The 57671-nt window shown below is 37.6% G+C and carries 34 protein-coding genes (1 of these 34 running past the window's edge); 24 read left to right on the top strand and 10 right to left on the bottom strand.

The features are described 5' to 3' along the window. The first annotated feature begins 1052 nt into the window (after positions 1 to 1052). The 18 genes from PV763_RS06595 (at position 1053) to PV763_RS06680 (ending at position 40763) form a co-directional block, all read left to right on the top strand. Positions 1053 to 2687 carry a hypothetical protein gene (locus PV763_RS06595; RefSeq protein ID WP_044431636.1) on the top strand — a complete coding sequence of 545 codons (1635 nt, stop codon included), beginning with the start codon at positions 1053 to 1055 and terminating at the stop codon, positions 2685 to 2687. Between the two features lie 31 nt (positions 2688 to 2718). Beyond that, a complete protein-coding gene (locus PV763_RS06600) occupies positions 2719 to 9351 on the top strand; it encodes a strawberry notch C-terminal domain-containing protein (protein ID WP_420937526.1) in 6633 nt (2210 codons plus the stop codon). A gap of 312 nt (positions 9352 to 9663) precedes the next feature. Next, on the top strand, positions 9664 to 14070 hold the full coding sequence (locus PV763_RS06605) for a hypothetical protein (protein WP_420937527.1): 4407 nt from the start codon (positions 9664 to 9666) through the stop codon (positions 14068 to 14070). A 2-nt stretch (positions 14071 to 14072) separates the two neighbouring features. Continuing rightward, the gene (locus tag PV763_RS06610; RefSeq protein ID WP_005005788.1) at positions 14073 to 14966 is read left to right on the top strand and encodes a hypothetical protein; all 894 of its coding nucleotides are present in this window, start codon (positions 14073 to 14075) and stop codon (positions 14964 to 14966) included. A 68-nt stretch (positions 14967 to 15034) separates the two neighbouring features. After that, complete coding sequence (locus tag PV763_RS06615) at positions 15035 to 15463, top strand: hypothetical protein (RefSeq protein WP_005005789.1); 429 nt, start codon at positions 15035 to 15037, stop codon at positions 15461 to 15463. Between the two features lie 9 nt (positions 15464 to 15472). Then, the gene (locus PV763_RS06620; protein ID WP_216078040.1) at positions 15473 to 16273 is read left to right on the top strand and encodes a hypothetical protein; all 801 of its coding nucleotides are present in this window, start codon (positions 15473 to 15475) and stop codon (positions 16271 to 16273) included. A 25-nt stretch (positions 16274 to 16298) separates the two neighbouring features. Continuing rightward, positions 16299 to 17261 carry a hypothetical protein gene (locus PV763_RS06625; RefSeq protein ID WP_005005795.1) on the top strand — a complete coding sequence of 321 codons (963 nt, stop codon included), beginning with the start codon at positions 16299 to 16301 and terminating at the stop codon, positions 17259 to 17261. A gap of 12 nt (positions 17262 to 17273) precedes the next feature. Next, a complete protein-coding gene (locus PV763_RS06630) occupies positions 17274 to 18110 on the top strand; it encodes a hypothetical protein (protein ID WP_043973308.1) in 837 nt (278 codons plus the stop codon). Positions 18111 to 18115: 5 nt separating this feature from the next. Continuing rightward, entirely contained in the window at positions 18116 to 19306 is a 1191-nt protein-coding gene (locus tag PV763_RS06635) for a hypothetical protein (RefSeq protein WP_096911067.1), read from the top strand. Positions 19307 to 19318: 12 nt separating this feature from the next. Continuing rightward, positions 19319 to 20560, top strand: coding sequence for a hypothetical protein (locus PV763_RS06640; protein ID WP_420937528.1), 1242 nt, complete (start codon positions 19319 to 19321; stop codon positions 20558 to 20560). Positions 20561 to 20768: 208 nt separating this feature from the next. Next, positions 20769 to 28055: an LPD1 domain-containing protein gene (locus PV763_RS06645; protein ID WP_420937529.1), complete on the top strand. Its 7287-nt coding sequence runs from the start codon at positions 20769 to 20771 to the stop codon at positions 28053 to 28055. 83 nt (positions 28056 to 28138) lie between these two features. After that, positions 28139 to 28798 (top strand): hypothetical protein, encoded by a 660-nt coding sequence (locus tag PV763_RS06650; RefSeq protein WP_005028677.1) that lies wholly within the window; start codon positions 28139 to 28141, stop codon positions 28796 to 28798. Positions 28799 to 29063: 265 nt separating this feature from the next. After that, positions 29064 to 36290: an LPD1 domain-containing protein gene (locus PV763_RS06655; RefSeq protein WP_420937530.1), complete on the top strand. Its 7227-nt coding sequence runs from the start codon at positions 29064 to 29066 to the stop codon at positions 36288 to 36290. Between the two features lie 9 nt (positions 36291 to 36299). Continuing rightward, positions 36300 to 36731: a hypothetical protein gene (locus tag PV763_RS06660; protein WP_005005806.1), complete on the top strand. Its 432-nt coding sequence runs from the start codon at positions 36300 to 36302 to the stop codon at positions 36729 to 36731. 272 nt (positions 36732 to 37003) lie between these two features. Further along, the gene (locus tag PV763_RS06665; protein ID WP_077170154.1) at positions 37004 to 37576 is read left to right on the top strand and encodes a hypothetical protein; all 573 of its coding nucleotides are present in this window, start codon (positions 37004 to 37006) and stop codon (positions 37574 to 37576) included. Then, positions 37530 to 38318, top strand: coding sequence for a hypothetical protein (locus PV763_RS06670; protein ID WP_077170153.1), 789 nt, complete (start codon positions 37530 to 37532; stop codon positions 38316 to 38318). The genes PV763_RS06665 and PV763_RS06670 overlap by 47 nt, the downstream gene beginning before the upstream one ends. 8 nt (positions 38319 to 38326) lie before the next feature. Further along, positions 38327 to 38809 carry a hypothetical protein gene (locus tag PV763_RS06675; RefSeq protein WP_005028671.1) on the top strand — a complete coding sequence of 161 codons (483 nt, stop codon included), beginning with the start codon at positions 38327 to 38329 and terminating at the stop codon, positions 38807 to 38809. A gap of 97 nt (positions 38810 to 38906) precedes the next feature. After that, positions 38907 to 40763, top strand: coding sequence for a hypothetical protein (locus PV763_RS06680; protein WP_077170152.1), 1857 nt, complete (start codon positions 38907 to 38909; stop codon positions 40761 to 40763). Between the two features lie 48 nt (positions 40764 to 40811). On the opposite strand, the gene PV763_RS06685 is transcribed toward PV763_RS06680, so the two are convergent. Together PV763_RS06685 and PV763_RS06690 are read right to left on the bottom strand one after the other, a co-directional pair. After that, positions 40812 to 41213, bottom strand: coding sequence for a hypothetical protein (locus tag PV763_RS06685; protein WP_005028669.1), 402 nt, complete (start codon positions 41211 to 41213; stop codon positions 40812 to 40814). 49 nt (positions 41214 to 41262) lie between these two features. Then, on the bottom strand, positions 41263 to 41676 hold the full coding sequence (locus PV763_RS06690; RefSeq protein ID WP_005028668.1) for a hypothetical protein: 414 nt from the start codon (positions 41674 to 41676) through the stop codon (positions 41263 to 41265). A gap of 266 nt (positions 41677 to 41942) precedes the next feature. On the opposite strand from PV763_RS06690, the gene PV763_RS06695 reads away from it, so the two are divergent. Next, positions 41943 to 44948 (top strand): DotA/TraY family protein, encoded by a 3006-nt coding sequence (locus PV763_RS06695; protein ID WP_420937531.1) that lies wholly within the window; start codon positions 41943 to 41945, stop codon positions 44946 to 44948. A gap of 61 nt (positions 44949 to 45009) precedes the next feature. Here PV763_RS06695 and PV763_RS06700 read toward each other — a convergent pair whose 3' ends face one another. After that, on the bottom strand, positions 45010 to 45504 hold the full coding sequence (locus PV763_RS06700) for a hypothetical protein (RefSeq protein WP_098733064.1): 495 nt from the start codon (positions 45502 to 45504) through the stop codon (positions 45010 to 45012). A gap of 243 nt (positions 45505 to 45747) precedes the next feature. Here PV763_RS06700 and PV763_RS06705 point away from each other — a divergent pair, with 243 nt between their 5' ends. The 3 genes from PV763_RS06705 to PV763_RS06715 are packed head-to-tail and all read left to right on the top strand — an operon-like array spanning position 45748 to position 48633. Beyond that, positions 45748 to 47760, top strand: a complete 2013-nt coding sequence (locus PV763_RS06705) for a peptidoglycan DD-metalloendopeptidase family protein (protein ID WP_005028664.1) — start codon at positions 45748 to 45750, stop codon at positions 47758 to 47760. A gap of 22 nt (positions 47761 to 47782) precedes the next feature. Further along, the gene (locus tag PV763_RS06710; protein WP_005005820.1) at positions 47783 to 48193 is read left to right on the top strand and encodes a hypothetical protein; all 411 of its coding nucleotides are present in this window, start codon (positions 47783 to 47785) and stop codon (positions 48191 to 48193) included. 14 nt (positions 48194 to 48207) lie between these two features. Continuing rightward, complete coding sequence (locus PV763_RS06715) at positions 48208 to 48633, top strand: hypothetical protein (protein WP_005028662.1); 426 nt, start codon at positions 48208 to 48210, stop codon at positions 48631 to 48633. Between the two features lie 52 nt (positions 48634 to 48685). Here the strand turns inward: PV763_RS06715 and PV763_RS06720 are convergent, their stop codons facing one another. The 7 genes from PV763_RS06720 to PV763_RS06750 form a co-directional block, all read right to left on the bottom strand. After that, entirely contained in the window at positions 48686 to 49330 is a 645-nt protein-coding gene (locus tag PV763_RS06720) for a hypothetical protein (RefSeq protein ID WP_005028658.1), read from the bottom strand. Beyond that, positions 49323 to 50879, bottom strand: coding sequence for a UvrD-helicase domain-containing protein (locus PV763_RS06725; protein WP_005028656.1), 1557 nt, complete (start codon positions 50877 to 50879; stop codon positions 49323 to 49325). The genes PV763_RS06720 and PV763_RS06725 overlap by 8 nt, the downstream gene beginning before the upstream one ends. Positions 50880 to 50882: 3 nt before the next feature. Beyond that, on the bottom strand, positions 50883 to 51440 hold the full coding sequence (locus PV763_RS06730) for a hypothetical protein (RefSeq protein ID WP_005028652.1): 558 nt from the start codon (positions 51438 to 51440) through the stop codon (positions 50883 to 50885). Then, a complete protein-coding gene (locus tag PV763_RS06735; RefSeq protein ID WP_005028650.1) occupies positions 51440 to 52009 on the bottom strand; it encodes a hypothetical protein in 570 nt (189 codons plus the stop codon). Before PV763_RS06735 ends, PV763_RS06730 begins: the two co-directional genes overlap by 1 nt. Before the next feature lie 12 nt (positions 52010 to 52021). Continuing rightward, positions 52022 to 52696, bottom strand: a complete 675-nt coding sequence (locus PV763_RS06740) for a hypothetical protein (RefSeq protein ID WP_044110994.1) — start codon at positions 52694 to 52696, stop codon at positions 52022 to 52024. 12 nt (positions 52697 to 52708) lie between these two features. Then, on the bottom strand, positions 52709 to 53614 hold the full coding sequence (locus PV763_RS06745; RefSeq protein WP_044110992.1) for a hypothetical protein: 906 nt from the start codon (positions 53612 to 53614) through the stop codon (positions 52709 to 52711). Positions 53615 to 53736: 122 nt separating this feature from the next. Further along, entirely contained in the window at positions 53737 to 55266 is a 1530-nt protein-coding gene (locus PV763_RS06750) for a hypothetical protein (protein ID WP_420937532.1), read from the bottom strand. 751 nt (positions 55267 to 56017) lie between these two features. Between PV763_RS06750 and PV763_RS06755 the strand changes: the two genes are divergently transcribed. Next, on the top strand, positions 56018 to 56854 hold the full coding sequence (locus PV763_RS06755; protein ID WP_005028640.1) for a ParA family protein: 837 nt from the start codon (positions 56018 to 56020) through the stop codon (positions 56852 to 56854). Positions 56855 to 56863: 9 nt separating this feature from the next. After that, positions 56864 to 57671, top strand: partial view of a ParB/RepB/Spo0J family partition protein gene (locus tag PV763_RS06760; protein ID WP_044110989.1) — the 5' portion only. It continues 254 nt past the right edge of the window; only the first 808 of its 1062 coding nucleotides appear in the window; its start codon is at positions 56864 to 56866; its stop codon lies off the right edge, out of view.

A 57671-nucleotide genomic window follows, 5' to 3' on the forward strand; every position in this document is an offset into this window, starting at 1 on the left:
GATGTAAACTTTCTTCCGTCCTAATGACGTAAGTTATTGATTTATAGTGGTGCCAAAATACGAGCGAAAGTTTTTTATAAATGGGGTGTAAACTTTCTTCCGTCCTAATGATGTAAGTTATTGATTTATAGTGCTGGCAAATTTCGAGCGAAAATTTTTTATAAGTGGATGTAAACTTTCTTCCGTCCTAATGATGTAAGTTATTGATTTATATTGGTGCCAAAATATGAGCGAAAGTTTTTTATAAATGGGTTGTAAACTTTCTTCCGTCCTAATGGCGTAACTCATTGATTTTCTGTTATAGTAAGAACTCAGCGAAACTTTGTTACATCCAGTTGTAAACTTTCTTCCGTCCTAATGGCGTAAGTTATTGATTTGTCGTAAAACGAGCTAAATAGCGATCGTTGGGTCGTATATAAGGGATATTCCTCATAAAATCTGAAAGTCTTTATTATCAAGGCTCTCATGAAATTGGAAAAGTTATCCGCAGGATTTTGAATTTAATTTGCGCTCAAATGAATTTAATTTGCGCTGGAAGTATTTTTTTATTCTATTTAATTTTATTATAAACAGTGACTTACAATACTTGCTAGTTTGCAAATTTCCAATATTGCAAAAAGCTAAAAAATGAACAATATTTTACTCATATTTTTAAATACATTTTAATATACAAGAACTTAATTTGTGGATAGAATTTAACTGCAAAGTGGATAAAAACGTCAAAAATCAGCTAAAAACGCCTTTTTTTCTAAAAAATCAAATTCAATTTGCGCTCAAATGAATTTGATTTTCGCTCGTACCATTTGTGTTTTTCCGTCCTAATCCTGTAATGTCATGAAAAATAAGCATAAAAAAAGCCCCTAATTAACTTCCCTTAATTAGAAAGATAATAAACATAAATTTCTTTTTAAAAATTTACTCTTAAACTTTTTAATATATTTTTTAATTTTTTATTTGCCTCCTTAGTATATACCAATGAGGTTTTGTAGTATTTTATAAATAGCTTGAGTCAATGACCAGCAATCAAAAATATAAAGCGTGGAATTTAAGAAATGAGTAAAAGTGATAATACGATTAAACGTATCGTCATGACTGTAGATCAATTTTACAAACATGATGAACAAGACGAGCAGTATGCATACGGCTTTGATATGTCTACCAATGAACCAGTTCGCATACGAATGAGTTCATCTGAAGAATTCACGAAGATCATTAATAAACTCAACAAGCATCATACTGAGAATGTTTCAGTAGATGAAGTCCACGCAAAATTTGATTCTGGACGTAACCAACGTACTTCATTAGACACACATAATCGCGGTGCTAACCGTGGTCGAATTATCTGTTTTGACAAATGTGTTGACTCACCCAACGAATCTCTTGACGGTTATAAAACTTATGTTGCTCAGTGGTGCAACGTAATGAGTAACAACCCGAATTCGCAATTAATTAAAGCAGTCACTTCTATCAATGTGCATCAACAAAAAAACGGCGATTTCTTTGTTAAAGCTCAAATCATTGAAGATGCAGCACATATGCAAGTGCCCAATGTAAAAATTAATTCTCCAGCACTTCATAACGCTATTATTAAAAATAATTTACAGCTTCTTGTTAAATCTTTATCGAATAGTACTGACAACCAACCTGAGCGCATTCCATTTTCAAAAATTGTTGTGCGCTATGAGTCTGGTTCTGTATTAACTACAATCCCATTGATTCCAACCTATGACAGTGCTGATCGTGAAAGTGTTAAGCAATTCGCTAAGCCAGATCCGTTGATGGAACGTGGCGGTATTGATAAAACTAAAAAGTCTTATCGGGTTGCTAAAGATCCGATTGAAAGTATCAAAGATATTTTGAACGGCAATGACTTTCACACCGCAACATTTGATCCAAATTTTGTACCATCCAACCAGTATGAAAAAGACCAGTTCGATAAACAGGCTCAGAACGTTTATGTTATGGACCAGGCCCGTATTGCCCTGTTTGCATTACTTGGCGATCGACAAATTAAAGTGTTCTACAATGAAGATGTAGACAAAGAAAAAAATCAAAATTTAAAACGTCTTTACGCTGGCTTGGTGAGTCAAAAATTACTGCCTGAGGTTTATCATGGCCAACAACTACAACTAGGTGCGCTTTACAAAGACACGTTCTTAAAGAAATTTTTCAACAATAAAACGCCTCACGCTGGTTTTCGCAAGGTAGATCCAGAAATAGATTTACGTACTGGTGAGGGTGTTCGTGGTGTTGGTGCACCTCCCCTAGTGAATCAATTTACCGATGACTACGGCAATCCAAAACCGCACGACTTAAATCCTCAATTTTTAAGTCAAGTTGATCGTCAGACCATGAATAAATTGACGCATGCAAAACAGCAATTTGCTGAAGCGTTTATTGTTATTCAACCACACCAACGGAACTCGAATAATTGTTTTGTCTCGTTTATCGAGCCTGTTGAACTTACTCAAACCCGTATGAATGCGTTGAACTTTTCAGAAATTACGGTAGAGCATGTACAGCAACATAAAGCTTCAATCGATAGTCCGTTATCTAAGAACTTCAACCACGATCTTTTACCTGATCCGCAAGAGTTAATGATGAAAGTCAGACAGCCAGAAATGGATGTTAAGAAAAGCCAAGAAAAGGCTGCGACTTCTGATGTCTATAACGACATGACTTTTTAATCAAATAAAATAATTCTTCTTCAGGTTCGCTATGACTACTCATGATTTAAACGAAAAAATTAAATGGATCGACTTATCACAAGCTGGTGTATATCTCGATGTACGGCGTGTTGGCCAGACGGATAGCCAATTACTTTTATTGGACGTTCAAAAAAAACTATCTAAAGAAAATTTGAATAACATTGGTTTTACACCGATGAAGTTTGAGGCTTATCCTCACTTTGACGGTCACTTGTATCAATACAATTTGAATGAAACGATCAAACCAAGACTGTTTCATGAAGTTTTGGGTATTCCAAAAGAATTTATCCGTAGTGTGCTTGCGACTCGCCAAGAATTGCATGATTTATTCAATGCCCAAGCAAAAACATTGGTGCCACAACGATTGAACGTTGCGTTGAATAGTGCAACTCCACTCGGTTATAACTCTGATGGCAACAAAATCTATGCTTCAGCTCATAACCGTTTTTACGTGAATGCCCAAGGTACGCAAATACCTGAAGGTCCTAATGATCAGCCGTCTAGTCTGTACTTACGTGCGACCAAGCAAAAAGATTTAAAAGAATGCTTAAGAGGCTATATCTATCAATTAGAACATGAAACAAAGAGCCATAATCACCAGGACTTTTTAAAGTTTTTAGCTCTAATCACGCAAGCCAAAAATGCTGACGTTGATGTATCCAAGGTAACAGATAAACAGATCCATACTGCAGAAGAAGCGCTTGAAACAGTGATGGTCGAAAAGTTAGGTGAGCTTGATTTTACTGAGAGCTCATTTAAAACGAGTTTAGCGTTATACAATCGCATGCCGACTAAGACCATGCGAAACAATACGATTCGTATGTTACAGCAATATTCGACTCCAATCCCGATGTCACTTGTGGCTCAGCGCTTATTGATTGAGGGTGATAACCGAACAAAACAAAACTTTTCCGTGCTCGAGCCAACTGTGGGTAATGGATCTTTAATCGGTTTATTAACCCAAGAGCGTAATGCTTCTGTCTATGCGGTTGAGTTAGATCCCAAACGTGCTGAACGTACAAAAGCACTGACTCAAAATTATGAATGCACGGTTGTTACTGCAGATGCTACACAAATTGATTTTGAGCAAACGTTTAAGCAAAAAGTTGACTATGTGATTGCCAACCCTCCTTTTGGTGCTATGGATAAACTAGAACGTGTTGCACCAATTTTGGTTCAACAGCGTAACGGCGTAGATCCAAACCCATTATTGGTAGATCCATCAGAAAACGTCTGGTTCAGTACGGATAAATTGGACCATGCCATTCTGGTTAAATCACTAAACGCACGAAACGATCAAGGGCGTTCAGTTTTCATTATTGGCTCAGATAAACAGATTTCAGATGGTACGGTTGAGCGTAAATCAAAGAATTTACTTAATTATCTCTATAAGCATTATGAAGTTGAGGCGGTTGTAGAAATCCACGGCAATGCATATGCACGAAACGGCGCTAATCAAAATGTTCGTATGTTAGTGGTAGGCAATCGTAAAAACGAACAAGCGTTACTACAAACTTACCAATCTTCTGTGGTACCAGATAAGTTGAAAGTCATTACGGACTATGACGAACTTTGGGGATGGGCTAATAACGTAATCTATAATCGTTTGAATCCGAATAAGGATCTATACTTCAAGCCAACTACTCCGACTCCAGTTGAGCAACAAGCACAACAAGCACCAGTGGTTGAACCTGTTGTTGAGATTAAGCCTGTTGAAAAAGAAAATGACGATTTGTTTGCCAGTCTAGGTGATGAACAGCCTGTTTCGCCACTTGAAGATATTGCATCAAGTGTAACGCCTACGTCTGCAGTCACTATGTTTGATGAAGTCGTGGTCGCTAAAGAAGAAGAGATTAAGCAAGAGGAAGCTGTCAAACCAAAACCGATGTTTGGTCGTAAACCTAAATCAAAACCGAATAAAGTTTCTTTTGACTTTGGAACCGTTGAAGTTAGTACGCAAACAACCAGTTCAGATGATGATGTACCTACACCAACTGAAGCTACACCAACGTTTGAAAATGAAAATGACAATGATTTCGTGCCTGAGGTAAAGAATCCGCACGAGAACCAAAATCAGGATGAAGACCTTGACGATGACGTTAATCTTCAAGTAGGTGATACCACGGCGACCAATGAGGGTGAAACACCTGAACAAACACCAGCTGAAGAACCAGCGGTAGAGCAAGTAAAACAGGAACCGGGTTTAACTGCTGAAGAGATTGCTAAGTTAAATTCTGAATTAGCGATCGGTACTGAGCAAAAAGAAGAACCGACTGTTGAATCTGACCAATCAAATTTACAGCCGATTGTTCCTGTTCCTAATGCTGAAAACACAACAGAACCAACTCCGGAAAATATATACCAAGTTAAGTATATACCGATGTCTATGGCATCTGAGCCAATTGCTTTAGTGGCTAAAAACCAGATTAAAGCGATTAATCAGGCAAATGCTCAATTGACTACACACATCCAAAATGTATTAGGTTTTGGGGGTATCAATTTCCAAGCTGAAGTCGATAATGGTAACTACCCTACTCTTGTTGATGCCTATGTCGCTAAGAAATTGCAATATGACAATTTTGATGCACTAAAGTCCGCTTTTGCATGTGAACAGGTCGATGCGGTTGCCCATATCATTTTACGTTTTGACCAAAACTTACCTGTGCTTATTGGCGACCAGACGGGTTTAGGTAAAGGTCGTATTGCAGCTGCGTGTTTACGATATAGTGCGTTAAGAGGAAAGCCCCCTGTTTTCCTTACAGATACAACGCAACTCTTGAACGACATTTGGCGTGATATTGTTGCTACAGACAGTGACAAGTTCTTTAAAGATCCGTTTATCTTTAACTCGGATGCTGTGATTAACCGCTTTGGTACTGAAGAGGTTTTATTCACTGGCCAAGATCTGCCTAAGGAAATTGAAGATATTCCAGCGCAACATGACTTGGTATTGGCAACGTATAGCCAATTTAACCGACCAAACCGGAAACGTGCGTTATTGACTCGTTTTATTAATCAAGACACTGTTTTGGTGATGGATGAAACGCACCGTGCAGCATCCTTGAAATCAGCTACAAGTCAATTTTTCTTAGATGTTATTGATCAGACCAATCTAATTAATTTCCAGTCTGCATCGGCAATTAAGAAACCTGAAAATCTTGAATTCTTCCATAAATTGTTCCCTCGATCCGTATCTCGTAATGACTTACAAAAGGTTATCGAAAATGCAGATGGTCCAATTTTGGAGTTTATTTCTGAAGGTTTGGTAGACAGCTCTGCCATGATTCGTAGAGAGCAAGATCTCTCGCACATTACCATTCAAACCTTTGTGCCAACTGAAGAGGAAATTAAGAAATTTCACAATTACTCAGATGTTCTTTCTGACATCTTGACGGACATGGTGAAATTTTCTAAAGATATTCGCCTCGATGCGCTAGAAAACATTGCCAATGATGATGATGCTGTTGCCAATTTAGACTTTCATCAGGATTCAGACGATCCGAAAAACCGTTTAAGTTTGAGTGTGATGAACTTTGGATCTCGAATGTACCAGATCCAAAAGCAATTCCTATTGGCATTGAAAACTGACTCTACAAGTGATGCTGTGATTCAGGCATTACATGAGGGTAGAAAGCCCGTGATTGGTTTGGAAAATACGGGTGAGAGTCTATTCAACATTTTGATGCAAAGTCGCATGGAAGCGATTTTAAAAGCAGATACGGCGCAAGACGTTACCGCTGATTCGCCTGAAAAAGAAAAAGCGTTTAATAACTTCAAGTCGGTATCGTCAGAAATTGAATTTCTTGAAAATGAGCTTCAAAAACTCATGATCAAAGAAAACCGTGACGCTGGCGATGAAAAAGCAGCGAAAAATATTCAAAAGGAATTGACTAAGCTTGAAGATAAGCGCGGTAGCTATCTGCAAAGTCAAATTTCTGTTTTAGATGAACTCCCACAATTCCGTGACTTGCTTGAAGTGATGTTAGATCGCATCGATGTGGTGAAAGCTGAAGATAACTACGGTAACTCGTTCGTTAAGAAGCTCAGTACGGAAGTGACATTTAATGAAAACGGCGATCCAGTGGTAAGTCCGTATAAAATCATTTTGGATCGTATCAAAGAAAAGATTCAAAAGTTCCCTGATCTACCTTTGATGCCTTTGGACGTACTACGTAACAAGGTGACAAAAGCTGGCTTCAAGATTGATGAAATCTCTGGCCGTCAGATCCACTTAACGGAAACAAGAGACGGCAAATGGAAGGTTAATAAACAAGAGAACAATACGACACAAGGTAAGATTTTGGTTCAATCAAAATTCCAATCTGGTGAAATCGATGTTGTTATTGTGACTCGCTCTGGTTGTACGGGTATTTCTCTACATGCAGCTAAAAACCCTGATCCTACAATTCCATCGGATCACTTGCGCCAACGTGAGTTGTTTTTCTTGCAAAAACCTGAGAACTCTACCGATACGATTCAGATGATCGGTCGTGTGGGTCGCCGTGGTGAAGAATCACATCCGATTATGACGACAGTAGATTCGGGTATTCCAGCAGAAACACGTATGCACTTAATGATGATGCGTAAACTGTCTACCCTATCAGCGAACGTCTCTGCCAACTCAGAAACCAAGTTTAACGAAAACGATTATCCTGACATGCTCAACTACATTGGCAACCGGGTATCGTTGGACTATTTGAAAAATAACGTGAACTTGGCGAACACACTTGATATTGATATTTCGGATGATGAAAAAGGACCATCGTATCGCACGGCGCAAAACTATCATGTGAACCAGTTGCTATCTAAACTGATTTTGATGCCGATTAGTCAGCAAGAACAGGTTTATCAAGACTTGGTTGTTGACTATAACGATAAGATCCGTGAATTAGACTTGTTGGGTCGTAACCCACTCAAGACCAACTTTTTAGACTGGAAAGCTAAAAAAGTCCGTGAGTTTGAAGTGAAGGACAACTTCTTTACCGTGACTTCAGAAACAGAAGCAGCCAAGATCAATACCTTTGATCTACCTGTGCGTTTTGAAGGTCTGCAATACATTGAACATGTTGAGCCATTACGTGCTGACAACCTAAAACTCATGTTCAAAGAAAGTGATGATTATCTGGTGCGTCAATTTAAACGTATCAATGAAAACATCAATGAAACGGTACACGGACTACTACACTATGCCTATAACTTTGAGGCATTGATGTACCAAAAATATGAAGGCTTTGCTAAGCAAAAGTTATTTTTCAAAAGTGGGCAAATGCGTGGTGAAGTAATTCGTGATTATCGACACGAAGTATTTGATCATTTCGGTGTTGTTGAAGCCAATGTAAAACATATTGATGATATTCAATTTCGTAAACCTGATGATCACTCTGCAGATGCCTTTGAAAAAGTAGCTGAAGCGGTTTATCTAGCCAATGATCCTATTTTGACCTCTAACTTTGATCGCATGTATCGAATTGTTCAGGATCTAAAATTCTTGGCTCGTTCTATGGAAAGGAACGAAAAAGAAGGTCATTCAGCGCATGGGTTATTGTTCCTTATCTCAAAACCTAGTCTTTTTGATGATGAAGTGACGCCAGATCACAAAACAGGTGCTTTGCTACGTCTAGACCTACCGCCGTTACGTGGAGGTGCAATCACACCGAATGCGGTTAAGCTTGATTTGGTTTACCCTGGTGATAAGAAGTCGTTTAAAGTTCCACTGATCAATTACACCATGCAAAATGCCAAGCAAGACTTGGATTGGGTAGCTCCAGTGAGTGAAAAAGGACGTATTATCCTAAAACGCTTCAATCCTGAATTTTATTCTTATGCTGATGTGAATAGACGTCATGTTGAGGATCGTCAACCCTTGGTGAACTTATTTACTGAACAAAACAATTATTCCCGTTATACGCGTACCTATTTTGAGAAAGCGCCGTCTGGTGATGTCACACGACAAGCGATTACCTTAACGGGCAATATGTTCAAGGCACATAAGATTGTCAGCTCACTAGATCTACGACATTCAACCGTTATATTTACCGATGCTGATGGTATGCGTAACCGTGCGTTATTATTGCCATCAAATACACCAACTGACTTGTTTGAAAGCTCTCTTGAAAACCAAGTGACGTTTAAGCAAGTTAAAGAGATTGCGAACTTCTTTAATCAATTGCCTGTAAACATTGATTTCAACCGCAATAACTATGTGGGTACTAAGGTTAATTTCCCGTACAAGAAAGCAAGTATTGAGTTCTACTACAACGGTTCAGACTGCTTTAATGTGACGGTGAAATCTGTTGCAAAACAGTTCAATCGTTTTATGTCGAATACCAACGTATTCCATGATCCTAAAGGCGGTAAAACAGATGAATCGTTGAACATCCACTTTACTGAGCCAGGCCGTAATGAGTTTAGATTTGCGCTTGATCTCAAGGATGTTGAACGCTTTGTTGACGAGCTGGACAGTACAACCAAAATTGAAGCTGCCTTTTTGGATTTAAAATCTAAACTTCCTGATGGTAATGGTTACTTTTTAAATGAAATTAACCTTATGCTTAATCCTCCAGAAGAGCCAGCTTATAAGGCTGAGTTACCTGAGGGTAAAACCCTAGATAACGATCAAGAAATCCAGCAATTATCTTTCTAAAACCCTCCCTTAAAAGGTATATACCAGACCATACGTGAATAACAATTACGTGTGGTCTAGTTCGTATATACCATGTATCATATCTGTGACGATCACATTGACGTTTTAAAAAACAAATACAGGTATTTTATGTGCAACTCTAATCCCTTAGAGGAATCTTCTAATAACTCAGATTTAGTGGATTTTGACAGTGAATTAGACATCACAACTGGTTTTAATTCTGACTTTAAAGAAGACTTTATTTGGAATGTTGATACAGATTCTAAAAAGGACTCTTAAAATCAGAAAGGCCACCTGTCATAAGGATCAAATATGGACCAAAGCCCTAAACAAGATAATTTTGACGAGCAAACACTTGATCAACTGCAAGACGGCCAATCATTAACTTTCAATGAGGGCCTGGAACAGTGGGATGATTTAAGTTTGGACGGCGTGAAATTTCAATCCATCCAGCCTACGCCACAACAAAACAATGTTGCACATGATCAATCGCAACAATACCAGTCTGAACCATATAGCAATGATCCCCTATCTGAACCTCCATTAATGGAAGAACCGCCAGTCATGCAAGATGATGGGTATCAATATGATCAGCCTATGGGCGGTAACTCTGTACCTCCTGGGCACCCAGATTATGATTACGCTCCCCCTCTTGAAGATACTCGGTTGAACGATGATGAACCGATGTTTTTTGACGAAGGTGATTATGAGCGTAGTAGCTACCCGAACTACGAGAATGAACAGTCCATCATTCCTGAAAACACGTTTGATCTTTCCGCTGTCACTGTCAATGATTTAGCTGAACTTGATCCTGTTCTGATTGGTAAAGTATTTGATGCACTTGAGCAAAGAGATCCAGCCAGTCAATTAGAATTCTTTGCAGACATCGGGCTTGATCTGCAGAATGATGATGATCTTAAGTTTATTGCGGATCTGAATAAAATCCAGACTAAAAACGCACTGGACCAAGGATTAGGCAATATTGCTGAAAATAACAGTTCATTGCAAGTTGAAGACCGTGTATATACAACTGCAGACTCTAAATTATTCCTATCAGACAATGATCCTGATTTCCTCCTTTCCAAAGAAGAGAATCCATTTGAAGCCGTTCAAGTGGCTGAAAAAACCCTCTTTAACTTTGAGACAAAATCTTTTGTCACTCAGCCCTACTATGGTTTAAGCCTGAAGGGTGCAACTAAAGAAAATGCCCTCAACTTCCTGAGTAATCGTCAATTCGCGATTGAAGGCTTGATTAACCAAAACCAAGTCGTGCGTGAAGCAAAACAGCAGATCTACAACGAAGTTACGGGTGCACCGAATACCTATTTTTCAGGTGAATTAACCGATAAAAACCAAATTAACGCATTGATGCGCCAAGTGCGTGATTTTTGCTTAATTCGTGGGATTGAAGCTGAAGAACTTGGCTTAGTGCCAAAAACTATCGTCATGGATCAATGGCGTGTGAATAGCGACCATACAGCTGCTCGACTTGAACAACTTGAGATTCACTATCTTGAATTCAATACGGACACGTTAACCAAGGAAGTAATTCAGTTATTAGAAACCCGTGAACATAGCGACCAGTTACAAGCTGCTCTACTTTTGAAAGAACATAAAGAAAATCAGAAGACTAAAGAGACAGTAAAGGAAGATGTTGAATCAGCTGATCCGAATGCACCAAAAGGTACACCAAAGAGCACATTAAACATTGCTGGTGGTCCACAAGACAAAGCAAGTTTGGCTGCAAGTAGCGTTGCCTCTAAAAGCTTTAAGGATATGCGAAATGAGGAAGGTAACGAACGTCCTCCTTTAGCGCGTGAAAATAGCCACGGCCATCCACGCACGGTCGCTGATGAACTCGCTGCGCTCAGTGCAAAAATGATTGCAGTCATGATTGAACTGGTTAAGAAAACAATCAAGTTGATCATTGCAGCGATTATGGCCATGTTCAACAAGAACAAAAGCCTTGATAACCTGAAAAATATTTGGGATAAACCAATCAATCCTGATGTTACCGTTAAAAGTAACCATCCAGACGCACAACAACCCGAACAGCTTGCCAATACAGCCGATAAATCAAAATTGACTGAACCTGGTAAGAATGCCGATATTTTAAAACCGATCTCAAAAGAGCAAATGTTGCCTCTTTTAAACGATCCATATACCACTCAACTGAATAAAGACCGTGACGGCGTTACCTTAGAAGAATTCGATCTAAATGTCGCTAAAGTCTATGCCATTGACGGTGAACAATACATCGTGATTGATGTAGTCGGTAAGGATTCTGTCGAAGGTGTTGAATCCTCTACCCCATTTATCAAACTGGTTAAAGAAGCAGATTTACCGCCTCAAGTGGAAGGTAGCGATGCACTTACCCCGATTACGCCGTTCTATTTAGAAACGATTGAAGACAAAGTAACGTTTCTCTCAATTGAAGAACTGCACGAAGGCATTAAGTCTGAAAAGATCCATGAGTTTGAAGGTCGCTTTTTTGAACCCATTTGTTCTCAGTATTTAGAACAAGCACGTATGTTCCTTGGTGCCGAATATCCATTAGGGCAAGATCCAGAACAAATGACTGAAGAAGCCAAAGCTTCATACAAAGATCAGTTTATTCAACGTGCCTATCAATCAGGTCAAATGATTTCGGATCAAGTAAAGAAAGCCAAATCTAAACTTTCAAACCTTTTGGGTAAGTTTAAAGGCAATACTGCAGAACAGTCGGCAACTCAATCAGCACCGCAAAGCCAAGACCAAAACAATGACGGTAAACCAATGAACCCTTATGACAGTATTTATGTTGATCATGATTCTGACTTAGAAGCATTCTTTAAAGACCGTCACAACAATGTTTCTAATGCTGAAATTGAACAGTTTGTCGGTATGGTTTATGAAGATGAAACAACCCAAACCAATATGGTTGTTTTGGATATAGCTTCCGATAATCTGGATAAACGTGCGATCGTTGTGCCTCTTTCGGTGATTGAAGATCTCGAAAATATCACTGAAAAAGATGTGCTTTATCTTAAAGACATCGTGAATGAATCCTCTACCGTTCCACTGTATGAGCTGGAGTCTGTCGAGCCGATAGACGAGTTAAATGCGCTTGGTAAATTTTCAAGCGAATACTTAGACAAGCTCAAAGCCGATACCATCAACAATACTGCAGAACAGACTAATACTTACGCCAGATCTGCCGAACGTGAACTTGAACTTTCAAAAATGATTTTGGAAGGCAAGCTCAGTGTTGTAGGTGCTATGGTGAAAACGGATTACGGTCAATTCGTGGTACTGACTTCAGATTCGGAAGGTCATAAATCAATTGCACCCGAATACAACGCCGTGGCCATTACCAACCTTGATCGTCAAATTACCACGGAAGATATTATTAATGCCGGTATTACAACGATACCGCGTAAAGATATTTTAGAGTGGAATACTGTCACGGCGCTCAATGAAGAATCTGCCAATCAGGTGACTTATTTAGATCCTGAAGTTTACCAAGCAGTAAGTAATGCAATTCATCAAAATCGCGAAAAAGAATTGATTCAAACCTTGAGTACGTTACAACCCTCTGCAGCACTCAATAGCATCGGTTCAAAAATCATTACGCAAGATGGCAATACATATATTGGTCTATGCGCCAAAGATGATGGCAAATCAGGCGAGTACTACGCCGTAAAAGCTCCAGATAATCAACTCTCCCCGATTGGTGCAAGCTATATCAATGATGTTGGTGTTGAAGTCATTAGCCGTAGCCAAATTGCTGAATTTCAGAATGCGGAAAATAATCAGCAACAACTAATCAGCCATGATGTGTTTGTTACATTGCTAAATGCAGTCAATAACAGCAATGAACAAGAAGTACTTCACCTCTTCTCTAACTTGGACCAGGTGAAACAACAAATTAAAGATTCGTTATTCAGCGAAAAGGAAAGTGAAAAAGTGATTGAACAAAATCAATTTATTGAACAACTGAAAAACAATAACCTTGTGAAAGCCGATCACATTAACGTGCTTAATCAAATTGCTGATCAGATTCAAAATACGCAACTGAAAAATGTTGTTAAAGGTATGGCCTCAACCGTTGTTGCGCCTGAAAACTCTCAAAACGAGATGTATGTTCAAAGCTTTCTACATCTCAACCAACGCCTAGACACGTTACAACAAGATTTAAAGCTTCAAGCAGCATCAAATCTTATGAATGCTGAATATAAGCAACTTTTTGAATGTATGGATGATCATCTAGTACTACCTACTGCGTATGGTGATGCCAAGTTTGTAAACCTTAATAGTGTTGAGCCTCGTATTGTTGAATTTAGAAACTCGGCTGAAACAGGTCAAATCTTTGACAGCTTCAACGCCGTGATTGCTGAAACAGGAAACGTGGAAATTGCGCTTCAGCACTTAAAGCAAGAGATCTTAACCGATCACTATATCGCTGCGATTCATGAAGATGTGAAGTTACACCGTCTAGAACAGCAAGACATGGACAAAATCAAAGAAGTGAATCAGATCCTTGAGGCTGATTTTGATAAAACTGGCCTACGCTTAGAAGCGCTCCAAGATGGTTTGAATCTCAATACTAAAAACTACTTAGACCAAGTAAAGCTTGAGAAAAATACGACATCTCAATTTTTGAGTGACCTTGATAAGCATATAGATTTAGAAGTCGCACGTAGAAACGATCATGACAATGATCAAACATTGGGGCGTTAATCATGGATCTCTATAAAAACGTAACTGGCGACATCGATGCGATGATTACTTTTGATAAAATCTTAGGTGGTTTTGGTCAAAATACAGTGAATACCACGCGTGAGCGTGTTCAAATCAACTCTAAGCATGAAAAGGTAGAGCGTGAGATTGAAGGTGCCAGTCCGTACCTTAAAAGCGATTATGAGCTATTTGTCGAGCATCACAATATGTTGATGCAAGAGTATCGGGCAACTCAGCTACATTTACGCAATATCTTAGAAAAGAAAAATGAGGTTAAAAGCATTCAAAAGCTTGCGGATCTCTGCGAACGACACCAGTGCTCCAACATCGCTCAATTATTCGTTGAAAAAAATGAAGATGAATATGTATTGCAATGCTTTCAAGACTTTCAGCAAGACTTAGAAAACAATAATGCTCTCCGAAAAGACTTTAATCACTTTTCAGACTCGTTTGAAGCCTACCGATACAATATGGAGATCTGTAATAAGCTTTCTGGTATCGATCAGCCGTTTACCCTTGAACGTCCGAATGACAGACAGTTGAATTTCGTTATCCATAGTCATGAAAACATCAATAAAACATTGTTGGACTATCAGGCGAAGATCATTGAGCAACAAACAACTGTGGACCAGCTCAAGCAAGATGCTTCCTATACTGCCCTATTTCCGATCGCAACCAATGATAAGAACATGTTCTCAATTGCAGCGACCGAAGTTTATGTAGAACAGTCACCGAAATATCAAGACTATCTTAAGGTCATTAAAAATGAGCTTAAGAACATAAACGAAACGGGTAAAAATGCGTTTAGTCAGCATTACAAAGATACTATTACGCAAAGCAATCTTGAAAACGTTAAAACTAAAGAAAGCGCTTCAACTTATAGCAATGGGTTTTAATTAATTTTAAATAAAAACATTTAGGGTGTTTTAAGATAGAATCTAAATACCCTTTAATGGAGTTAAACATGATTCAAACTAAAATCACTGAACCGACAAGAACGCCGTTTAATCCTCATGGTTTTGCAGATGCAACGCCTTTACATGCGTTTTACTTGGAATTATTAGAAAAGGGATTAATCAATAAAGTTCTTGAAGAAGGTAATTTGGAATTTGAAAACCAAAATTTGTTCATGACGATCGATTGGGAATCAATAGACGTTCAAATGGATGCTTATACGTTTGATGTGAAATTAGATATTGTATGTGGCGTCATACTTGATGAACAAAAGGTCACGAATAGCATTCAAGTGTTTATTAATGAGCAAACTTTGTTTATAGCTTCAGCTAAAACCTTTAACCCTAAATCTGGTCTAACGCAAAGTCTTAACTTTGATATTCCTTTACGTGTTTTAAGTCAAATGGGCTATTACGCCCTACCTCTCAAAGAGGAATAAATCGTGGGAATGAGCATAGAAAGCCAAAACATAGCATTGTCTCAAGAGCCTACAACCTTTGTACCAGAAGCTTTTGTACACTCTATTAACTACTTTTGTCAGACCTTAGAGAACACTTTTCATTTTGATAAGCGTTCACTCAATTTCTTTGAATCAGGTACACCAAAAGAATACGGCTTGTATCTTACTGAACAGCATTGCCTTGTTTTTTTGAATGCTTGCAGTAGTGGCTATCTTGGCGAAACACGCAAAGTTACCAGCTTCACCGCTTTTGTGCTTTTAAATCAAAAAAATAATGAATCTGAAATGCTCGACATCACGTTAAACGATCCAAAACGTGTAGAGGAACATTTCAAAACTGCGTCTAAAGATCAGATCAATATTTACTTAAAGAACGTGCATGAATTAAGTAATTTTCTGAAAAATAAGTACTCGGATTCAGGTTTTTTAAAAGATATTGTGACTGAGGAAGGTTTTTCTAAAACCCTAAAGCCATTGGTTTTACAGGAATGCTTAAAAGAGGAAGTAGAGCTAATTAATACTTTAATGTGTTTGGTTAGTACTCAGTTTATATATATTACGACAGCTATTATTTTTAAGCGTCCTATTTTAAAAGAATTCATAAAACTATGTTTAACCAATGAGAAGTATATACTACAATATGGTGAAGAATGGTATTATGATTCTATATATAAGTTCGCTAAAAGGATATATGAGTTAAAACACCTTATAGCTACCTTATATTTAAGTAGTGAAGCTGTAGTAAAAGATGTTGTAGTGCTTTGCGAACTTGCTTCTAAAAAACATTAATCATAACTCTTTTAAAGGGCTAGATATGCGTAACAATCACAAGAAAGCTAAAAGGCTACAACAAGTTCGGGGCAATGTTTTAAGGACTAACCCTAATCTACAAAATGTTAAGCCAGCTTTTAAAACTAAAAGTGCTTTAAGCATTTTTGTTGCTACCGTTGTTGGGTGTTCAAGTGCTATTGCAGTTCAACAAAGTTCCGTTGCTTCTGTTACCAGTAATACTCAAAACATGGGTAACTTAAACATCGCAACATCATCGACCATTGCAAGTAGCTCTGGTGGTGATACGCCTTTGTCGAATTCAAATAGCGGATATTATTCGTCTACCAGTTCTAATTCGTCATTCAACTCTACTGCTGCTGAAAACAACTTCATGGCGGTTAAAAAAGGTGAACAAGCAGCTGCTCAAAACATTCAAACCAATATTGAATCATGTGCAACTGATGGGATCGGTAAAGTCGTTAAAGACAACTTAGATCTACAAATGACGGTTTGGGGTCGTCCAATCGATATTAACAAAATGTTCAGTCCAGCTAGTCAAGGTGGCTGTTTTGCTGACATCGGTAAAATCATTGACCTTTCTGTGACTATTCCATCACTTGATACAATCATCAATGCAGCGCAACAAATGGTTGTCGATTACGCGACTAAAAAAGCGTGTGACGCAATGAAAACTGCAAGTACTGAACTTGTTGGCCCATTGAATGATGTTATAGGTGAAATCAACAAAGCGGGTCAATACACTGATGTATCGGGTGCGCTTGGTACTGCTGTGAATGGGCAACTTGGTAAACTTGATCCTGGTCTAGTTATGCCTAGCGGTGCTTTTGAGGGTGGAGATACTTATACAATCAATGGTAGTAGCTCGACTGGTACAGTTTCTTATTCAACTGATCAAAAAGCCAGTACTAGCACACCGTCTAACGCAAAAACTTCAAGTTCAGAATCTACTTCTGTCACCCAATCAATTAAAGACTTTTTCTCTTAAGTTGGGGGTGGTATGAAAAATAGAAATAATCTGCGTAAAAGAAGAATTACTGTTAATCAGTTTTCACCTGTTAAAGCAATTGCGGTGGGTACTTTAACGGTTGGTCTATTATCCGTACCACTTTTTACCAATGCTTTTAGTCTTGGCACTATCCTTTCTGAGCTTGCAATACAAGCTCAGCAATTGATGGTACGTTCTGCTGTGCGTGTATCTACTCAACAAACAGCGGTCAGTGCAAATCAAATTGTTGATAACCAAACGCGTGATTCAGAAATGATCGTTGCTGGTATTCAAAGTGTCGATAAAAATATTGAGATCAAAAAAGCGATTTTAAATTCTGGTACGAATGCTGCCCTCCCTGATTCAGCTTTTTGTACGGCTCTTGAAGAACGTGAACAAACCGATCTCAATAGAAACTTAAAAGACTTTAACGTTTCTAAATACATGCAAGACGTTTCAGGGAAACTTTTCTCAAATTCAACAGATGAAGCAACCTCACCATATGCGTTTCACTTGGCGACCTCGTGTGGCGTAGAAGAAGCAAAAATGGGTGTCTGTAATTTGATTCCAAATGGTCTGCAGTATGGCGACATTGATACTGCTTTTGTTTTTTCTCGTTCTCGACTTTCTGAACAGCAAGCGACTGTTGCATTGAACTACTCGGCAATTGCATCTAACAACGTTGTTCCAGTCGGATTGATGGAATGCTCTTCATCAACTTGCGTTGATTTTCAAAATAAATACATGGCTGGAAGTACTCTTTCATCACTGGCTAACTATTCGGTGGCTAATAATGTGATGCAACGCACTACACCAAACTCCAATGCTTCAGCCAAATTCTTTGAGTAATGACTATGAGAAAGCGTAAAAATACTTTAAGACAGCCTAAAGGAAAATCAAAGTTTGTACCTGTCATTTTAGGTGCAACTTTGGTGATTAGTAGTCCTGTTTTTGCTGAATGGGCTACGGTTGGTTTGGGTACGATTATGAGCGAGATGTCTTCTCAGATTCCTAAGCATGCAAGCAACCAAGCAAATGATATTCAAAAAGTATCTCAAAGTACCCGTAGAAAGTTAGATGATTCGACTGAAAACATCGTTGCAGCGCTTAAAGTTGCGGTGAAGCAAAAGGCGCAAGCTGCTAACCAAATTACCGATGCGACAACTAAAAACACCCAAACTATTGCCACTGGTATTCAAGCGCTTTTACAGTCAGATACCATGAAAAAAGCACAATTTGCTTATGGTGCCAATACTGGTCAAGGCTTTAAGTCTTGTGAGGTTTTGGCTGAAAATACAAATATGTCGAGTGCATCTGGTCAAGTGATTGATCAAGCAGCTGATATGGCGACTCAAACTTCTCAAGTCGGCGGTAAATTAGTTGGCTCTCAACAGGAAGTGATTAATCAACGCCTAAACGTGCATAAAGCTGAATTCTGTACGGTTGCTGAAGCACAAGCTGGTCAATGTACGTTGTCTAAATTACCGGGTGGCGATACCAATGCTTCCCTACTGTTTAAGTCTGTTGCACCTGGCTCAAAAGAAGCTCTTGCAAGACATTACGTGCGTGAAAACATTTTAGGTACACCAGATAAATCATTGTCTACTGCAACGGCACGTACTCCAGCTGGTAAAGATTATTTGCAAGCGACCAACCAAAAAACAGCTTTACTTGCTATGCCAGCGTATAGCTTGGCGGTTATTGACGCGCAAAATACAAAATCATTCAAAGATATTGACGGCAAAATGGTGTCTGCCAACGATTTGATCGACCAAACAATCGCACGTTACTACGGCGGTCCTGAAGCTAAAAAATGGCAAATGGCGATGGCGATGCAAGATCCACGCGGTCTACTTAAAGAAGCCAATATCATTAACGGCGTTTCTGTTTATTTAGATCTTCAAACTTACAAGCAAAGTTTGCGTGAAGAAGGTTTATTGTCTGCATTACTTTTAGCGAAATCTCAGCCGATAAAAGATGATGTGAAAACGAAATACGGCCAGTCAGTGAAAGTTAAGCTTTCACAAACTATGCCTCAATTTTAAGGAGACTAAATAATGCGTACTCCGAAAAGAACATCACGTAAAGTTATGAAAGCGCCACAAGCGCACGGCTCTCGTTCAAAAATTAGTGCACTCGGTTTAACCCTCGCCCTCATTAGTGGTTCTGCATCTGCTTATTACTGTGCTTCCGTGGGCAACCCGATGGCAGTAAATACCTTGAATATGCTTCTTCAACAGGCTGATGCGGTGGAAAGCGCTGCGTTACGTGCGTTGGACTCAAACTTATCTTTGGGCATTAAAAAGCAACAAGATGATGTGACGGCAGCGATTAAGATCCTGACGAAACAAGAGGCTGTATCTGCTCAAGGTATTTCAGATAACGCACATAAAAACGCACAAAGTCTTGTAACGGCGTACCAAGCTGTTAAACAAAGTGAGCAAATGAAAAAAGCTCAATTTGAGTTTGGTGCACATGGCCAAGCATTTAAAGCGTGTGAAGTTTTAGGCGATCGTGAACAAGCTCAACAAGACAATAAATCTGCTGATAGTTCAATTTTAAATAAAGTTGGCTCTGAAGTGATTGCTGCGCCTGGTGTCTACATGAACCCTCACAAAGCACAAGAAGCTATGTTACAAGCTCATAATGAGTTTTGTACCACTTCTCAGGCTGCGTCTGGACTATGTGGTGCTGCTGGTGAAAATGCTAGTCTAAGTTTACAAGCTTCAACTTTATTCACGACTGCAGCGCCAGACACGGCGATGGCTCGTGCTCAAAATGCATTGATCAACAACATGGTTGGTCTACCTGATGCCCCAATTGACGGAAAAATTGCGAAAACATCTGCTGGTCAAGATTATGTGATGGCTAAACTGGCGAAAGATGCTTTAACTTCTCCAGCAATTACCTCTTTGAAAGCAATTCAAGCGCAATACTCCCCTGTTGCTGGTGGTGGTACCAATAGTCATGATTCAAGTACCAAACTTGCACCGATGCAACACTTGGAAAAAAGTGTCGCTCGTTATTTAGGTTCAGGGCAAGATTACAAAGACTTTGCTAAATCACAAGCGATTAAAGATGAACGTGGTTTGATGGTCGATGGTTTAATTCAAGGTACTGAACGCTTGAACTTGCAATATCAACAATACAAGTCAAATGAACGTAAAGAAGCGGTATTGGCTGCGCTAGTTTCTGCTGAAAGCAAATTATCTGACGGCTCAATTGAAGTGACAGATCGTTCTAAGTCTACGGGTAACATTCGTAGGATTGCACTTTCACAAGCAATGGCAAGTAAATAGCCTGATTTTTTCATTATCAGACTGATAATGAAAAAAACTTAAAAAAAGGGATGGTTTTAAGCCATCCCTTTTTTTTGTTTAAAACCCTTTTAGATAGTTTCTTTATATAAATTCTCTTATAATCTTTAGTATATACCGTTCAAAAGTAACCGATGGTGCTTTGATATTTTAATTAAAAGATGCTTATACATATTGCCATGGAGTTTATATGTCAACTAAAAAGAAATGGTTGGATCTGAGTAGCTTTGGCGCTCAACTTGTAGTAACCCCTAAAACTGATTTAAGAAACCAAGCAGCCATTATTAAGATTAAAGATGTTGAGCTTTTAGAGAAAAAGTTGAACACATCCTTAAACAGCTTCTTAACAGGTTTAAAACAGACTGGAAAGTTTGTTTATATCACCAATGAGCAAAATAACGACCTTAGTTTTATGTATAAGAGTTCGCAAGATAGTCTCTCTCTTGCTGACATAAAATCTGTTTTTCCTTACGACTCTAAAAATGACCTCATTGAAATGGATATGTCAGATATATATCTGCAAAGCCCAATGAGTAGTGCTGAAAAAAACCAGTGGCAATCCCTATTTGAACTCAATAATCAAAAGTCCGTTGTGCTTTACCAAGCAAAACAGCAAAAACCGTTTGCCCCAAATACAACCATTATGGGTGCGGTTAAACAATTCAATAAAGCAGATTTAGGCTGGAATAAGCTACCGACATTACTGCAGTCAGTAGATCCATTGCCGTTGGCTGATTTAGACAATTACGGGTACCAAGCAGATAAAACACTGACTCGTTATTATGTTGATAAAGAAGCAGCGCTAAATGCTGGACTCATAGAAGATACGATAGAGCCTATTGAACTAAGCAAACAGCTAGTGATTTCGGTTAATTCAGGCGGTGAAGTACTTGCCCTAAAAGATATTACGCAAATCCCTGAGCTGACCAATTATAAAATATCTTCACATCCAGCATGGCCAGCGTATAACAGCTTACCGAAGCAATTTATTGATATTCGAGAGCTGAATAAGGGGCTGAATACGAGCATTGATCCAATTGTGAATGCGCTCAGATCGGATGATCATGCCGTTAATCACCAAGGATTGATCAAGCTTCAAACCTTAGTCACGAAAATCAATGACTGTTTGTATTCATACGAAGAAAACAGCATTCCGTCAGCATTGGCACCATTTGGTATAGAAACAACTTCGTTACAGCTGGTGGACAATGATTGGAAAGTTTGGGAATACAACAACCAAACTTTAGATGTAGAAGAATTCGACCTTGCCGATAAGATTAAGGACCTGATTCAAAGCGTTCAAAATAATATTAATAATTTAAGAACATTTGATCCCTACTCTATTGGTGATAGCAGTTTTGATCGTGAATTAATTTATGAAAGTTTGGATGACATCGGTACAAGTTTAGAAAGCTTGGATCTCAATCAAATTAAGCAAACCATACCGCCTGAACCTAAGGTTCCAGTAAAACGTTTGTTCAATCGAATTGATCACTTTTTTAGACACACCAAGTTTAAGCCGAACATTCCAGAACCAGTCATTAAGGACTCTTTGACTAAACTCGCTTTAATGCGAAAAATTAAGCAAGAATACCTACAAAAAATTGCAAAGCTCAAAGAAGAACGTCAAGCCATTGTTGAAGCGAAAGCAACACATACCATCAGTGAGCGTATTGAAAAAGCGGTTGCGATTCAAGTCGCTGTTGCTACTGAAAATGCGTATGTTTTGGATCAGCAAGCCTATGACGATCAAGCTTATGAAATGGAATTGGCATTAAGTCAGTTAAACATTGCTTCTACGCGTCTGAACAATCTTTATGATAGTTTTTTTGATTCAGTGATAGACCGTGAAGAATACGGCACGGATCTTGATAACTTCCTACAAAGCGTTATCACCGATGATGAATTGCAAGATGAAATGCAACGTCTATTGGATGAAGCGAACGAGTTTGAAGCTACTCACACCTCAAATGACATTGACATTTATCATTTCAACGTTGATCTAGGTGAAGAACCGAACGGGCTTTGGAATGAAGCTGTTAACCAGTTTGATGTGGTTCATTATTATGATGAACAAGATCAAGAGTTATCTGCAGTCGAAAAGTTTGAATATTCTATTTTGGGATATTCACCATCTCAAGAATCTGCAATGCCAGATTTTAACGATATGGTGTTCTCGAATGCTGTATCAGTGCTGGATAACAGTATTGAGGACATGATTGCGACCAGTGCTGAAAATGTAGGTAAAAACTACTTTTCATTTCATCAGCAAATGCCTCGTATTCTTCAACAACTGCATAGTATTAATAGCCAATTTACGGCGCTTGGTGATGGTGATGCCCATAGCATTGCATCACAATATTTATCAGATGAAAGCTTAGAGCGATTCTATAACCTGTTAGAACAGGACGGTAACTACAAGGGTTTTAATAAGCGCATCGATGTGGCTCATGTGCTTTCTGAGCTGAGTAGCAATATTGGCAACAATCCTGACTCCCCTATCCTTAACCGATTACCTGATATTAGGTCGCAACTCAATCATGCGATAAATGAGGAATTACGTGTACGCACGAATCCTGGTAATGCACTGGCCAACGCGATTGTTTTTGCTGCGACCAATGAAGTTTTGTCTTTAAAAGAAACACTCGAAAAAGATGAAATCTATGTGGTAGACAGCTTTCAAAACTATCTGCCTAAGGTGATACATAAAGACCACTTCAACTCAAATACACAAGAACAGCTTTTTGCCTTAAATAAAAAGGTCGCGGTAAGTATGGCGTATAAGCGCTATCTACAAGACTTTTATCAAAATGCCGTGGGTGAAGAGTCTAAATCTGAGGCGGTTATTGCCATTATTAATAATGAGCACAAGCATATTTTGACGGCACTAGGTTATCTAACACCGACCTACAATGAAGTCACGGCACCAAAAGACTCGAAAATTGAAAATGTCGTCACGTTGACTGAAGAAGCGGTAAAAACCTACCTAGCTGAAGGTAACGCTTTGATGGTTGAGCCTGAAGTTAGCGCACGTTCTTTGGCGGTGTATAGCAGTACGATAGCATCTGATCAGAACTTCATTCGCTTACTACCGATGGATCTAGGTCAAAAGGTTAGTTCATTACAAAAGCAAAAAACCATTATGATTAATGGTGCTTCTTCGTTTGAACATATCCTGAGCTCTAATCCGATCAGCGAAAACAAGCTGACCTATGATGACCTTAAGAATGTAATTCTTAATCGTATTTTGACCAAGGAAGCGGTACCGAAATATGAAAAAGGCTTAAAGCTTGATATTGAAGTTAAGAATGTCTATGAGCATGCATCAAGTTTCTTGCCACTTGAAAAGACCGATGTTAACAGTGAAAATGACTTTGGCAATCTCTTTAAACATGGGCTTGTGCTTGAAGCATTACAATCGACTCCAGACTCACTCAAGAATGGATTCAACCTCAACCGTGATTTAATCAATTCTGCCCTACTGCAGTCATTTGAAAATCGTTCTATTGAAGAATGGACGGCACTAAAAAATAAATCCCTCGAGACAAAAACGGGATCTCTTTTAAGCATTATCACCAATCCTGAACGCATTAAAGAGTTTGAGTTTCCTGAGATAAATATTTATCTCACGGTTTCACCAGCTGATGAACAAAAGCACGGTGCGATTAACTTATATTTCAGCGGTGAACAGATTCCGTCTACCGATCGCTTAATCGTTAAATCAAGTCTGAATGACTTAGCTGCAGACGATAAGGCGCTGTTTAAAGCTTTGACGCTTAGCAATGATTCAGTTTTAAGTACGCAAGAGCAAATGCAGTACTTGATCGACTCATTAGAAAAACGCTATCAGATCTTCCAGTCGATCGAAAACCTACACCTTAAAGAAAAGGTATTGTTTAACCCTGAGTTGGACGATTACAAGGCATTAACTTTACGTGATGCCGATAATCAATACATCGATCCAACGGCGAAACAAGATCTAATCGATTTTGTGAAAAGCAATGATGTGATGACCAATGTTGATTTGATGAACGTCTTTACCGACTACATCAATCAAAAAGAAATGGATCAAGCGTTTGAAAACGGCTCCAAAATTATTGTGGCCAATGACGGTGCTGATTTAGTGATTTCTGTCATTGATAAAGACACACCAGTTTTACAGCATGATCAATTACGGGTTTTTGATAATGTTGAGCAGTTTGCTAAATTCAACGAGCGTGGTGGATTGTTTAAAGACTTCCAGTTAAACGGGATAAAAGCGCATCTTGTGGACCAAGTATTAAATGATCTTGGGTTACGTGAAAACATACTGCAGACAATCAAGGTGCCATTATCACCAAGTTTTGAAAATATTGATGTTAAAGGCCTTAATGAGATTGTGGCTGTTAATATTTCAACATTGGTCAATAAAATTGATTTTGCCTTTGGTGAAAAGCTACTTGAATCTAAAGACCGGTTCGATCTCGCGATTAAAGTTGCCGATGATCAAGCTCCGTTAAAACTGGCCATTGTGAATAATGCCGAACATCAGCAATTTGTTGATCAAGGCTATAAAATTCTTCCTACGCCAAAGCACCCGAACTCTAAGAACTTCTTAATTACTGATTTTGCAAAATCATTCAAAAAAGCAGAATTATTTAAGTCTCGCGATCAAGTATATAAACCTGAACATATGGTTCAAAGCGCACCTGTTGTAGAAGTTGCCCAAGAACCATTGGTTGAAGAACCGACCGTAACTGAGCCTGAAGTTCAAAAGCCTACTGAACCAGAAGTACAGGAAACAACGGTAGAAGTTGTAGAGCCGACTGAGCCAGTTGCTCCAGAACAAACATCACTGTTTGAGTCTGAGGGTAAGCCTGAAGCTGAAGCACCAAAAGAGCCAAAAACAACCAAACCGAAAGCCACTGAGCCACGTTCTGAAGTTGGACTTATTGAAGATACGGGTATGAAAATGCCTGGTGCGAAAAAGGATCTGTATGGTCCACGTTTATCGCTCAGTCAGATTCAAGATATGTCGCTTTTGCAAGTCAAAAACCTAATTACGCGTGACAAAATTTGGAAAAAGGAATCGGTTTTACAAGCAAAAGAAGCTGGTCGAGATATTTACATTCACTTGCTGACTGACGCTGTACGTAAGATGACGAATGATCAGCCACGTTATCCGCTTGAAAATGCCACTGAAGAACAGTTTAAAAAAGTAGGTGCTGGATACTATGACGCTGTTTTAAGTATGCGTGATGCATTAATGGAAGCAAAAACAGTTCGTGAATTTATTCCTAATGCATGTGATTTATACGTTCGTTTGAATGAAGACAAAGATCTGTTCACGGCGTTTAAATCATTAGATCGGTCATTATTTTCATTGGTAGAAAGCTATGCTGAATATGCTGCCACTGACATGATTATTAGTTCTGAATTGGCGAAAACCGATAGTAGTGAAGCACGTAAAACGCTCACTGAAGCACTTCATCATTTAAGGAAAGAGTTACCGCCAGTTAAAGGCACCTACTCTATCTATAAAAAAATACGTAGTGCGATTGATGCCAAACCGTTCCAAGACAAAGTAAAAGCGACTGTTACTTTTAGAAGTGGCAACATTATAGATTCGAGTACGCTATTTAGCAGATCTGATGCTGGTCTATCTGAACAGGTCATGGATCTGTTAACTGCTAAAAAAACCAAAGACGCAACTGCAGAGAATGATGATACTCAAGAAGTCTCGTTATCTGAAAAGAATGTATCGCACATTGTAGATGACACGGCGAGTACCTTAGATGCCCTATTCAAAGAGTATGCTAAGCCTCGTACTATGCGTAAGGCATTCAAGCTCAGTGATGTGGTTGTGACGGAAAACATTGCTTCACGTAATGGCCAAGATGTTACAGCACATACCTTGCAAGCGACCTTTGGATTTAAAGCCGTAGAGTTTGGCGAGTACTTGAACCAGAGCGATCGTCAAATCGCGTTAAATAACGCATATGACGGTTGTTTCGCTCTTGCTAAGGCACTTGATATAGATCCGAAATTTGTTGGCTTTAACGGTATGTTGGGTGTTGCTTTTGGTTCGCGTGGACGTTCCGCTGCGATGGCACATTATGAGCCATCTAACCGTGTGATTAACTTAACCAAGAATTCAGGTTTTGGCTCGTTTGGTCATGAATTTTTCCATGCCTATGACCATCTCATTTTTAGTGCGATGACACGCAATCAACCAAAAATGATGATGGAAAACGTACAGCCTTATCTAACTCGTTTTGCAGAATTGAATAACATTAAGTCTGAGAAGTATGCCAACATTAACCAAGATTTGTTGCAAGCTGCAGCCAAAGTAAATCAAGCGATGTATTACTTGCCAATGAAAAAGGATGACTCGATAGAAGTACTTCGCACGAATCTTGAGAATCAAGTCAAGTTTTATGAAACCAGCATCAAAACGATTTTGGATAAAACATTGGTAGATCAACCTGACATTGTTGCTTTGTTTACGCCAGATAGAGACAGCATAAAAGAGAAAATTAATACGTTTATTGCGGAACGTGGCAAGTTGCATACTGAACTATCTTCATTGATTAACTTCGCTAATCGTCATGAAGATCCTGAACTTTTCCAAAAGGACGCCATACAACATAGACGTTATATGCACGTTGCCCAAGGCTTGCATAAGTTCTTGTCTGAAAATGAGTATCCAATCCCACGGACTGAGCTCAACAAATATATCTCGCAATCTCGTTCTGAAATTGATCATGATCGTGTCTTTGCAGCGCAAGTACTTGGTGCAGCGAACAGTACAGTCTTTAGATCAGTTGTATTCCGTGATTATCGACAAATGTTGCGTAGTCAGTTTGCGATATGTGCACTCGACTTCATCAAAGAAAACAGCCCTAAACCATTGTCAGATGAACACTTAAAGTTAATTTCTTTAAGCTTACAGACGAACGATCGCTTAACATCAACTAATCAATCTCAGCTAAAAACTGATTTCTACAAAAATGCGATGGTATTAGAGGGCTTAACAAGTGCTAAGAAGCCGTATTGGACGACCGCACATGAAATGTTTGCCCGTAGTGGTGAGCAGTACTTACAAGTGACCTTAGCAGAAATGAACTTGCGTAATGATTGGCTTGTTTACCCATGTCCTGAAGGTGGTTCATCTTCTGTAACTCAACCGCATGGTATAGAAAAAGATGCAATCATGAAGGAGATTCGCGAATTTACGGTGAAAGGCCTGGACTATATTCAGGAAAATATTGCTGAACTGCGTTTTGCTGATCATCAGCAGTATGTCAGAAATGCAATGCACTTCTTCCAACCGGGTACAGATCAACATGAGAACCTAGTTAAATGGAATGAAGTCATTAATGAGATGTCACAAGCTGAATACGATGAATATTGGACTAAGCTCATGACCAACATTGAAGTACAAGCAGATCCAGAATTAAGCAAACAAAAGAATAGCGATCCTGAATTGGCACTATAAGCAATTTTGAGATCTTGGATGCTATCCCCTGTGGGTGGCATCTTTTTTTTATTTAAATCTTATAAATGGAATCAGGGGGCGCTATGGCAATAGCAATTCCAAAGCAATTTGCTGGTTTTGGTCTAGCAGTTGCAATTATATCTGTGGCTAATCATTTCGGATTGGTCGATCTCTTTGCTCAAAGTGCTACACGGGCAATATCGAAGCAAGCTCAATCAGTAGAGTCAGCCAATCCAGGCCAACCGAATGAACCTGAAAACGGTCTACAAATGGCAAAAGACTATGCTGAACATCAAAAAATGGTAGCCAATAGTGCAGCCATGCCATTTAAAAAAGAAGTGATTAATGTTTCCAGTATGGAAAACACACAACATTTTGGTCCTGTTTCAATGGAATCTCAAAATGTTGATACTGTGTTTATCATTCGAGATAAGGCCACTAAAAGGTTACGAGCCGTTGTTCAGGTACCCAAAAAGCAAACTGTCAATATATCTCTTCCAATTGGTCAATACACCATTCAATATGCCCAAAACAATTATATTAAGGATGCTCCATGGCAAGGCTTAAATAAGTTTTGGGGATACGGCACTACCTTTTTAGAAAGTAACCTTGAGCATAATGTTACCTTGGTCCAATATCCGAATAATAGTGGCTACTTTATTCGTGGTACTGGAATTATTGTAGGTGTAGAAGATGGCACCCAACCAGACGAACTCGCTAAAAACGAATTTGTTAAAATGTAACCATCAGCTTTAAGCAAGATGTCACCTATACGGTGGCATTTTTATTTATAAAAAAAGAAAGAATAGTGCACGGTTTTAGATGGTTTTATTAAAAATGATAGGTATTTAAACAGTGCTATTTACTCGGTATATACTATTTTAAAGAATAACGCCTAAACCCTCCCTCAAAGTTAATTTTTTAGTTTAATATAAGCACATATAAGTACTCGTAAGAGTCGTTTTAAAGTCTTGGATCATGCTATGTGACCAAGTAGGAGACTATAAAGTGAATGAAGTTAAATGGCCTAATTTAACTGGTCTTGGTGCGCGTCTTGTAGTATCGCCAGCCAACAATTTTCGCCCAAAAACGGCGATGCTTGTTGTTAATGAATTTGAGCAATTCAAAAAATCTATTGAACAAAACAGTTCTAAGCAATTTGAACAAGTGTTAATGGATGCCCATTTTTATGAAGTGCAAAATGATGATGGTATTCATGCGTACTACTATAAGAACCCGGCAAAGTCTGGTATCGATCTAAACGATCTTCAGAAGGTCTTTCCAGCGTTTACCAACGATATGAAAGTACCGACTAAGCAAGAAGATATTTATCTCACCAATCTACCGTTTAAGAAGAACATTCCGAACTGGAAAAGTTACTTCGCATCAGCGACCGAACGCCTTTCCGCTTTCCCTGAAGTGTATGTCAGTAAGCTAAACAATGGATCTAATATCCTTGATACGCTGAAAACCAGTCTTCAGGAATCGAACAAATCCTACTTGGCTCAATTTCAGTCTTCAAAAATTCCTTTTAATCGTCTTCAAGATTATGGCTATGAAAATATCTTCTCTAAAGTCTATCTAGATGAAGAATCGGCGATGGCCAGTGGCGAAAGTCTAGATAATCTAGCCAAAATTAAGTTGTCTCCATTTGCAGTACCCGTCAATTACGAAAAAGATGGTTCGTTACTGATTATTGATGACTTGCGCCATATTCCTGAAATCTTTGCTCATGATCCGTATGAAGCATTGGGGTTAAATGACAATATTAACCTGGTGCATTTTGCTCATGAATACGAGTCCACTTTTAATCAGCTGATTGAGCATGGCCGTGGCAACAGAATGTTTAACATGAGCTTTAAAGATGTTGATGCTTATGTACAAAAATTAGCTTCTGATCTTGTTGTGATAGACCGTGTGTTTAATCAACAGCAATTGCCGTATCCAAAGCTATTAGAATCAGCTAAACAAGGTATTCCAGCTTTTTATAAAGATGAACACGGCACATGGATGGCGTCTAAACAAGGTATTGAAACACGCCTTGTAGATAAGATGGTGTATGACGCTGCCATGCTTCGCCATGATGTCTTACAACAAATGGTACGCCAGATGCCAACAGGTAAAGTTTTCTTTGCCGATCTGAGCCAAGAGTTCTCTGAATTCTCTGTAAACATCGTTCCTAAGTTTAATGCGCTCTATGATCACCAATCTGCTGAAATCAAACAGCGTAAACTAGAAGAACAACTCAATGAATCAAATGTTAACGAGATCTTGAATGATCTTGATGTTAATTTTGAGGCAACTGAGAAGGCATCTATTACTGAGTCTGATCTACTCAACATTGCAAATGACCTCCCTACTCCAGAAATTGATGATGTTGCCGTACTTAAAGAGCTCTTAAAGTTTCCTGAAGAATTATTGGATGCAAGAGGCAATGACAAGGTGCGTGATTTCGCGCCGTCTATGCTTGAAATTAGACAGATCTTGGATGTCTATGTCATTCCTAAGGCTACCGAACAAGCTCAACAAATTGAGAAGCAATATAGTGATTATCTAAATCAGAAATATGCTGAAATTCAAGATGTCGTGCGCTCAGCTACACAAACAAAAAGCTTCAGCGTAGATGATATTCAAGCGATCTCTGACGAAATCGACACACACAATGTTGAGATCTCAAAACAGTACAATGAAGTTAAAAAAGTCTTATGGCAAAGTGAAACTTTGGTATCTGGCATTACGTCTGCAACAAATACCTTTTTGTTTAATAAAAACAGCTTCTACTACGCTAAAGATGAAAACGGCAAATTTGTAGGTTTTGAATCTGAAGTAGAAAGTAATCAACACAAAGCGGATCTGTTCAAATTACTATCTAAGCAATTCGACAATCAATTGGTTTCAATTAACACGCCTGAGCTTCAGGAATTTGTGAATAATGAAACTGCAGTTAATATGTTGATGTCACGCACGAACAATTATGTTGAGCAAAATATCAATGATTTTGTTGCTGGTGATTTTTCTGCGCCGTTAGAGCTAGAGCAAGATGCACAGCGTTTAGAGTTAAGCGATCTGTGCACGGCTGATCTTGCTAATAACGATAAATTAGCTTCAGCGTATTTTGAAGAGTTTACTCGGCTTCTTGATGAATCAAACTTTGATGAAGCATTTTTAAAACAATCTCTATCACAAACTAAAAGTGCGTCATTCTTAAAGAACGGTGTAAATGAGATTTTATTCCGTAATTTATTGGTGCCAAATGCAAGTGAAAACTTTAATCGTAAGACTAAATCTGATTCTGTTCCTGAGGATATTTTTGCTAAAACTTCATCACATACAGATGGGTTTAGTCTGGACCGTCAGTTCAATCGCTTTGTTGAAGTTCAAAGCTTCCAAAAGGCATTAACAGCCAAATATCCGCAACAAGACTGGTCATTTATCACAAAGGATGACCGTGGCGAAAACATCAAGTCGATTGCTGAAGATATGCAGTCTGACATCGAAGAAGACTGCAAAGATGCAAAGGATTTGTTGTCGAGTATCGAACGTCAGTTTTATTCTAAAAATTCGACCTTATTTGTCTCGAACATGGATCTCGCTGCAGATGAAATCTATGTTCAGATTAAACCAACGGGTGACATTGACGATTTAAAAGTTAAAACCGTTAAATCAAATGAATTTGATGAAAACAAACATTATTCATTGTCTACCGATGCCTACAAAGCAACAAATCAAGCGTATGCGAACATTGCCAAGTATTTTGTTGAGAAAACCCTATATCTAGAAGATGGCGATTATGACAAGGCACAAAAAATAGCTGCCTTAGTGATTGCTGGTGAAGATAAAGAGCTCAAACAAGAAACTAAGAAAGTCTTTGGTGTAGAGCTGACTGCAGATGACTTAAAGCAAGTCCAAAGCATGCAGTTAGAAGATGGTAAGCTCCAGTTAAACAAAACTGCCCTACCGAACCACAACTACAACAACATTCAGCTATTCAACTATCTGAACCTGATTGATATTAATCAGCGTACAGTTTTTGGCAAATTTGATGTTGAAGTACAAAAAGAATTTGAGGTGATTAAGGATCTTCTCAAACCTAATGTAGCTTTTCAGAATAACGTTAAATATTTTTCGCTATCAGCTGAAGAAGAGAACGTACAGTTCAATAGTGAATCTGAATACTTTAACACTCAGCTAGAAAATGCTGTAAAGCACTATGAAGATCACCACGGCGCAATCAAGATCCCTGATCATGATTTGTTTATCACCGTGTTTCAAAAGAATGATCTTCAGTATATACGCCTCTACAATCATAAAGACAAAAATGCGCCGTTTATTGGGCATTCAGTTTCCCTAGATGCCAATATGCATAAGGCTACTGGCTTTAATGATAGAGATGCGGTTAAAACGTCTGCGAATGCTTTGTTTAAGTTATCGACTTCACGCAACAGCATGACGTTTATGCCTCCAGCTAAGTTCACTTTTGAAAAATATTACGAGTCAGATCTCAACTTCTTCAAAGCTAAAGACAGTCAGCAAACTTTAATCAATAAAGTGTTTACGTCTTTACCAAACAAGATGTTCCAGTACATTTCTGATCATCCTTCTAATTTCAACTCTAAATTAGATTTCATCAGCAATCTTAATTCTGCAACATACGAAAAGTTTGAGGATCTTAGCTACGATAAAAAACCGAATGAAGTCACTGAGCTTCTGAGCAACATCTCTCCAGCGTACACCTATGTTATCGCTCATGTAGATGGCCAGACAGCAATCATGCCTAAAAACTTAACCAAAGTTTTTGATGTTCAGGCATTTGAAGAAGTTCATCCGTTTGATTTGGTGAACTCTAAACTTCAGAAAAGCGATCTTAAAGAACTTTTTAGCAATGGTATCAATGGTGAACCTGATCCATTCATTAATAAGCTCAAATTTAGTGTTGTATTAAACCGTGTAGGCAATCCAGAACTTGAGGATATTCAGCCTAGATTTATGTTAGAGCAGATCGCCGTGAATGAGGCGTTTGCAGAAAAATATAAAACCTTAACCGCTTTAAATGAAGTCAATGCCGTCATGCTTGAGCATGTCAAAGCATTACAAGATACGGTTAAACAGGCTTATGCTGAGCATTTTGTAGGTTCCAACCCTAAAGTTCACCAATACAAGTTGCTAAACAAATCATCTCAACAAGATGAAACACCGCAATTGTTTATGGTTGATACGGACTATGAGCCTCAATTGACTGCCGTGCTTCTTCGTATACCGTCTCATGACTATCAGTATCAATTGATTACTGGTTTTGATGATGTAGACCAGTTTAGTCACGAAATCTTAAATGCTATCGAATCTAAGGTTAATTTCGGTACCACTTTAGAGCAATTAGCACTTTCTAACTTGCCTGAAATTCAGATTAAACACAAAACTGACTTTGAGAATAAACAGTTAGCAAGTTTGCATTTCCAAACTTTGATTACGAATACGCTTGGTGCTCTATACGATCAAACTGCACACATAAAGCCGTATATCAAAACTGAAAATCACAAATTGTTTTTGGCCATCAAGCCATCGACCGACAATGAATATGCATCGGTTAAACTTTTTGGTGATAAAGGCGATATTCACGGTGATTACAAGTCTCTGTGCGTTTTTCCTGTTAAAAGTATGCGCTCAGTTGAAGATGTCTTACAACTTCAAAACCGTGTGTTTACTGACTTCACGTTTATCGATCAATTGGTACCAAAAGACAAATATGTGCCTGTTGATGTAAAGGTAGAGCCAAGTGACTCCCCGGCTACGTACTTAGGTGATGTAGGTGCCAAGTTTGGCGGTGCACATAAAGATCGCTACGGAGAATATATTTCATTGGAATATATTTCAGCGACATCAGCCGATCAAACAGCTACGGACTATCGAAAAGCAAAAATCGTTGCAAATAAAGAATTCCAAGCTTGGTACACCAATACGCCACTCGGTATTGATGACAAAATATTCGTAAAGGCAATGTATGACTACTGCCCAACTAAACCGTTATTCTCTAAAAATGCGTTGATGCTTGATAGCCAACGTGCGACAGAATTACGTGCGTATGTGGCTGTTGTTTCTAACATCAGAAATTTGATGGTAGATACTCAAGAAGAGTTGATTCATGCGGTAAGAAACAATAAAAGCTTATCTGCTGAAAGTCTTGGTATGACTGATCGCCAACGTAAAGACTATATCGGGCTTTATAGTAAAGGTACCAAGAACAACTACAAAAACTACTTCGAATTGCTTAGCAATTTGAATGAGTACTACATTATGCCAGAACATACAGGCGGTATCAGTGTTCAGCTTGAGAAAATCATCGAAAAAACGATTGATAAAGAACTCAGTGAGATTCTATCAACAGGTAAGATCTTTGATTTTTACGGTAAGTCGAAAGTCACTAAAGATGTGAGCGATGCGATCAGCAACATGCAACGCACTGGCTTATATTCAACTGTGCTTGAACCATACGTTCTGAAAAGTGCGATTGAAAGTGGTTTAGTTAAAGCTGAATCTGCACCTATTTATGTTAAAGATCCTGTTGCACCAGTTATAGAAGCAACGACTGAAGCTGTGAATACACCTAAAGCACCACGTTTGCCGTCATTTACCAGTGAAGTGAAAAAACTTGAAAATGGCTTTGTGACTGAAAAAGTCCAATCAAGCATTTACGGATTGTTAAATTACTCTCGTACTGGTCCTGATCATCGCCAAGGTGCCGATGTGGATTCATTCAAGCTTAAAGATGACTTTTCTATCCGTGGTGTTGAAGTAGGCAATAAAGTTAGTCCTGTGGCTCAACAGTTGGTTAATGCCGTGTATGACTCATTGGCTGACTTAAAACAACTCATGGGCTTTAAATCAAACAATGGTTTATTGAACTTGGGTGTTGCTTTGGCTTCACGCGGAATTAAAGGATCTGCAGCGCATTTTGAGCTGTCTAAGAACGTGGTTAACTTGACTCGTGATAGCGGATCTGGAAGTTTGGCTCATGAGTATGGCCATGCGCTAGATGCACACTTGGGGATGTTGGAAAAAGCGGAAGTATATAAAAATCACGCTCAAATGAATCGTTCTGTACTTCAGGACTATTATGAAGACATCCCTAATTTTGAGATACCAGGTGCACGACACTTCTTATCAAATATGTTGGATGCTGGATACTCCCCTGTTACTGAGTCCGGTCGTGCTTTTGAAAAGTTACATCGTGCGATGATGAATGAGCCAGTTCAGCCAATGAAAAATTACGGTCAAGTACTTCATGAGAATGCTGAGACTGCAATCAAGGCGTACCACATTGTTGCTGATTCAATGCATGATGAAGTGATTAAGAATAAAGAGAATTATCCTAATTCTACGCGCAAAACTTTAAACAACTTCTTTGACTGGCACCAAAAGCACTATGAAGATCTCATTCGCCGTCAGTTTGAGAAAATTGAAGAGTACTTGAAGAAGTATGAGCGTGAATATAAAGCTGATAAAAACCTATCTTTCTTCAGTACGGTTCAAGACAAGGTGGATGTCATTGTCTCTAAAATTAACACTGACATTAATGCTATAAGCTTTAAGTCGTTTGAGCGCTATCAGCAAAAACTTAATGATATGCGCCAGCCAGAACATCATTTACCTACAACCGGTTTGGAAGAAAAAATTACAGGTGTTGCGACTGCAGCGAATGTGGATTTAAAAACACTATCGCAAAACCTATCTGAATACTTGATAGAGTCATCTAAATACAAGTTCTATAACCTGGTAGAGAAGTACATGCCTGAGGGTGTTAAAAATCCTCATACTCAAATGCAAAACTTCTTTGATAAGTCGCAAGACGTAGAAGTAAGCGTAGGTGATATTCGTTTTAGTGACAATCTATCGCGTTATAAAAAGGATTGTTTAAATATCGACAGTGCTGAAAATCGTGCAACGCCGTATTACGCGACCAGTACCGAAATGTTTGCCCGTTATTTTGAGACTTATTTGTACTCTAAAGTTTCAAATGAAAATGAAATGAAAAACTCATTTTTAATTGACGGCTACCCTACCGTACAACCTAAAGGTTTAGAGTTTGAGATCTGCAGAAACTTGACTGAACAATTAGTCGAAACTTGTGTGAATGAAATATTTGATCAAGATCTGCAAAACGAAAATACCCAAAAAATTATTGCTGAAGTTTCGATTGAAAAAGAAAATGAAGCTGACCAATTAAGACTTGAGATGTGAGATAACTAAATGCAATACGAAAATATTCATGAAGCAAAAACGCCACTTAAAAGCATGATTACTCGTAGTCATGCCTATATTCGCCTGTTGGTAGAAAAAAGTATGGCTGATGGTATTAAGTTTAAATATCACAACGGTAGACGTTTAACTCAAATTGATGATCCTGAGCGTGTTGTTTCTCAAATCTTCCCTTATTTTTTCCGTTTAGTTTTCTTGGAAATATCAACTTATTACGGTCAAACATTTGATGGTCTTAAGTTTCATTCTAAGAAACGTGCAACAGGAACATTGCAATTAGAGGTCAGTATTCTTGAAGACAAAATACCGAACCAATTAGAGTTTTTCACCTTTATTAGTTACGTTTTTAACTATGGGTTTTTAAAAAATCAATTCCATGAAGACTTAACCCTTTTAACCAAAGCAACAAAGTTTGCCAGTTAAAAGTTAGATCCATTTTAAATCTTAGATTTAGGTATATACTAAAAATAATTTTTAAATATTTAAACTTTCAATGTGGCTTTATAATCAAATAAAGCCATATTGATTTAGAAACAAGTTAGATATTTCTGAATTAAAAGTGTGGCGAAAGTATCAGTTTTATAAGTCAAACAGTCTGCAGTCTTTTAAGTAACTGTTATAACGAAATAGTCATAACTGAGTCGCTGTACATTTGATGTGTATGCCCTTTTATTAATCCCATTGGAGATGATCGAATGCAAAAACCATTGCATGAAAATCTTGAAAACTTTCTGCCTTACTTGAAAAGTGAACTCGCTGCCAAAGGTATTTTAAGTGCGTCACTCAAAACCATCTTTTTGAACTACATTGATCAGATCACAAAAGAGAATAGATTCGTCACCCATACCAATACGACCGATCGACAAATTGTATATATAGAACGTGGCGATGATGCATTGATGTTGCGCTTTAAATATTTTTTAGAAAATAATGAGTACTTAGAAGTTGAGTTAATCATCACGGATACTCATGTAAAGTTGGTTTATGCTGAATCACCAGAATTACACTTGCTTTATGATGATGAAACACCAATTTGCTTAGATGCTGGCCAGTTAATCAAGTGTACCAATGACTATGGCACATCACTTGCTACTTTAATTAGCGCCCTATTCCAATGTTTACTCAGTGATGATCCACAAAAAAATATCCAAGACGTACTTAATCAAACTAATCTTTTTGACAAAGTTTCAGATGAAAATGCCGAATTAAACAAGGGTTCACATGATTTCGATAACCGACAAAATCAAGCAAATATCTGGGTTTTCTGATTCAGATTCAGAAGTTGTTAAGGATAGTGTTTTATCCTTATCTACTGCTTTGTGGATCATGAATATACTCATGTCCACAAATTTTGTTATTGGTTTAACCAAGAGAGATCAGAAGCTTTTTGATAATGCCAAAGAAACACTGATTACTGAAATGAAGCGGTTAAATTACAATCTTAGCGATTATAAAGTACTCCCTGTTTCAAAAAAGAATGAACCGCTTTTGCTTCAAATTAAACTTGAACAAAAATCAGATCGGATCATAGATTTAGTCAATGCCAATTTAAAGGATTTATCCAAAGACGAGTCCATGGTTATTGAAGTTCTTTATGCAAATTTAATGAATAGTAATAGTGGTGTTTGCATCACTATAAGCGATATTCATGATAAAACAGCGCTTCAAGTCAGTGAGATTCTTACTGACATTTCAAAAGAATTAAAGGTATCTACTTTATCCGATGTTCTTGATATTTATGCACGACCAATTGAACATAATAATGCCAAGGTGAGATTTACCCTGGTGAACCCATGGGCATTATCAACCGATAGAAAAAAGACTCTTTGCATTGCTGCACCCATATTCAATGAATACAACAGTCCATTTAAATTAATTGCACTTCTTCAAAATATCATTTATCTAATTAATCAGAAGTGTACTAAAGAGACGGACCTTCTATTCGATTCCATTAACCTACCAAAATTTCAAAATAGACTTTTTGGCCAAAGCTTTTTTTATATTAATTAGGACTAACCATGAAAAACCAAACACGCCCATTTACTGTAGTGTTGTTGGCTCCTATTGCAGAACAACCTATTCATGCTTTAGTTGCGCCATCAGGTGATTCAATTCTGTTATCACAAGATACGAAAGTCTCTACTCTCGCAAATTGTCCAGATATGATCGAATCTGAGTTCGGTACATATGATGAATTTCTTATCGAACATCGCGATCAATTTATGCTGTTTAACCAAGTCGCATCTGATTTAGATCCTGATCTAATTTTTCCTAAAGTGCATTCAGACCTACTTGAAGATAGCTTATGTATTATTCGTTCTATTTTCGCTTTTGAACGTTTCAAATTAGAAGAAGAACAAAAGAATGCTACTCGTAAAGAGCCTAAAGAAATTAATCAAGAATATTTAATGAAACGTGCGATAGACCAGGCAATGACTTTAGAGCAAGATGTTTCTGACCTTTCATCAAATGTAGAGCGCTTACAAAGCCCGATGTCTTAAACTCCATTAAATATATTTAAAATTAACTTTAAACCCTCTCTTAAAACTTATATGCTTATTAGTAATAGTTTAAGGGTGTGGTTTAAAGTATTTTTAAATGGATACAAATTTAGTTTTTTTCGATGACTTTAACGCTACTTCTAACACCTCTTCTGGTGAAAATCACCGTTCTTTAAATAACGTACTATTCTTCTTTCTCAACTATCATAAAGGTACGTTTTTAGCTGATACGATATTTTTTGATACCCACTATCAAACAATTGACAACCGTAATATTGTCGGGGTTTTGCCTGTTCTTTTTAGTATCTGCCAGATTGACCGTTCAGAAGGTCACACCGGGCAAATAGTCGATATTCAACAGGATCTAAATAACGTAGATGAAGATGATTATGAACCTGTAATTGATATAGATGATACGCAAACATTTAACTTGTTCTACCACTTCCTTAAACCATCCAATGATGCACCTGTAAAACCACACCTTAATCAACTAAAAGTATTACCAGACAACTTAATCGATTCGATTAAACACCATGAGCTTTTAAATTACATTCTTGCTCTCATTGAGAATAAGATCTGGACCGATTCTGATGTATTTAAGTATGAGTACAAAAATAGGTTTTTGTTTTGCGTTTTTATCTATTTGTCCAAGACCGTAGATCTAAGTTTTAATAGCTCTCACGATTCTTTCACGAGCTGGCTTGAACTGCGTAACCTATCTTGGTTTGGTGCTAATGAAGTTGATACCAGTAACTTTGCAACATTAGAGCTTTATATACATGCCCTATCCTACACGCTTAAACTGGCAAACCATATTGTAAAAGCAATCATCAATAATAATGTGACGCCGTTTAAAGTTGCACCGCAAGAAGAATTGTTTTACTTTTTTGCTGAACGTACAGACGCACGTTCTCCTAATGAAGAGACTACACCGCCGTATACGCCAGCGGAAGATGATGAAACTTTTTCCACTGAACTTTCTAGTGCTCCAGTACCAGCACCGTCAAATAAGGAAACACCAAAAGTAACCGATGCTTATTTATTGGTTGGTGCGGATCTTGAGGATTCTGAGTCCACAACATCAGAAAAGAATGTGATTACTCAAGACTTCAACTACCAAGCACGTTTAAATGAATTATATGAGCTGTCAAAATTCATCAAAGATGAAATTATAGATGCTCCAATCATTTCTATTAATCAAGCGTGGAATATAGTGCAAGATAAATGGAAGTTTTATCTCGATACTTTTTCAAGTAGCTACTTCAATATGAATGATTTTGAGAAGACGGCTATTCTTAAACAATTGAAATCACTCAAAGCCAGTATTTTTATGAACTGGTTTGATATTAAGTCGGGTGCTGGCCAGCAAGTATTTATTGATCTAGTGTCATACGACACGTTTAAGATTGAGTTTCTTTCTTCTGAAGCTAAGATTATCCAAACTTACATGAAGAACCGTATTAAAAATCAGATGTATTTTGAAACTACGGCGCCACAACCAAAGTTTTTGAGAAATCTAAACAACTTATTTAATGAACGTGTCGATACGCAAAAAATTAAAGACATTGAAAACCCTGAACTTTTGTTGAAGGTGAATGGCATTCTTGACGGTGTTACCAAAGATCTCATTGACAATATCAATCTGCATTTATCAAATGACATTTATCTTGTGAACTACTTTTCTAATGTAGATAAGGAACTGGAACCGCCCAAATATCACTTATTAGATATTTTGCTTCGTACTTCAGTGCTTAACCTTATCTATGTTTGTCCTACCGCATCACTCAATGCTACCAAGGATCTTCTAAATGCAATCACTGATCCTGAAATTGAGGTTTCAGCTTTTGACACATTCGACCGCAAACAATATCAAAATCAAATTGTAAAAGAACTCGCATGTTCATTCCGTCAGCGCATAGATCCATCTGAACTTTTGAAGCTAGATATTACGTAGATATAAAAAATGCCCATCATTCGGGCATTTTCTTTTTAATGGTTAGGCTTACCAAGGTCTAGGCTCTGGTGGGCGTGATGTGTATTCATTATCCATATTGTTTTCAGATTCATTGTCTTGGTCCAATTCTGGATCTGTTTGTTTGTAGCGGTTTTGGTAATCTTGCTGCTCAATTAAATCTTCTAGAGCCATTTCTTTAAAGTGACCAACAAGTAATGAACGTGTTTCTTCTTGGTATTCTGGTTCTTGCGCTAATTGACGTCCAATTTCATTCGGTAGTTTATTGTCGTAGATATATTTTAGGTTGGTTCGTTGTGTTTGTAGTGTAGGTTGTGGGTTAAACTCGTCAGTAAGGGAAACTACTTTAGCTTCACTAAAACTAGTGCCACAATTAAAAACGGCTCTGGTCGCGTCTTGAAGTATATCTTCTTCGTTCTGTATGTTTTCCATTTGGCTTAAACCCTTTATTAAAGTCAGAATCTTAAAATTAAGAGATGTATTAAGATACCCAATTATACTTCAATAAATTTTCAATTTGTACCTTTAACGCTTCTTGCTCTAATCTGTCTAAACCTATTGTTGCGATGTTCTCTAAAAACTTGTCTTTATACTCGTTGTAACTTTCTATATCGTCTTTTTTAATGGTTTTGTCTAGATTTAACGTAAGCATGAGGTTTAATACTTTTAATATTTTTAGGTTCTTCCGTTTTTTGAGAACTTCAATAGGATCTAATTCAAAAGTATTTATTTTATCTAGTTTTTCTTTATAAGTTATTGCCATTAAAGGATTTATGCTTTGGTTGAGTATGTAGGATAACTCTAAAACAGTTATATCTTTCCCCATATCTTTAGATACAGATTTCTTAATTTCCGACAGTAAAATTAAGTGAGATGTAAACTTTGCTTTATCCATAATAGTCTCTTGTATTTAAACTAAATCATTAAAACAATTAGCAAGTCATGTTTAAACTTTCTGTATATACCAATAACAGTTTTGTGGTACATTATTGCTAATTTAAAAACCATTGTTATTTGTAATAAAATGGTTTTAATGATTCTTTGGTTAAAAGGTATTAAGCCTTTTAGTTAAACGTCTAACTTGTAATTTATAACACTTTGCTTTTAGTCGTCTTAAGTAAGCGATGTATAAGAAGCATTAAGAAAAACGGTGAGTTAGCTATGAGTTTATTTTGTCAATCGACAAATCCGAATTGTGATGGCGACCAAGCCGTTACTCTTCTCTCATCTATCTTTGGACACGACTTCATCAATGCGTTTATCAATGCGTCTGGACCAGCCTCGACAGTACCATCATCAGGTTTACTCACTAATATATTATTAGGCGGTGTAGCTAGTGTGGCAATGTCGTTGGTTTTGGTTTTTGCGATCGGTATTGGTTTAACAGCACTTTTGAAAAGCGCCCAGGACGGTGAAGCTTTCGGGAAAGATTCAAAAGTCACTACGATGTTTTCCCGAATATTATATTCGATTATTTTACTTTTACCTACGGCGTCCGGCTACTGTTTCATTCAAGTAGTCGTGCTAGGTATGGTGCTATGGTCAAATAATGTATCCAATACAATTAATAATAGAACGTTAGGCGAATCCTTAATGGCTTCGGCTAGTTTGTCAGATACGCACGATCATCAGCGTGACATCTTTGGATTTAGGAAAAATGCGCCTGTTATGCTTCGCCAGTTGCATTGTATTAACGTTCTAAACCAAGAGTTTTATACTCTACCGCCAGCATTCGGGCGCTATTTTAGTGATGGTGCTTATGGGGCGAATGCTAATCCTGGTGTTAGCATGACTGCAGTAGAGAAAAAGCAAAACTACATTGATAAAACCGCTAAAACTGCAAGTAACTGGACATCTGTTACTTATAACTTCGCTTACGCTGACAGCCGTTTAGAAGTTGGGGGCAAAAAAGAGCCGATCTGTGGCGGTGCTTCAATGAACGTTGTTAATCCAGCTGCGGTTAATGCTGAGTTAATGGACATTCCTGTTTATAAACTTCGCCAATCAGATCAAAACAAGATCAACGTTGCTTTGGCAAATGTTCAAGCTAAGTTACAACAAGAAAAGAACAATCTATATCGTCAATTCTTTATCGATTTAGAAAAGTGGTATATCGCATATCAAGTAAGCCCTAATGCCACTGAACAGGAAGGAACATTCCCGATTAGTAAAGCTGCTATGGATGCTTTCAATGCGCTAGTTGATAATTATGTGAATAAGAGTCATACCGTAACGAATAATGTTCTGACTTCTGAAAATGGCTATACTGCGGTTCAAACTGTTGTTAATACGCTAAATCAGCGCGGTTGGATGATGACGCCTGAAGCTCGTATTAAAGTAGGTCAATATCGCGCTATTGTTGAGAAGTATATTACTGAACCTTTGTGGACGTTCAGCCCTCCTACACTGAATTCAGCAATCATGAGCAACTCAAAAGGTGAAGCAATTTATAACACCGTTTATGTTGCAATGGATAATGCTGTTGGTAGCATTACATCCAACAATAATTGGGTGGCAAACGGCGATATTGCCGACTCTACCAACTTAATATCAATGTCTACCGATGGTGGTGACTCAAACAAAGTATCCAACATCGATCAAAAGTTTTCGGCATATGGTTCTGCTTGGGCAACAAACATTACTAAATCATTGGTAATGGGTGTATTGGTCGGTGAAAAAGGCGATGCGGAATTATTAAATAATAATTCGTCAAGCTCAAATATCAGCCCTACTACATTGCACCGCAATACGGATGTTATCCGTAATATTCAAGATACTGGTGAAGCAATCTTAGTCTATAAAGCTGTGGCTCAAGGTACTGTTGTCGGCATGAAATTAGTCGTGCTTACTGCTCGTTCTGGTTCTGCTCTTGTTCAATGGGTACCAGGGCTTAAGGGCGTAACTGAAGAAGGCACCAACGCTTTAGAATATGCCGTTGAAAATATCTTTGCTCCTATCCTTGGTCAGCTAGTAACGTATTTGACGATTCTTGGTGTGTGGATGGCGGTTGTTATTCCATATATGCCAATGATCTTCTTTGGTCTAGCTTGTGTAGGTTGGATCATCCATATCCTATACGCTGTGTGTGGTTTGCCTTTATGGGCGCTAATGCACATGATCCCTGAGCGTACTTTTGTCGGTAGCCAAACACAAGGTTATGTCACGGTATTAACGTTGTTCATGCGACCAATATTTATCATTGTTGGTTTCTGGATGGCTGAAATTATTATCGGGCCAGCTCTTGTTACGCTTACTGATATGTTCTTTAGCTACCAAGGTGCAATGAGCATCGCTTATTCATCTAATACGTTTACAGTTATCTTTACTGAGCTGATTACGTTTATCTGGAAGTTCTTCTTATATCTATTCTTGATGACTTCAGCGATCTACCTGATTTACGGGTTGGTATTTAGTGTTGCTGACCAAGTACAACAATGGATTGGTTCTGGATTGAATGGCGGTCAGTGGGGTGAAACAAACTCAAAAGAAGCTATTCAAAAGTTTGGTGGCGCTGCAAGTACGTTGTCTGGTCCATCTCCAGCATCTCGCCGTCCTTTACCGCCTGGTAGACGTCCTGATGGTGGTAAGGGTGGTCCAAATAATCCGAAAGGTGGTGGTGGTGGCAATGGTGGTACAGGTGGTAATACATTAGGCGGTACTGGTAGTACGACTGCATATAGCCCTGTAAACATGCCAGCTAGATCCGCTTCTTTTGGCGCTGCAACTGGTGGTACAGGTGGTATTACTCCAAGTGGTGTCACTGGTGGTACGGGTGGTAGAACTGGTCTTGGTGCTAAACCAACATCACCTACCCCAAGCCAAGGTCAATCTACATTCGGTATGGGTGCTACAAGTGTAAGTGGTACAAATAATACGCCTACTACTGGTGGTGGTCTATATGGTGCAAATGCTTACGGAAAAACAGCTTCTACGTTTAATCGTGGTGTAGCTAAAGCATCAGCATCTAAGACTGGTTCTACTTTCGGTAGTGTGAATGTTGCAAGTGGTACTGGCTATACGTATGGTACTGGTTCGACTCCTAATGCACGTTTTGGTGCTAGTTCTAGTGCAACCAAGAAATCTAATATTTCTGGCCGTAGCACTATGACTAATCGTGTGCGTTCAGGTTTAAGTTCAACTCTGTCTAAGTTTAAAGGTAAACCTTAAAATCTAGACAATAAAAAATGGTGCTTTATAAGCACCATTTTTTTTATCAAAATATTCATAATTAAAAGTTGATTTTCTGAATGTTGTTTTTGTTTGTAGAGTTAAAAATAAATCTACGAACGCCGATATTAACAAGTTGCTGTTGATCTTTCTCTAGCTGACCAACTGCATGACTGTAAGCACGGTTCAAATTGTTATATGAACGGTTTTGCACAAGTAAGTCAAAGTTGTTGATACGCTCTTCTTCTAACTCAATTTGCTTGTTATTAAGCTCGATGTCTTTTGCTTTCATTTGGGCGCAAACATTGTTGTACTTGTTCGCCAGCTCATTGTGCTTGCTTGTAACGTCATCAATGTGTGCGTTCGCTTCAGCAACCAATTCGTTGTACTGATTTGTAATACCTTTGATTCTGTTTTCTAGCATTTCAATGTGAGCTAACAAGGCATTTTCATTCTTCATGTGTACTTTGTTTTGGATTAAAAAGTCTAATCCCATTGAAGCACGGTCAATCGCTTGGTCTAAAGTAGCGCTTAAAACGTGTGCGTGATTTAACATATTTAGATACCTCACTACTTTTATTAAATTAAAATATTAAAACCATGTAACCTTATTCTTAAACCTATCAATAAGATTAACACTATATGTATATACTATCTTAAAACAAAACCTAAAAACTTTTTTTAAAGTATAAAATAAGTATTTAATCGTATATACTTAATCCGTCCACTTAGCTATTAGGGACATTTAATAAGAAGTTAATTTATTTTAAGAACTTCCTTTAAGCCTGGCGATTCACTTATGAAATTTAAACCCTCATTTCAATTAAAGCCCTTGAGCTGTGGCATTAAAGTCGCAATTTTAGTGACTTGTTCGGCTTTTATTTATACCGCTAACGCCGATCCTATTTCTGAAAACGTAACCGCTACAAATGCTAATACGGCAAAAGTTCCTAACAACGCTCAAAAAATGATTTTCCATAAATATTCGATCATGCCGAATGATGGGCGCCGTAGTGCTGGTCGTTTTGGTGAATTTCGTTTGCGAGGGGGCGCTGCTGGTAGTCATAACGGTATTGATATTAGTCGTGCGAATCCTAATGACCTTACACTTAAAGCAATTGGTTCAGGTTCTATTGTCTCTTATGACACACGTTCATCTGGTGCAAGCAACCAATCAACCACTAACCCACTAATTATGCAGATGGATACTGGCGATCGAATCATGTATCGCCATACTGATCCATCGTATCAAAAAAAATATAACGCTTACCCTGGTCAACGTATTCAAGCTGGTCAAAACATCGCACACATGTCAAATAAAGGCTGTGGTTCATGTGCCGTGCATTTGCACATTGAATATGGTGTAAAGGCAAAACGTGGGCTAGATGTTTGGCTGAATAAAAACTTAGATCAAGTTTTTAAAAATCCATCCATTGCACTTCAGCAACGCGTTAAAGGATCTGCGCCATATGTGGGTAGTTCTGAATATAAGTTAACAGATCCTACGCCATATTTACCTCAAGACGTTGTGATTAGTGTCTCGCCACAAGGACAAGCATTAGAAAACAAATACACACCGTACTTGGGTAACACCATTAGGACTCAATGGAATGCCTTATATTCATCATCAACAGGAATCACCCTCCCCGTTTCTTCATCGGTAGATGGCATTGCAGTAAAACAAGGCAAAAAGCTTCCAGCACTTGCATTTAGTGGCGATGTTTCGATGGATGCTTATGGATCTGCACAAGTGCAAGTCGCTCAAATGATTGCTGACGGTACTATCTCACCTGAAGCAGCTGCAAGCGGTACCATTTATGCAAATGATGTTGCTCAATATGCACCGCCTAGAACTATTTTTGGTGGTACGGCTGATGATGTGGGTTTTGATATTGGTGCACTTAATTCTACGCCAGCAGAATTAATTGAAAACATTGGTACTGGACGTTATGGCAACTCTAAATGGTTTAATGAATTAGCAACTATGTCGATGATGGGGCTTTTGATTGAAAAGCTAAACATTATCAATGCACAAAACTATTTGACTAAAGAGATCCATAAACAAAATGAACGCTTAGAGGCTCTTTTGGCAGCTTATACAGCGTCAGAAACTCAACGCTATTCTGGCCGTGTAGATGAACTTTATACGAAAGCTGAACAACCAACTGTTATTCCTGAAGTAGCAGTAGTTGAAATGAAACAGCTTTTTGAGGAAGGTGGAAACGGGCAAGTTTATTCAGATGCACAAATCTTAAAAGGTGGACAAGGTACTCCAGATCGTAAATGTGGTTGGGGTATACCAGGTGCTTTTGGTGCGGTTAAAGATGGTATTAAACGTGTTTCTTTAAAACATGGTTATAACCCTAATGACGTTGCAGCTATTCTTGGTTTTGAATCTGCCGGTTTTAATCTTAAAATTGACAACAACGCTGGTGCATATGGTTTAAGTCAATGGACTAAAATTGGTATAACAGATATTAATGCTTCAGATTTAACAGCGAGAGGAATACCAGCTTCAATTAAATCAAACCCTAAGCAAATCACTACACTGAGTGCTCAACAACAAGTCGAATTATTAGATTTATATCTTGCAGTAAAAGCACGACAACGTAAAAGCGACTATAATAATAAAACAATAGCTGGGTTTTATGCTCTAGTTTTAGGTGGACCATATAAAAGCCCTAGTCGTGAATATAATGCGAACAGAAACCTCGATAGAAACCCTCGAGATGGTGTTGTGACTTTAGCTGAAGCCGTTACATTTGAAGGTATTGTTATGCGTTTATGCCCTTACTATTCTGAATACCCTTAATAGAGCAATTAAAGGAAATATTATGAAAAACAGATTTTTGTCTTTATTGGGTTTTAGCCTTTTAGCATGTGCATCTTTTAATGCTAGTGCTAATACTAGCTCAGACTCTATTCGTGCTGAACTTGAAAAACTGCGCTTAGTAAACGTTAAATGTGCTGCGGTTTCTAACGATCCATTTGATGCAAAACACCTAAATTGCTATACAAATGTTTATAACCGCGCAAGTCAGCTTGGTAGCCTTGCTTCTAAATATATTAATAATGAAGAAGCTCCGCGTGTTCTAGCTGATCACAATCGAAACTTTACTCAGTTACTTGCTAACTGCGATCAGTTATACGCTGGCCAGACTGCAAAGTACAAAACACTAAGCATGCAATGTAAAGCGACCAATAAATTAGGTTGGGCAATGTTTATTCCGGCATTAATGAAGTAATAAAGGATCAGGTTATGAAAAAGTTTTTAAGTTTAGCTTTGTTATGTGCTGCTACCATTATTACGTCATCTGCCAACGCTGGTTATAAGACCAAAGCTGAAGCTATTCAAGCTTATAACAAGGTACAAGCTGAGTATCAAAAATGCGTGTTTAATTATAATGAAGCGCGTGATTCTGAGTACGGTTCACCAGAACTTAAGTGCAATACACCATACAACCAATCATTAACACGTTTCATCAAAGACGTTCGTGCGGAAAGTCAAAAGAATGCTGCAGCTTGGCAAGCAATCAATACACAACATATTAAATTTAGCCAAAACTGTGATAGTCAAACTATGGTGAGCTCATACAATCCATCGTTTTTTATTCGTCAATCTTTTATGTGTGAATCCTCTGCTTTTACATCTTTAGCACAAGTGGCAATCGACCTTTCTTATTAATTTCAAAACATAAAAAGGGCATCTATAAGATGCCCTTTTTTGTCGTTTGGTTTTAGACTTTTTCTATAATTGTTTCGGTATCTGGTGTTTCAACTTCAAACCCAAAGTGAAGATTACCGTATTCAATTGCTTCTTCTACCCAATGCAAGCCCATGTTTTGCTCATTTCCTACTTTGCTTGAATCATAAGCCTCAAGGGGCATCACCCTCTTAATATCATTTTCGATGAAAAAATATGTATAACAGTGAGGGTGCACATATATTCCATCAAAATAAAATGGAATTAAATATCTCCCCTTTAATTCCTTAAACTGCTCAATTGTATGTTTACTTGAAGCAATTCCACCGCCTGAATCTATGACAATGCTTCTAAAAGATCCTGAAGGAATATCAACGATAGCCAGGCCATCGAACGTTTCTACACCATTTAATATCTCTTTAGTTTTGAGATAAACACCTGGTTCAAAATGGCGTTGCTTGAAATTAAAATCTTCCGTGAAACTAAAGATTGACTTTGTTTCCTTTTCAATTAGATGAAACATTTCAAGAAGTGGTGTGATTATATCTGCGACCTGTGAGCCCTTTTTCTTAACAAGCTCCATGATATACGGTTCGTGATGAAACTCTCCGCGAATATAACTAGCATTGTGACATGCCTGAAACACTCTATTTTGCAGAACTTCAACTTGATTAGGCATTTGAAATCTCCGTATTTTTTGAATTTAAGTGTTCCAATAAATCATTAATGCCATCTGTAAATAATATGTTTTTGGCTCGTGTTACGGTCACATACAACAGCCGTTTTTCATCTGCAGAAATCATTAGCTTTTTATCGAGAATTTTATAGTTAAAGCCTTTTGCGATTAGGACATTATCCCACTCTAAACCTTTACTCTTGTGTGATGTGCTAATGACCAAAGTGTTTTTTGGGTCAGTTTCATCATCAGCCATACTATTTTCTAACGCCCACTCAATCACTTGCCATGAGTATTGGTTTGTTAGATCCAGAAAGGTTTTTAATTCTGTAGTTGCCCCCTCCACTTCTCCAAACACTTGTATATGGTCCACAAGCTCTTGGTAGGAAGAAAAGTTTTGAAGCTCTTTACACGTTGGCCGTTTATTTGCTCTCAGTTGAAAAATCCCACTGAAAATATCTTTACTGCGCTTTCCATCAACCTCAAGACGTATTTTCTTTTCGCCATTAAGGTAGCCATGAAACTTAAAAAAGTATTCAAAAGCCGTAGCATTTGTTCTACAAATAATCGCGTTCAATGAAGATGGTGCATAACTTGATGTACTGAAAGTGGTAACTTTTGACGTTTTACTTGGTAAACCTTTTAACTGTCTGGTTTCACCAAAAAGTTTATTGAGAAGTAGATTAGCTATATCTGCAACTGCATTACCAAACCGAAACGACTGTTCTAAGTACAATGCTTCAAGATCTAGGTTCTGTAAAATATCTTTCGCACCCCTAAAGCCATATATGCTTTGGTATGGATCTCCAACAAAAATAACTTTTGCTTTTTGACGTTTGAGTACGTCTAGTATTAATTGGTCACTATCTTGGCTTTCATCTACCATCACGTAATCAAAATCAAGTTGTGGTTTTTGCAGTACCCACCACTTGAGATAGTAATCGTGTGTAATACCATAATCACCGTTTGGATCAACTACATCATTCCAGATCATTTTCGCAATTGAAGTGATTTTATCTTCAAGAACGTCATTGCGCTTAATTGATGTTTGTTCTTTTAAAGCTATGTAAGCATGATCATTGGTAACAGTCTGATCCACTGTCATACAAAAATAACGTAATGTATTAAGGATAATCAGCGCTAATGTTAGATCGGTGAGTTGTCGGTTTTTCCCGTTGTACTGAAATCGAATGTTTTCAAGCTTAAACTTTTGAACAATATCTTTAGGAAGTAACGTAGGCTTGTTAATCTTATTTTTCAGCCAACCAGGTATATTTCTGTAAGCTAGAGAATGGAATGTAGAACATGTGACTGAATTCAGCCCATATTCAGCGAATTTTTGATTAGCTTCATCTGCCATCTTTTTATTAAATGATAGATATAGTCCAAGCTTACCTAGTTGTTGCAAAGCACTACTACAATGGATCAATGTCGTAGTCTTACCAGTACCAGCAAAAGCAATCAATTTAAAACTGGTTTTTAGTCGTGTTGCTTTATCAATTGCTCGTTGCTGTTCACTGGTAGGTTTTTGAGTAATTTTCTTCACAACCATTGCTTAATTTCGTGCTAAAAAAGAACTTGGTTTTTTGTTTTTCATTACAAGCACATCGCTTTCAACAATTTGCATCTGGCTTGCTAAAAAGTTAACTTGTTGCTTCAGTTCGTTTATATCGCTTTTTAGTTCAACTACTTGCACTTGCATCTCAAGGTTTGAATATTTGAGCTTGTTATTCTCAGTTTCTTTCTCTTTTAGTGCTGCCTGTAATCTTTTGATTTCCTGTTGGCTCTCTATGTTAGCCACATTAATATTGCTTTTGCTTTGAATATTTTGTGCTTGAGAAGATGTACTCTCAATTGCAACAGGTGTTGGCTTTGGTTGTACTGTGCCATTATATTTGGTTGTCTCTGAGATCTTATCCCATAGTGAATATGTGCGTAATGGCGCTGGTATATTTTGATTTGGTGTTGAAAAACTGGTGCGTAAAGCATTTGCACTGTCTTTAGATACAATGTCTCCAGAACTATTAATTTCAGTAAAGCCAGCATAAGCAAGTGAAACAACTGTTGAAACTGCTATTGCACCAATTACCTTAAAATAGTTTGATTTCTTCATTAGAATGCCCCTTTCAAGCGCTTATTTTTTGCCGTTTGATTTGATGATTTTCGAGTGATTGTGTTGTTTTCTAAATTGATAGAAACACCTACATTCATGACCTGATTTTTCTGTGGGTTGTATTGAATAAAGACCAGTTCTTTTGCATATTTCTTTGCGTGTGTTAAACGTTCAGCATGAATTTCATCAAGATTAAATCTGATTTGCATTCGCGATATATACAGCTTGAATAACTGATCATTTACTTCAGCTAAATTTAAAACTAAGCCTTTTTCATCTATAGAAGCAGACTCGAAAGTTAAATCATTTAAAAACCAATTTTCGGGTTGTATTAGTAAATAAAACTTTTCAACTTCGCTTGTGATTGCATATGAAAAACAAAACTCATTCACCTGATAGGTGCTTAAGCAAATGGTTTCATTGTTATAGCCACGTTTCATGTTTCGGTCATATGAGCTCAACCACCAAACTAAATAGTGTCGTGCTTCCAACTCTTTAACGGTTATTTGTGCTATTTCTGAGGCCTTTAGCTGTAATGCTTCAAGGTTTTCTATTCGTCTAGCTCTCATAGATAATTCACCTTATTTTTCTTGAAAGCATGAGTTATCAAAAGCCATTGAGTTAGGATCTAACCCCATGTTTTTAAGAGCCAAGGCTTTACCGTCAAGTTCAGGGTTATCAGATGTGCTTAGTTGTTGCGAACTTGTTTCTGAAGATGCATTTTTCGCATTAGTACCTGAACCTAAAAAGTAACCGCCTCCAGCAAAAACAACTACTGCAGCTACAATGCCCATAGCTGGCCAAGACGTTTTAAAACTAGAGAATCTATCTGCTAAAGATAAGCTGTATTTTTCTTCATTAGAACGTATAGGGCTGTCTGTAACATCAGCCTTATATTCATTTAGAGCTTGATGCCAAACTTCCTTTATGTAGCTCTGAAGTTCATATGTACTGAAACGAACCTTGCTTTTGTTTAAGTAATAGCATGGCTCACTAATAAGAATTTCTGTGTTTTCGTCAGACTTTAAGAAAACTTGTCCTCTAAACAAATTATTCTCGACCTGATCAAATCCTTTGATCGTTAATAGTAAATCCGTGGCCTTTGCATCTATATTGAAGATGCTCACCTGGCGATTTCTATCCGTATCTCCAGAAAGGTCAGAATCTAAAAACATAGACTCATTGTTTATCTTAGAGAAATAAGGTGAAAAGTTTCCGACAATCGATTGGAAAGCTTTCAATTGAGTTTTGTTCATCTCAATTCCCTCTTATTTGAAAATATAGTCAAGAGTGGCTGTTTCTGAAGTTCCTCTACGAGCTTCAACTTTTCCAGTCTTTTTATTTACAAAGATAGCAACTGGTACACCAGCAGTTAGTGGCTGTGGCTTTTGTCCAGCGCTACGAATTGCTTCTCGCTGTTCACGATCTTCTTTTGGCATTGCAACAATATCTTCGTGATAGAAGAAGATAGATTGAAGAGCGCCTAAGTGTTTATCCAACTCAGCAAGTTCCTGTGGTGTAGGAATCACTTTAATTGAGTTAATTTCTTCATCTGTTCCATTAAAGGTTTTATTAATAGTATCTTCAGATGGTTTACGAAGAATTCCAGCTGCTAATTGTTTTCCGTTTTCACTTTGGTTTAGAACTAAAGCTGGAATCCATTTAATAGTTGCACCGCTTTTAACGTATGAGCGAGAAAGGTTGAATGTTTCGTGACAATATTTACAGCGTGGATCGTAAATGATGTATACAGTGTTGTTATCATTCGCTTTCCCCTCTTTAAACCCTGAAAGCGTTTTTACAGCTTTAAAGACTGGATGATTGTATGCACTGGCCAAATTCCCAACGGAAGCTGTTGGTTGTTGTGCTGGTGTATTCATTTTTTTTGCAGTTAATTTAAGAGGCTCAGATATATTTTTTTTAGTAGCAGAATCCCAAGCTGTACCATGTAAGATGACTTTTTCATCGGATGTTGTAAAAAACACCGCATTTTTCCCATTAGGTGCCTCAAGAATCCAAGAAGTTAAACCTCCACTAAAGGGTTTAACTTCTTTTACTTTGCCCATTTTTTGCATCTTAGAAGTAAGGTCCTGAGATGGTGCAGCGTAAGTAGAGATTGTAATAATACTAATAGCGCAACTTGCTACTATTTTAGTGAAATTATTTAAAAGCATTTTAGAGTATTACCTTTTAAGCCATGTTTTAGCAGTATAGTTAAAATATGGTTTTAAAAAAATAGTTAAATAAAAAAGACCGGTGTTTTAATACCGGTCAATTATAACTTATAAGTTTAAGACTAAAACCCTTTTTGCTTATTTTTTTGTATTTCATCCTGTGGTATTTCTACGCTCACCATATCAAAAACATGATCGTCACTATACTTAAAATCATCTTTATCATTGTTTTTAGAGTTATAAGATCCGTTGTTTAATTCCTTGTCCGTAAACTCTACTACTCGAATAATACTGTTCACATCTTCAGCAGCTTTTTGTCTAGCTTCAGTCATGGCAAAACTCAATAATTCGTATTCAAAACCAACAAGGCCAATGTTAATGTCTGGCTCTTCTAATGGCTTCCCTAATTTCACCTCAATTAGATAATGCGAGATTGGACCTAAACCCTCACTAAACAAAGACGGTCTACCAATATTCTGTATGAATGCGTATGCAGTTCGATTGTATAGTTTTAACCAGCGTATATCTGTTGGTGGCATTACACCTAGTTGTCTTGCTGTTAATACAACCTCACACAAAATAGTTCTTACATATGCATGGTTTTTAAAAATCTTAGTAGCAACGGGATGTTTAATGTATTTGTGAATTCTTTTTCTAAGGAAATCAAAATTAAACCCTACAAGCTTACGATCGCCCTCAACATACTGATTTTCAATTGCAAACAATGGGTTGTTAGGTATATTTTTTGTGCAAATATCCCAATAGTAATTAATTAATGTTGTTGAATCTTTTTTGATTTTACGGAACTCTTCATCATCCATAGATTCATCGGTCGCACATGCTACTGGTAAATACAAAGCTAGCAAAATTGTATCAACATCGGATAAATACGATAATTCATCGGGTGATGTTTCTTTTGAATTATCAAGGGTTATCCAAAGATCCCCTAGTTGTTCACGTAAGACATTTAAAAACTTCTCTTCATCTATGATAGGTACTGTTTCACTTTTATCATTATATTCTTTCGTTACTCCGTTGATTGTAATGTTCACAAGGCGCTCTTTAGTTCCTGTAATTAATTCATGCCTATTTGCAAACTCATAAGTTGAATCTAGCGCTTTAAAATGACCATTGTTCGTATCATATTTTGACAAGTCTAATGGACCAAAAACCTGTAAGTGTCTTTGGTTTGGAATTTGTTCCTCTATGAACTCTTCTAGGTTCATGCTTTTGATAAAGCCCCGTGCTGGATGCTCGCTGTTGAAGCGGTCATAAGCTTTCTTTATCCAAGGTGTTGCCAGCAAAAATATTAATAAATTCCATGCTTGACTGGCTTTTGAAATTTGAAAAATAGTGACTTCGCTAAACTTATTTTGACAAAATAATGGAAGCCAATTGTTTGTTGGTTTACATAGGTGTTCTGTTGAATACACCAACTCACTTAGTAAAGGCACGTAGTTAAGCCCGATAGCTTTGAATATGCTATGTATCCACCATAGAGGAATAATTAAAATGCCTTTTGTGTATACTAAAAACCCTACAATTTGAGGTTTATAAGCAAACCATACAGCCAAAAAAGCCACTAAAACCATAACAACAGTAAATATATAAATATGATTCTCATGTACAAGCTTATCTTTTGGATCTGCCATTTTATAGCCTATTAATATGTGTATTGTTGGGTATTATATAGTTAATATTGGTTTTAATCTAATTCCCCTTAAACCTTTTAAGGATTTTAAGTCTGGTTTTAAGCTCTTGACTAAAGTGGCACTTAATACCTTTTAAAGCTTAAATCAGGTCAATCTCAACACTAAGCCAGTATTCTTGGTCAAATACTAAAAAGAATGAATAAGAAGCCCTCCCCTACTAGACATTTAAGTGGATTAACCGCCTATATAATAAATTTCTCTATAAATATTGTTGGTAGTCTTTTTATTGAATAGGGCACTCCCCTACTCAGCTAATATAGATCATTTTCAGTTGTGCATTTCACAACGTCTACCCATTTATTTAACTGTAAGTAGTAGTAAGCCCTCCCCTCTTCTTGGCAACTCCCTTTTTATCAGTCTGATAATGAATAAATCAACGATTTAGAATCGAAAAACCGTTATCAGCCTGATAATGAAAAAACCACGCCAAGGGATCTAAAGCAGTTATCAGTCTGATAATGAAAAAACCACGCCAAGGAATCTAAAGCTGTTATCAGTCTGATAATGAAAAAATCCACGACAAGGAATCTAAAGCTGTTATCAGTCTGATAATGAAAAACACATAAGATATGGACACATGTTAGGCATATAGATTGAAAAAGTTGAAATATATTAAAAATAAAGTGAAAAAGTATTTTAAATATTTTTCAAATATTGTATTGTTTGACTTTACTTGAAAGGTGATTGAAAAATGGAAAAGAACTCAGGAAAAACTTATATTTGTACAAGCATCCACTTTAAAGGTGGTGTGGGCAAAACAACATCTACGGTGAATTGTGCTGCTAAGCTTGGAAAATTAGGTTATACGGTTTTAGTAATCGACTTAGATAGCCAACGTAATGCAACAAAACATATTTCAAATGTTCCAGATATTAACGATATAGATGGCACTCTAAAAGATATTTTTGAAAACTATAAAACAATTAACATTCACGATGTTATACAAGGTCCAGATAAAACCAACTTTGAAAATGTGTCTTTGATTGCTTGTGCTAATAACATTCGTGATGTTGAAATCAATATTCAGCGTTCTAGTCCAGTTCCTAATGAAATTATTAGAAGTGTATTAAGAAAGATAAAAGGGGATTTCGACTTTATTTTGTTAGATTGTCCACCGCGAATGGAAACTCTAACTTTTAATGCTTTGTTAGCATCAAACAGTTTATTAATTCCATTACAGGGTGAATACAGTATTCAGGGTTTGGAAGATATACTTAACTCTATGGATGACTTAGAGACAAGCAATCCAGATTTAAAAATTCTATCGCCAGTACTAAACTTTTATAACAAGCGTAATACAGTGGATCTTACCTTGGCTGAAGATATTCGCAATGAATATGCTCAACCAAAATTGCAAGAAAAACTGGTAAATAAGGAATTAATCTGTATTCCAAATGCTACGGTTTTTAGTCAAGCATCATATGTTAAGTGTTCCGTATTTGATCTGGATGCTGGAAAAGAAACACCAGCAAAACAAGCAATTAATCAACTTGTAGATCTAATGGTTTCTGAATACAAAAAATTATAAGGTGCTGATATGAACTTTAAAGATAAAGTAAAAAGCATGAAAAAAACATCTGTTGCTAATGCAACAGGGAGTGATGCTCAAGTTACTGATGTAAAAGAAAATACAGTGACTCCAACTATAGAAGAGGGGAGTCTTAACCCACTAGCTAAGCGAGAAACAAAAAATATTGTTAGCGGATCTCATTTAGAATCAATCGACATTGATTTAATTGATCCATCACCTTATCAACCACGTATCATGAATAAACGTGTATATGAGAAGTTGCCAATTTTGGCTGCTGATATAGAAACTAATGGACAAATTAACCCGATTACAGTTCGACAGAAGGGTAATCGTTACGAGTTAATTGCTGGTGAGAGACGTTTTAGAGCAATTAAAGAGATTTTAAAGCTCAAGAGAATTACTGCTTTAGTTAAAACATCTATGAATGATGATAAAGCTGCTATAACAGCTTTATTGGATAATACTGCTAGACAAAATCTTTCAGATTTTGAAAGCATATTAAAAATCAAGCAATTATGTGAAGAGTTTGGTTATCCTTTTGAAAGTTATGAATTTGTTACTGAAAAATTTGCGATTGATAAGTCGAAGTATTTCCGTCTCAAATATATTCTAGACTTACCTGAGTTCATTTTGGACTCTTTGAACGAAGATCCTGAGCTAATTTCTGGATATATTGCTCAAGAAGTGAATACCGCAATAAATAAAGCTTTAGAAACTAAAACCGAAAAAGCAATTTTCGACTTGTTAAGACCAGAATGGGATAAATACGTTGAAGAATTTAAATCCACGGGCAAGCGTCATAAAGGATTTATAG

It is taken from the genome of Acinetobacter sp. AS5 (assembly GCF_048957595.1).
GTDB lineage: Bacteria > Pseudomonadota > Gammaproteobacteria > Pseudomonadales > Moraxellaceae > Acinetobacter.

What these genes read in the sequence shown, in the direction of transcription:
- PV763_RS06595 (WP_044431636.1), top strand. Translation starts at nt 1,053, where the DNA reads ATGAGTAAAAGTGATAATACGATTAAACGTATCGTCATGACTGTAGAT.
- PV763_RS06600 (WP_420937526.1), top strand. Translation starts at nt 2,719, where the DNA reads ATGACTACTCATGATTTAAACGAAAAAATTAAATGGATCGACTTATCA.
- PV763_RS06605 (WP_420937527.1), top strand. Translation starts at nt 9,664, where the DNA reads ATGGACCAAAGCCCTAAACAAGATAATTTTGACGAGCAAACACTTGAT.
- PV763_RS06610 (WP_005005788.1), top strand. Translation starts at nt 14,073, where the DNA reads ATGGATCTCTATAAAAACGTAACTGGCGACATCGATGCGATGATTACT.
- PV763_RS06615 (WP_005005789.1), top strand. Translation starts at nt 15,035, where the DNA reads ATGATTCAAACTAAAATCACTGAACCGACAAGAACGCCGTTTAATCCT.
- PV763_RS06620 (WP_216078040.1), top strand. Translation starts at nt 15,473, where the DNA reads ATGAGCATAGAAAGCCAAAACATAGCATTGTCTCAAGAGCCTACAACC.
- PV763_RS06625 (WP_005005795.1), top strand. Translation starts at nt 16,299, where the DNA reads ATGCGTAACAATCACAAGAAAGCTAAAAGGCTACAACAAGTTCGGGGC.
- PV763_RS06630 (WP_043973308.1), top strand. Translation starts at nt 17,274, where the DNA reads ATGAAAAATAGAAATAATCTGCGTAAAAGAAGAATTACTGTTAATCAG.
- PV763_RS06635 (WP_096911067.1), top strand. Translation starts at nt 18,116, where the DNA reads ATGAGAAAGCGTAAAAATACTTTAAGACAGCCTAAAGGAAAATCAAAG.
- PV763_RS06640 (WP_420937528.1), top strand. Translation starts at nt 19,319, where the DNA reads ATGCGTACTCCGAAAAGAACATCACGTAAAGTTATGAAAGCGCCACAA.
- PV763_RS06645 (WP_420937529.1), top strand. Translation starts at nt 20,769, where the DNA reads ATGTCAACTAAAAAGAAATGGTTGGATCTGAGTAGCTTTGGCGCTCAA.
- PV763_RS06650 (WP_005028677.1), top strand. Translation starts at nt 28,139, where the DNA reads ATGGCAATAGCAATTCCAAAGCAATTTGCTGGTTTTGGTCTAGCAGTT.
- PV763_RS06660 (WP_005005806.1), top strand. Translation starts at nt 36,300, where the DNA reads ATGCAATACGAAAATATTCATGAAGCAAAAACGCCACTTAAAAGCATG.
- PV763_RS06665 (WP_077170154.1), top strand. Translation starts at nt 37,004, where the DNA reads ATGCAAAAACCATTGCATGAAAATCTTGAAAACTTTCTGCCTTACTTG.
- PV763_RS06670 (WP_077170153.1), top strand. Translation starts at nt 37,530, where the DNA reads ATGATTTCGATAACCGACAAAATCAAGCAAATATCTGGGTTTTCTGAT.
- PV763_RS06675 (WP_005028671.1), top strand. Translation starts at nt 38,327, where the DNA reads ATGAAAAACCAAACACGCCCATTTACTGTAGTGTTGTTGGCTCCTATT.
- PV763_RS06680 (WP_077170152.1), top strand. Translation starts at nt 38,907, where the DNA reads ATGGATACAAATTTAGTTTTTTTCGATGACTTTAACGCTACTTCTAAC.
- PV763_RS06685 (WP_005028669.1), bottom strand. Translation starts at nt 41,213, where the DNA reads ATGGAAAACATACAGAACGAAGAAGATATACTTCAAGACGCGACCAGA.
- PV763_RS06690 (WP_005028668.1), bottom strand. Translation starts at nt 41,676, where the DNA reads ATGGATAAAGCAAAGTTTACATCTCACTTAATTTTACTGTCGGAAATT.
- PV763_RS06695 (WP_420937531.1), top strand. Translation starts at nt 41,943, where the DNA reads ATGAGTTTATTTTGTCAATCGACAAATCCGAATTGTGATGGCGACCAA.
- PV763_RS06700 (WP_098733064.1), bottom strand. Translation starts at nt 45,504, where the DNA reads ATGTTAAATCACGCACACGTTTTAAGCGCTACTTTAGACCAAGCGATT.
- PV763_RS06705 (WP_005028664.1), top strand. Translation starts at nt 45,748, where the DNA reads ATGAAATTTAAACCCTCATTTCAATTAAAGCCCTTGAGCTGTGGCATT.
- PV763_RS06710 (WP_005005820.1), top strand. Translation starts at nt 47,783, where the DNA reads ATGAAAAACAGATTTTTGTCTTTATTGGGTTTTAGCCTTTTAGCATGT.
- PV763_RS06715 (WP_005028662.1), top strand. Translation starts at nt 48,208, where the DNA reads ATGAAAAAGTTTTTAAGTTTAGCTTTGTTATGTGCTGCTACCATTATT.
- PV763_RS06720 (WP_005028658.1), bottom strand. Translation starts at nt 49,330, where the DNA reads ATGCCTAATCAAGTTGAAGTTCTGCAAAATAGAGTGTTTCAGGCATGT.
- PV763_RS06725 (WP_005028656.1), bottom strand. Translation starts at nt 50,879, where the DNA reads ATGGTTGTGAAGAAAATTACTCAAAAACCTACCAGTGAACAGCAACGA.
- PV763_RS06730 (WP_005028652.1), bottom strand. Translation starts at nt 51,440, where the DNA reads ATGAAGAAATCAAACTATTTTAAGGTAATTGGTGCAATAGCAGTTTCA.
- PV763_RS06735 (WP_005028650.1), bottom strand. Translation starts at nt 52,009, where the DNA reads ATGAGAGCTAGACGAATAGAAAACCTTGAAGCATTACAGCTAAAGGCC.
- PV763_RS06740 (WP_044110994.1), bottom strand. Translation starts at nt 52,696, where the DNA reads ATGAACAAAACTCAATTGAAAGCTTTCCAATCGATTGTCGGAAACTTT.
- PV763_RS06745 (WP_044110992.1), bottom strand. Translation starts at nt 53,614, where the DNA reads ATGCTTTTAAATAATTTCACTAAAATAGTAGCAAGTTGCGCTATTAGT.
- PV763_RS06750 (WP_420937532.1), bottom strand. Translation starts at nt 55,266, where the DNA reads ATGGCAGATCCAAAAGATAAGCTTGTACATGAGAATCATATTTATATA.
- PV763_RS06755 (WP_005028640.1), top strand. Translation starts at nt 56,018, where the DNA reads ATGGAAAAGAACTCAGGAAAAACTTATATTTGTACAAGCATCCACTTT.